30 protein-coding genes and 1 pseudogene are annotated in these 42292 nt (G+C 38.5%); 18 read left to right on the forward strand and 13 right to left on the reverse strand.

Features of this window, described 5'->3' with window-relative positions; all coding sequences use genetic code 11:
* Positions 1 to 42 precede the first annotated feature (42 nt).
* Entirely contained in the window at positions 43 to 276 is a 234-nt protein-coding gene (locus BGP15_RS24890) for a hypothetical protein (protein ID WP_286770970.1), read from the forward strand.
* A gap of 210 nt (positions 277 to 486) precedes the next feature.
* On the opposite strand, the gene BGP15_RS24895 is transcribed toward BGP15_RS24890, so the two are convergent.
* Positions 487 to 1206, reverse strand: coding sequence for a hypothetical protein (locus BGP15_RS24895; protein WP_286770971.1), 720 nt, complete (start codon positions 1204 to 1206; stop codon positions 487 to 489).
* A 160-nt stretch (positions 1207 to 1366) separates the two neighbouring features.
* Here BGP15_RS24895 and BGP15_RS24900 point away from each other — a divergent pair, with 160 nt between their 5' ends.
* From BGP15_RS24900 to BGP15_RS24910, 3 genes are all read left to right on the forward strand, one after another.
* Positions 1367 to 1660, forward strand: a complete 294-nt coding sequence (locus BGP15_RS24900; RefSeq protein WP_286770972.1) for a hypothetical protein — start codon at positions 1367 to 1369, stop codon at positions 1658 to 1660.
* Positions 1661 to 1692: 32 nt separating this feature from the next.
* Positions 1693 to 2103, forward strand: coding sequence for a hypothetical protein (locus BGP15_RS24905; RefSeq protein WP_286770973.1), 411 nt, complete (start codon positions 1693 to 1695; stop codon positions 2101 to 2103).
* A gap of 388 nt (positions 2104 to 2491) precedes the next feature.
* Positions 2492 to 3904, forward strand: a complete 1413-nt coding sequence (locus BGP15_RS24910) for a DUF4932 domain-containing protein (RefSeq protein WP_286770974.1) — start codon at positions 2492 to 2494, stop codon at positions 3902 to 3904.
* A gap of 174 nt (positions 3905 to 4078) precedes the next feature.
* Here BGP15_RS24910 and BGP15_RS24915 read toward each other — a convergent pair whose 3' ends face one another.
* On the reverse strand, positions 4079 to 4540 hold the full coding sequence (locus BGP15_RS24915; protein ID WP_286770975.1) for a VOC family protein: 462 nt from the start codon (positions 4538 to 4540) through the stop codon (positions 4079 to 4081).
* A gap of 254 nt (positions 4541 to 4794) precedes the next feature.
* On the opposite strand from BGP15_RS24915, the gene BGP15_RS24920 reads away from it, so the two are divergent.
* Positions 4795 to 7239: a TonB-dependent receptor gene (locus tag BGP15_RS24920; protein WP_286770976.1), complete on the forward strand. Its 2445-nt coding sequence runs from the start codon at positions 4795 to 4797 to the stop codon at positions 7237 to 7239.
* Here BGP15_RS24920 and BGP15_RS24925 read toward each other — a convergent pair.
* The 8 genes from BGP15_RS24925 to BGP15_RS24960 form a co-directional block, all read right to left on the reverse strand.
* Positions 7236 to 8045, reverse strand: a complete 810-nt coding sequence (locus tag BGP15_RS24925) for a helix-turn-helix domain-containing protein (RefSeq protein WP_286770977.1) — start codon at positions 8043 to 8045, stop codon at positions 7236 to 7238. The two genes, BGP15_RS24920 and BGP15_RS24925, sit on opposite strands and share 4 nt — an antisense overlap.
* A gap of 289 nt (positions 8046 to 8334) precedes the next feature.
* Positions 8335 to 9477, reverse strand: a complete 1143-nt coding sequence (locus BGP15_RS24930) for a TlpA disulfide reductase family protein (RefSeq protein ID WP_286770978.1) — start codon at positions 9475 to 9477, stop codon at positions 8335 to 8337.
* Positions 9478 to 9510: 33 nt separating this feature from the next.
* Positions 9511 to 11145 (reverse strand): S41 family peptidase, encoded by a 1635-nt coding sequence (locus tag BGP15_RS24935; protein ID WP_286770979.1) that lies wholly within the window; start codon positions 11143 to 11145, stop codon positions 9511 to 9513.
* 19 nt (positions 11146 to 11164) lie between these two features.
* Positions 11165 to 13168, reverse strand: coding sequence for a TlpA family protein disulfide reductase (locus BGP15_RS24940; RefSeq protein WP_286770980.1), 2004 nt, complete (start codon positions 13166 to 13168; stop codon positions 11165 to 11167).
* An 11-nt stretch (positions 13169 to 13179) separates the two neighbouring features.
* Positions 13180 to 14538: a RagB/SusD family nutrient uptake outer membrane protein gene (locus tag BGP15_RS24945; protein WP_286770981.1), complete on the reverse strand. Its 1359-nt coding sequence runs from the start codon at positions 14536 to 14538 to the stop codon at positions 13180 to 13182.
* Between the two features lie 12 nt (positions 14539 to 14550).
* Positions 14551 to 18087: a SusC/RagA family TonB-linked outer membrane protein gene (locus BGP15_RS24950; protein ID WP_286770982.1), complete on the reverse strand. Its 3537-nt coding sequence runs from the start codon at positions 18085 to 18087 to the stop codon at positions 14551 to 14553.
* Between the two features lie 28 nt (positions 18088 to 18115).
* Positions 18116 to 19144, reverse strand: coding sequence for a FecR family protein (locus BGP15_RS24955; protein ID WP_286770983.1), 1029 nt, complete (start codon positions 19142 to 19144; stop codon positions 18116 to 18118).
* 172 nt (positions 19145 to 19316) lie between these two features.
* Complete coding sequence (locus tag BGP15_RS24960) at positions 19317 to 19913, reverse strand: RNA polymerase sigma factor (protein ID WP_286770984.1); 597 nt, start codon at positions 19911 to 19913, stop codon at positions 19317 to 19319.
* Positions 19914 to 20280: 367 nt separating this feature from the next.
* On the opposite strand from BGP15_RS24960, the gene uraH reads away from it, so the two are divergent.
* From uraH to BGP15_RS24985, 5 genes are all read left to right on the forward strand, one after another.
* Positions 20281 to 20709 (forward strand): hydroxyisourate hydrolase, encoded by a 429-nt coding sequence (gene uraH, locus BGP15_RS24965; protein WP_286770985.1) that lies wholly within the window; start codon positions 20281 to 20283, stop codon positions 20707 to 20709.
* Between the two features lie 44 nt (positions 20710 to 20753).
* Complete coding sequence (locus BGP15_RS24970) at positions 20754 to 20930, forward strand: hypothetical protein (protein ID WP_286770986.1); 177 nt, start codon at positions 20754 to 20756, stop codon at positions 20928 to 20930.
* Positions 20931 to 21018: 88 nt separating this feature from the next.
* Positions 21019 to 21942, forward strand: a complete 924-nt coding sequence (locus BGP15_RS24975; protein ID WP_286770987.1) for a TIGR01777 family oxidoreductase — start codon at positions 21019 to 21021, stop codon at positions 21940 to 21942.
* 174 nt (positions 21943 to 22116) lie between these two features.
* On the forward strand, positions 22117 to 22680 hold the full coding sequence (locus tag BGP15_RS24980; RefSeq protein WP_286770988.1) for a Crp/Fnr family transcriptional regulator: 564 nt from the start codon (positions 22117 to 22119) through the stop codon (positions 22678 to 22680).
* A gap of 77 nt (positions 22681 to 22757) precedes the next feature.
* Positions 22758 to 23912: an acyltransferase gene (locus tag BGP15_RS24985; protein WP_286770989.1), complete on the forward strand. Its 1155-nt coding sequence runs from the start codon at positions 22758 to 22760 to the stop codon at positions 23910 to 23912.
* Positions 23913 to 24760: 848 nt separating this feature from the next.
* Here the strand turns inward: BGP15_RS24985 and BGP15_RS24990 are convergent.
* Entirely contained in the window at positions 24761 to 25327 is a 567-nt protein-coding gene (locus BGP15_RS24990) for a fasciclin domain-containing protein (protein ID WP_438871354.1), read from the reverse strand.
* Between the two features lie 275 nt (positions 25328 to 25602).
* Here BGP15_RS24990 and BGP15_RS24995 point away from each other — a divergent pair, with 275 nt between their 5' ends.
* On the forward strand, positions 25603 to 26001 hold the full coding sequence (locus BGP15_RS24995) for a hypothetical protein (RefSeq protein ID WP_120336466.1): 399 nt from the start codon (positions 25603 to 25605) through the stop codon (positions 25999 to 26001).
* A 183-nt stretch (positions 26002 to 26184) separates the two neighbouring features.
* Positions 26185 to 28341, forward strand: a complete 2157-nt coding sequence (locus tag BGP15_RS25000) for a TonB-dependent siderophore receptor (protein WP_286770990.1) — start codon at positions 26185 to 26187, stop codon at positions 28339 to 28341.
* Between the two features lie 375 nt (positions 28342 to 28716).
* Here the strand turns inward: BGP15_RS25000 and BGP15_RS25005 are convergent, their stop codons facing one another.
* Entirely contained in the window at positions 28717 to 29166 is a 450-nt protein-coding gene (locus BGP15_RS25005; protein WP_286770991.1) for a DUF1569 domain-containing protein, read from the reverse strand.
* A gap of 584 nt (positions 29167 to 29750) precedes the next feature.
* On the opposite strand from BGP15_RS25005, the gene BGP15_RS25010 reads away from it, so the two are divergent.
* The 6 genes from BGP15_RS25010 to BGP15_RS25035 all read left to right on the forward strand — a co-directional run bounded on the left by BGP15_RS25010 (position 29751) and on the right by BGP15_RS25035 (position 41181).
* On the forward strand, positions 29751 to 30287 hold the full coding sequence (locus tag BGP15_RS25010; RefSeq protein ID WP_286770992.1) for an RNA polymerase sigma-70 factor: 537 nt from the start codon (positions 29751 to 29753) through the stop codon (positions 30285 to 30287).
* Between the two features lie 73 nt (positions 30288 to 30360).
* Positions 30361 to 31341, forward strand: a complete 981-nt coding sequence (locus tag BGP15_RS25015) for a FecR family protein (RefSeq protein WP_286770993.1) — start codon at positions 30361 to 30363, stop codon at positions 31339 to 31341.
* Between the two features lie 85 nt (positions 31342 to 31426).
* On the forward strand, positions 31427 to 34933 hold the full coding sequence (locus tag BGP15_RS25020; RefSeq protein ID WP_070566785.1) for a TonB-dependent receptor: 3507 nt from the start codon (positions 31427 to 31429) through the stop codon (positions 34931 to 34933).
* A gap of 10 nt (positions 34934 to 34943) precedes the next feature.
* A complete protein-coding gene (locus BGP15_RS25025) occupies positions 34944 to 36935 on the forward strand; it encodes a RagB/SusD family nutrient uptake outer membrane protein (RefSeq protein ID WP_083295986.1) in 1992 nt (663 codons plus the stop codon).
* Positions 36936 to 37020: 85 nt separating this feature from the next.
* A complete protein-coding gene (locus BGP15_RS25030; RefSeq protein WP_286770994.1) occupies positions 37021 to 38523 on the forward strand; it encodes an alpha-L-fucosidase in 1503 nt (500 codons plus the stop codon).
* 126 nt (positions 38524 to 38649) lie between these two features.
* Complete coding sequence (locus BGP15_RS25035; protein ID WP_286770995.1) at positions 38650 to 41181, forward strand: glycoside hydrolase family 2 TIM barrel-domain containing protein; 2532 nt, start codon at positions 38650 to 38652, stop codon at positions 41179 to 41181.
* An 887-nt stretch (positions 41182 to 42068) separates the two neighbouring features.
* On the opposite strand, the pseudogene BGP15_RS25040 reads toward BGP15_RS25035, so the two are convergent.
* Positions 42069 to 42292, reverse strand: a pseudogene (locus tag BGP15_RS25040) (sulfatase); the annotation flags it as partial.

Genomic DNA, 42292 nt, shown 5'->3' on the forward strand with positions numbered 1-42292 from the left:
AAAACGTGTTTTTTTCATTTTATTACTTAAATCTAAACATTTATGTCCAGTTTTAAGCTGTTTGATTTTTTGGGACACTTACAGACTTGCTTGCTTGTTTTTGACGAAGATTTCTTTGCTGAAATTAAGACTATTGATCTGTTGTACCGTGGTCGGTTTGAAAAGGGCAATGAGCTAGCTGAGTTTGATAGTTCTGGACGATCATTGTACTATATAAGTTTTTATAGCGGATTAGAATTAAAGGTATTTGCAAGAGCACTAGAAGTTGAGTTATAGAATAACTTTCCTAAATACCCCCCAATTTAAGAAGCAGTAAATGTGCAGTAAATTTTCTCAAATTCGATAGTCTTGTTTTCCGAAGGCTATTTAAAACCAATTGGAAAATCATTTGACAAAAAGAAATTTCCACACCTTTTCACATTCCACTTAGTAACTGAATTCATCTGCAAGTTTTTTGATAGTTTATATACGACACTTGCCTGCTGTTTAGTAATATTCGTAATAATTGCTTTGAAAATATTGCGCCCTCCTTAGAGCGAAATTATCCGCAATGAGTTGATTTATGTCGTCTATTATTGCGTTAAGCCGTTTGATTTGATTTAATTTCCGCTGAGGTTTAATTCCCCCATTATTCGCTGTTTCATCAGTTACAAGCTGCCGTAGGCCCTGAATATACAGCTGTTTTTGTTTGTTGATAGCATATGTTTTCCGAGGCCCGATCTTATCTTTTGGCATTAGGTAAATTGAATATTCTACTTCCGCGAGTAGTCTTTTGTGCTGATGTCCAAAGTACGAACCTCCTTTTTCAATTAATGCAAATAATTCATTTATTTTTGAAAATAGCTGAAATAATCTTTTGCGCTGTGTAGTATATTTCTGCTCACCATTTACCTGCATTAAGAAGTAGGAATAGAGCATACAATAATTATCCTGTCCAGCCTCGCTGGTGAACTCCACATCGTGTTGGAGTTGATAGCTCAATGTAGGATCAAATGCCTCTTCAAATAGAAATTCAGCATGATTACTTAAAATATTGTCAAAATCCTCCCGACTGTAAACCAGCGAGTCATTCGTTTGAAAATGCAGTACGATTAATGAATCTGTTGACCGTGATATTGCAGCAGCTTTTGCCAAGGTTCCGTTTTTATATCCCAATAGTAGTAATATAATAATACAGATCTGAGGTATTTTTACAACTAGCTTCATAATATGGCTTTAATGGTTTTGAATTTACAAAACAGGAGGTAAGAAGGCAAAATATATAACTCATTAACAAATCCTACTTCCAGCCATCATCATTGTCATTCTTAGCTCTTGTAAAAAAGATGAAAAGATAGCCATTGATAACCTGATCGGTAAATGGACCGTGGCAAATGATGATCCTAGAATGGCCGTTGATGGTTCCGTTACCTACAAATTCAATTCAGATATGACCTGTGTTAAAAATATCTATGATGCGCTTTCAAATCGAGATACGACTATTTCTAGGACCTATGTATTGAGCAATGATAAGACTTTGGTGACGCTCTACGTTGAGCGCAAGATATATACAGAACAGTATCTTATAAAAAAATTGAATACGAAGGAAATGAAGTGGGAAAATGCTTCCCCAAATGACGGTAACGAGAATAAGAGGTTAATTCGATCTAGCGATCAATAGGTTTCAATAACTTTTAATTTACCCACTAGATTTTGGTTAACAATTCTGATGATATAAATGTCATCCAATATGAACCAACCCTGATAAAATTCGTCGGATCGATTTTAACGCTGATAGCAAATGGGAAAGAATTGCTTTTTGGTGACCAAGCGCAATATCCAGTAGACCAGATAAAGATTTATAAGATAATGATGAATGACATGGGTGTGCCTCTGAAATATTCCATCAATAAGGAAGGGAAATTTATTACGATTATTTTGGATAAAGTTGAATCCGGTACATTCTACATACAACTTAACTCCAAGGCCTTAGACAAAATTAACTATACTTCAAAAATTGATCAAAAGTCGCCGTGTAAGAATTATAAACTAATAAATATAAAACAAAATAACCTTTCTGGAAGCTATGATGGAAAAAATCAAGTTTGGATATTAAAAAAATAATAACATACCTGTCGAAAACAAATTTGATCTAACGGAAAGCATCTGCCAATTATATAACGCTATACATTCATTACTTTTAAGAGATAAAGATGTTTTATCAACTCGTCGAAATTTATGGAGTCCAATATTTTTTAATATTCTAGCTGAGATTTAACATCGGGATCTTTCCTTTTTAATTTCCTGAATATGTATTAGTGAATAGAAAGACTACAGAAGACGGCTGACAGCCTGTTCAATACTGAACGGCTAGTGTTCAATAACGGTCAGTATTAAAAAAGGAATTCAGTCATAGTGTGTTGGCAAATAGCGTATTATATTTATTGGCAAACTATTTGGAATCCCCATACATGTATCAAATAAATAAAAGATAGTAAAACCTATTTCCAATATGTTCGAAAAAACTTCTAAATATGTATTGATTATCCTATTCAGTTTATCATTTATGCTTACCTATGGGCAGCGTAATCAAATTATGGATAAGCCAAAAGTTGATGAGCGTATCGAGATTCTAAGTATTGTATTTAGACTTGCCGGCAATCAAGAGTATAGCTCAACTATTTTTAAGCGCTATGTTGATCGGGTCAATCAACACTACGGTCCTTTTAAAGAACACGAATTGATCACCTTTGTCAATAAGATTAAAAATGAAAATGGCATAGGTTACGATGCCGTGATGAGTATGGCTATACATCTAGATGATAAATTTAATATTAAGCAAAAAAATATCGACGAAACCCTGGACAAAAGGTGGAGTAGAGCTAATGCTCTTCAATTCGCAACACTGTTAAAGAAGTTTTACAAAGACAGTAATAGTAAAGGATTTTTTCAGGATAACCAGGCACTGTACAATGAGGTACAAAAGCGTTTTCTTCCAATTTATGAACATATTGAATTGGACTGGTATCCTAAATTCTATGGTAAGAAACCATCCGAAAAGTTTTTGATTGTGAATGGTTTGGGGAATGGTGGCGGTAACTATGGGGTAGCTATTAAAAATCCACAGGGTCATAAGGAAGTCTATGCTATTATGGGCACATGGAATATGGATAGTCTTGGCATGGCGCAATTTCCGTTACAGAGCTATTTCCCTACATTACTTCACGAGTTTAACCACTCCTTCGTTAATTATTTACTAGAAAAAGACACGACAATTTTTAGAGACAGCGGTGTAAAATTATATAGCATCGTGAAGGAGAAAATGAACGGGCAGGCCTATGGTAGCTGGCAAACGATGTTGAACGAGGCATTGGTTCGAGCTGCGGTTATCAAATATCAAAAAGATCATAATTTCAGCTCCGAAGAAATCTCAAAAGAAACCAATGAACAGCTAGATAGGGGATTTCTTTGGATTGAAAAACTTGTTGATGAACTTGAAAACTTTGACCGTCAACGAAACAGATATCCTAGTTTAGAGAGCTATATGCCTGTACTTGCCAAGGCATATCAATCATATGCTACAGATATTTCTTCTTTAGATAAGACCTTTGAAGAAAAAAGACCAAAAATCATATCTTTTGAGGGAATTCAGGATGGACAAATGAATGTCAGCAGTACATTAGGGGAGCTGAAGATAAATTTTGACAAGCCGCTATTAGGACAGGGACGGTCATTTAGGGGAATCTCCAAAGAAAGTTTTCCGGTGATAAAAGGACAACGCTATTCCCCAGATAAGAAGTCTGTTATCATTGATTGGGAATTGGAACCGAACAAGACCTATGAAATTATCATGACAGGAAAAGCATTCCGGACTGCAGATGGGATACCGATGAAAGACCATTATCTAAAATTTAGCACAAAGTAATTGATTTTGAACATGCTCTAAACATATTGTGTGTTTAATTTGTTTAACATACCCGAAATACAAAAAAATGAAAATCCCATTCCTCGTTTAGCATGGCGTGGTCATCCGATCACCCTTTTGCGTTATGCAGTATGACTAGGACGTGCTGGAACATGGCTTTGTCGTTAATTAGTTTTAAAAATCGGCAATAATGATTTTTTTCATTCCCATCATTTTTTTGAATGCGCCGGGTCTTTTGTTGAGTTCCTCCCAATTTTCAGGACAAACCTGCCAACTTAATCCATATTTGTCTTTCAGCCACCCACAAACGCTCTCCTGTCCTCCATCCGATGTGAGTGCTTCCCAATAGTAGTCTATTTCAGCCTGATCTTTGCAGGGGATCATCAGCGAGATAGCCTCGTTAAATTTGAATATCGGTCCGGCATTGATTCCGATAAGACGCATTCCTAGAATTTCAAACTCAACGGTAAGCACTTTTCCAGCAAAGTCTTTCTGGAAATCAGCCAGTCCTTCGGCTTCTGAATTCGGGTAATACGTAATATTGATTATTTTTCCATCTTTGAAAACCGATAAGTAATATTCTGCGGCTTCATGTGCGTTGCTGTCAAACCAGAGGTTTGGAATAATCTTTTGCATAGCTTTATATTTTTTGGTTATTTTTTTCTTTTAAAGTACATCCTACAATTGATAATCCGCTATTTCATTCAATTTAGATTTTGATCATTTGCAGTCTTACAAATCTAATAGATTTGTTATTTGATCGACTTGGCATAGGATAAGAAATAGAACTACATCATTATTGGGGTCGATTTGAAAATACTGTGGTATAATTTTCAAGTAATTGTTGCATGGTTATTAACTTTTCTATTTTTGGGGAAACTTAAACATTCGTGAAAAGATTCATTACCCTACTCTGCCTTTTATTGACGATAACAACAGCGCTTGCACAAAAAGCCGTACTTTCTGGAAGTGTCAAGGATTCTATTACAAATTCGCCAATCTCTTTTGCCAGTATAGCTGTCCTCAATATGCGCGGTGATGTTGTCGATGGGACGGTAGCAGATTCGGTAGGTAGTTTCCGTTTCTTCAATCTGAAAAAAGGACAATACACTATTGTTATTAAATTTATCGGTTATCGTCAGAAAAAACACGTTGTGGATTTTGATGGAAAAAGTCCGGTCGCTCTTGCAGAAGTACCACTGGTGGGTACAGAACAGCGCTTGACCGAAGTCAAGATTAACAGAGAGCTTGTTGCGCAGAAGCATTCAGCTGATAGACAACTTTATCAAACTAGCCAGTATAAAAACGCGGTCGGTGGTACAGCTTTGGATATTGTAAAAAATCTACCATCCGCTGCAGTGGATGGGAACGGTAATATAAGTATGCGGGGGAATACAGGTATTATTGTTCTTGTCAATGGTAAGCCTTCGTTTTTAGATCCAGCGACAATTTTAAGCCAGATTGCAGCGAACGATGTGACCGATGTCGAATATATCACCAGTCCATCGGCACAATTTGATCCTGACGGCAAAGGAGGGATAATCAATCTTAAGACAAGAAAAGCTGTATCGGATGGATTTGGTTGGATAATCAATCTTCAAGGGGGACTGCCAAGTATAGACAATTATGGGAATCACAAAAGCCAAAAGCGATTTGGCGGAGATATTTCTTTCCAGCTCAAAAAAAATAAACTTGAACTGAATGGTTCGGCCAATTATCTGCGCAATGACAACGCCGGTTTTCGAGAAGGTGACGTATATACCATCATTGGGGATAGGCAGACTTTCTTCCCGTCTAAAGGCGAACGTAGTTTTGACAAATACAATTTTGGGGTCAAACTGAACGGTGTATATGAGCTGTCCAAGAAACAGCAATTTAATCTTGGTTTGCTGGCATCAAGGAAATTCCAGGACCGATTAGCAGATATCTATTATACGAATCGAACGATCCAACCTTCAACAGGAGCTGAACTCTCAACAAAAAATTATTTTAACTCTAATCTCCAGAATAAACAGGGGGAGTTCTATCTTATTGATTTCAATTATCAGTATAAATTCAATGACGCCCATGTCTTGCAGGCAGCTGCAATTTATGAATATGCCAATATCTATGGATCGACCAAGAATGCGAATATCGAACGCGGGATTGATACTGTCCAATGGACAAATAACAATTACACCAATCCTTTACGCGGATTAAGGATATCTGTCCAACATCAATGGAAATTGCCACATGGTGAGCTTTTAAGTGGTTACCAATTAAGAAACGATAGGCAGAGCGGTAATTTTGAATATTTCGCCACTGAAAAGCCAGGTGAGGCCATGAAAATTATTCCTGAATTTACAGGGAAATTAAATGCAACAAATAGGGTACATGCTATTTTTAGCCAATATGATCATAAACGTGAAAGGACACAGCTTTCACTTGGAATTCGTTATGAATATTATCAACGTGATGTACTTTTAGTTCATACTGGGGTAGAATATCCATACGCTGTCCACCAATTGTATCCTTCTTTCAGTTTGATCCACAGCCTAAGCGACGATTGGTCCTGGAAGTTTGCTGCTGCGCGGCGGGTTCAACGCAATAACAATTTTGAGCTTAATCCTATACCCGAACGTGAACACTCAGAGACCTTAGAACAAGGGGATCCCACCTTGTTGCCAGAGTTTACAACGAATATTGAGACAGGTGTCGTAAAGAAGTTAAAAAAGGGAAGTATATTCTTAAATACATACTACCAACACACGCAAAATCCAGTCCAACGCGTTAATTCTGTCTATGCAGATACCATCCTCAATCGGGTATTTACCAATGCAGATTACGCTACACGATGGGGAGCAGAAATAGGAGGGGAGGGGAAGATCCTTCCTTGGTTAAGAATGAATGGTGGAGTGAACCTATATCGTTATAAAATTTCAGGACAGGTATTGACTTATAAAATGATAACTAGCAATAGTGATTGGGTCTATTCCATGAATGCTGGGGTTCAAGCAGATTTCGCTAAGGATTGGAGCACGGGTCTACAGGTTAATTACCTCTCTGCAAGGCCTACGGTACAAGGAAGAGATTCTAGATTTTTTACCCCTCACTTTAATCTGAGTAAGGCTTTTTTGCAAGGGGCGATCAAAGCACAGCTCCAATGGCAGTTCATTGAACTTGGCAATTGGGGAGTCAATGAACAACGTATTACGACATCCTCCAATGATTTTTTTACGACTACCAATTATATTTATGAAAAAAATATAGTGATGCTCAACCTTAATTTTAATATTCACAAGTTAAGTCAATCCTCAAAGCTACCTAAGAGTGAGTTTGGTGAGAAGGAGTTTTAGTCATATTGTTTCTTGAATTCTGAAGGGGTAAAGCCAGTAAATCTTTTGAAATATTTTGAGAAGTTTGATTTATCGGTGAAACCCAATGAAAAAGCAATTTCGGCGGTAGACTTGTTGGTATAGAAAACAAGTCTCTTTGCCTCTTTGATAATATAGGCTGCCAGTATCTGGGAAGCCGTGTTATTTGTGTCTTTTTTGCAGGCAGCAGTCAGATTTTGAGGACTTGTATGGAGCAGATTCGCATAGTAAGCAACATTATTGATGATTTTTGAATCCGTATTTAATAGTTCAATAAATCTGACATATAAATCGTTGGATAGCGATGTGGGTTGCTCGGTTTTGTCTGTATTTTCGAGTACCTTAGCCAATAATGATCTAAACAATCCCTCTTGGCATATTTTGTTTTCTTCTTGTGCTAATAGCCTGAGGATGGTGGGTATGATCCCGTTTTCTTTAAGATATATGGTGTCTAATTTACTGATCTCATCGATCATTCTAGCGATTTCAAGATCTAAGCTCAGGTCTATAAATGATTTTTTTACCAAAAGCACAAAACCTTCGATTGGGGTCGTCAGCTCCCAATGGTGTACAGATTCCTTCCGAATGATCAGTACGCAGGGCGTTTTGATAGGGCTTTCATGGCCATCAATAACATGGCGCCCCGATGTGGACGATAAAAATACAAGTTCCAGGTATCCATTGTGCCTATGCGGTTTGGTTACAGCTTTTGAATTGTCAAATGGTGCAATCTTTAACAATTTCTTGGGCTCGAGCTTATCTTTTATTAAGATTGTTTTGCTGATCATGTACGTTCATTAGAAAGGTAAAAATAAAATAAATCCTTGTATCGAAGGCACAATTTATTATCTGTGAACTCAGCATATGCCGACGGATCTGACGATGTAGATCCATTTCAGTTTTGAGTGACTTTGGCTAACCGTATCGTCGCAGGCAGTTTTAGTTTACTTTCAATTTGCAGAGTAGGAATGGAAGGCTGATTGCGCAAAAGGAAGAACGGCTGCCTTGAGGGGGCAACCGTCTCCACTAACTAAACATATGACTACACTGATCAAAGTCTACCAGTGCAGGTTTTAACTATTTGCCAAAAATTTCAGCTAGTTTTTTATCTAACTCTTCACCACGCAAATATTTAGCAATGATTTTTCCATTTGGATCAACCAGGAAATTCATGGGAATAGCCTTGACATCGTACATGGCCCCAGCTTCATTTTCCCATCCCTTAAGATCACCCACCTGCTTCCAAGTCAGTCCATCATCCTGAATAGCTTTTAACCATTTCGCTTTATCTGCGGCTTTATCCATGGAAACCCCTAGAATTTCAAAGCCTTGTTTCTGATATTTCGCGTAGGCTTTTACTAAATTTGGATTTTCACGACGGCAAGGGGCACACCAAGATGCCCAAAAATCAATGAGGACATACTTTCCACGGTAGTCCGATAACTTGACCGGTTTACCGTCCACATCGGGTTGTGTAAAATCTTGTGCTTCTACCCCTTCGCTTGTTTTTTTGACCAAAGCGATACGCTTAGCAAGATCCTTTCCGAGAATAGAGTTCTGTAAACTCGGATCCAATGTGCCAAATATTTTTTCGGCTTTGATGGCATCAAATTCGGGTGGTAATGTGGAGTTAAAAGCCATTAATGCCATGTAGCTTTTGGGATTTTTGGAGACGTAATCCAGTTTTGCATCTATCGTCTGCTGTTGTATCGCATTAGCCCGATCCTCTAGGGTTTTGATATATTTGGGATCTTGTTGATCTGCAAGCGATTTGGATTTATACTCATTTTCAAGTCCCTCATACTGATCGTATATTGGTTTTAACATGGTATTAACCCGTTCATTTTCAGTATTCAAAGGCGATCCAGTTATTTTCGCATGTTTGATAGAATCTGCAGCTGCGAATTTGATCGTTGTTCCTTCTATCAAAAATGCTAGTATATCCTGCTTGGGTGGTTTAGCGGGATTAAAAGGAGCATTGTCGTGAATGATACGCAAATGTGCTTCCATCGGTGAAGGAATGCTTCCTTTAAACTCAAATTTTCCGTCTTTCATATCTACGGAATCAATGCGTTCTTTTCCGTCATAATTAAGACGAAGATAGGCTTTTGCAGGTTTGTTTAGTTTACCTACAGTTCCTTGCAAGGTATAATTTTGTTGCGCATATCCTAAAGCTGGCAATATGCAGGCTAACGCTAAAGCCCATTTTATCTTCTTCATATTCATATAATAATTCTTGTACTATCCTAAAATCTATTTAGACACTTTCGTCACGCCTATTTTTACGCTTTGCCCAACGATGTTTGTCTGTAATAGTTGTTTATAAAGCTTATCATCACGAAGGACAAATAAGGCCTCCTTGAAACTTTTGTTCGACTCATTTCTGACACGTGCCATATAATCGCCACCGGTGTAAAGCAAAGAAGCAACCTGTGCTTTAAATTCAATATCAATGGCATCATGAGCGTCTAGATGACTTTCCGACGGGATCGCAATGGATCGCTTATGTGCTCCAGCAACTAGTTGGCGGTGAACTTCTTTAGGGACTTTAAAGCGGGAATTAAATGCATCAAAGTTCGGATATGCACTCAGAAGCGCTGTACGATTTTGCTGCACAAATTCAATCCCTCCTTTAGCGACAATACCGTTGTTCATCAGCTGTGCCATCCACGTGCTATATTCATTGGTATCGATAGGCACAAAACGGTCTGGCATAATTCCGCCGCCTCCATACACCGTTCTTTTATTTCCCAATGTGCTATACTTTAAGGAATCTGGAAAAGAAATATGTCCTTCTTCCAGCAGCTCTTTGGATGCCATACGGCGACTAAAATCCTGAAAATAATCTTCCTTTCCTTTTGTATAGGGTTTCTGAATCGACCGACCGGAGGGGGTATAGTAACGTGCGCCGGTAAGCTGCATTTGTGAACCATCGGATAATGGGACGGGTTTCTGCATTAACCCTTTTCCAAAACTGCGTCGACCGATGACCACGGCGCGATCCCAGTCCTGAAGTGCTCCTGTAACGATTTCACTGGCTGAAGCCGTAGATTCATCAATTAGAACGACCAATTCTCCATCATAAAATTGACCATAACCACCAGTGAAGTAGTAATCTTTTCCGCCTTGGTTTGGTACGGAATAAAACACAATTTTTTCTTTGGGCAAAAACTCGTCAGCGACACCAATAGCAGATTGCACATACCCGCCGCCATTACTCTGCAAGTCTAGGATCAATTTTTTCATACCCTGATCTTTAAGACTCTTTAAGGCAGCATCTATTTCCTGACGCGTAGTCTGATTGAAAATTGAAAGGGAAATATAACCAATCTGATTGTCGACCATATAACTTTCGCGAACAGATCTCTCCAGTATATTTTCACGAATAATACTTATCTCCTTACTTTCCTTGCTTCCCGTAGACATTATTGTTAATACCACTGGCACATCTTTTTCGCCACGCAATTTTTCCATAATCTCGCGGTTGCCCCATTTTTCCCCAACGATGCTCTCGCCATCGATCCGGAGTATCTGATCGCCCACACGTAATCCTGCACGCATGGCTGGCCCATCAGCATTTACTTTAGAGACGAAAGTTTGCTCATTGTCTTTTAGGAATTGGATGCCAATTCCAGCGAAACTTCCACTCATGGCCACATTCATCTGCTCCGCTTCCTCACGACTAGTGTACCGTGAATGGGGATCTAAATCCGATATCATCGCTCTGATCGCTGCATCCACCAAATGCTCTTCATTGACCTGGTCGACATAATTCTGCTGAATAAGCTTCAGTACCTCTTCAAATTTATATTTTGGATTCATCTGGGCCTGCAGCGACAGCCCCACACCAAGCATTCCCACGAGTAAGCTCGTTGCTTTCCTATTCATATTGTATCTTGATTTAAATCTATTTTTCGTTTTTAAGGATTTCAATCGCAAGGGATAGTTCATCCATCAATTTGCTGGGACTTCCTGAATACCCGCCTGAGCAATAGCGCACACGACCGTTTTTAACAATGATCTTGCGCGGAATGGATGAATCGCCAAATAAAGGAACCAACTGCTTGAATAACAAATCCTGCTCATTCGTCTTAGGATTGACACTGTCATGCAATAAGTTGAAACGAAACCCTTCCCCACGAACATAGTTGACAGACTTATCTTTATAGTTTCCAGTCTGCATGGTTCCTAGCATATATATCGCAACCTCTTTATCCTGTGCATATTTGTCAACTAGAAGCTGCATTCCCGGAAATGCCATGATACATGGGCGACACCAAGTAGCCCAAAAATCCACAACAACAATTTTATCTTTCCAGTCTTCTGGTGTGATAAATAGCCCTTCAGCCGTTTCCAAACGAAAGTCGGGCATCGGATGATTGACCCAGTTATGGTCTACATAAGCTTGCATTGCGGCTTTTTCTTCATCCGATTTCAATCCCGCCAGATAAGCTTGGTACCCACTTTCATCATTGGGGTGTCCTTTTAAGTAAATTGATTTTAGTTTATCAAACATCCGCGGAGTCATCGCATTGTAACGGGCACTCATTTCCAGTAAAGGCAAAATTTGCTTTTCATCATTGAGTCCCTCCAGTACTTGTAGATTAATTTCGTTAAGATCCGCATTACTGTATTTGCCATCTTCAGAGAGCAGCAGAAAATATTTTCGCGCTTCCGCATATTTTTTAAGATCGTTTAACAAAGAAATATGCGTAAAAAGACGGTCATCCAAATTTTTCACTACATTGGAATCTGCCTGAGCCTGACGATCAAAATCATCTTTGTAGGAATTATCGCCACGGCGAGCAATCATTTTGGGTAGGATTGCTTCAGACACCTGATAGAGGCTATCTTTACCGACCATTTTAAACATATAGGCACGCATAATATTCCAGCGCATCAACTCATTTCCTGTTCTAAAATCGAGATCATCGTATAACTTCGCAAACTTGTCGAGCTGTTTGGTTTCGAAGTATGCCGATCCTAGTCCTCGGTATACCGCATAATAGATAAACCCCTGACCATTGGGATGCTGACGCCACTGCTGAACAGGAAAACGTTGTAAAAACTTTTCATAGGAAGTGATTATTTCAGCGTTACTGTGATTGCCACTCATCGTATTACTATAAGCAATAAAACGAGCGGTTGCACCTGTCGGATAATCGGTATTAACCCTTTTCTCGATCAATTGTATCACTTCATTGTCTTTTAGTCTTGAACTAGCAAACGAATAAAGCTGACCGAGCACTTCATCACTTAAATCTTTTTGTTGTAATTGCTGCGTAATCAGCTTTCTCGCATATGCAGGAAAAGCATCCCCCAAAGCCAATTTTTGTAAATTCATAAATGACTGAAAATAGCGAAGGTATTGTTTACCTGATGAGGCAAATTCCTTATCCGCTAAACTTCTCATATAGTCAGCAGGCATCGCAGCCGGCTGCGTATTATAGTATGAAAAAATTCCCCCGCCAGCGATCTCAGGCTGCTGGAAAGCAGCTTCTCCAAGGTAGGCGCCAGGAACAGCTTTTCCTTTCGCATCACTTAAAGATACCGCATAGCCCCGATCCTGATTGTTATCTGTTACGTCGGGATGATCAAATTCGCCCTGATAGAATTTTACCGCTATAAAAGCTGTCGACGGTTTAACGGGTACAGTGGCTGTCCATATTCCCGCTGCATTTTTGTCCATGGGAAGACTAATTTGCCTCCACGAAAAATCTTCGAACAGAAAACAGGCCGCATTTATTGCATCGCTAAATTCAAGATCTTTATCCTTTGCATTGTATAGTATTTGAACAGGTTCAGATGTTCTAGGTTTGGCTGGTTTAAAAACACTGCTGTCAAATCGAGGCTGTGCATATGACACAGCCTGAACAAACAACAGTACTAAAAAAATAAGTTCTTTTTTCATTTTATATTATATTACATTGGTCTTTGACCTATTTCTGGATTGAACTGTAAATATTTATTTGCTACTGGGTATACATAGCTAGCACTATTAATTTTGAGCGTATAGTCTTGATTTATAAATTGTCTTTTAAATTCTTTCGCCAATTTACCATCAAGATTGAACCGACGCATATCCAGCCATCGTAAACCTGTTCCGAAAAACTCCCTTCGGCGTTCATCGACTATAAGCTGAAGTGCTTGATCAGCAGAATTCGCCACTAGAGGTGTAAAATCCTGTTGCTTGAATCGCTTTGAGCGCAGCTTGTTAACAAATTCCATTGCTGTCGCCGTATTTCCTTTTCGCGCCTCAACTTCTGCTTTGATAAGCAACATCTCTGGAACAGAAGGTCCAGCATTAGGAGCACCGACCATCACGCTCATTTTTTTTGAGCGCAAAGCGCCACTTGGCATCTGACCGGTGCCGGCTTGCATATAAACTGTACGTCGAAGATCTTTGATATCAAAAAGAGAAACCAGCTCGGGATTTAATTGTTGATCAATCATTTGTCCAACCTGCTTTAAAAAATAGGTTTCTGGATGATTGAACGGAAGAGGGTATCCAGATGCCGATGTCGCGAACTGTTGTAAATCTAAAAGTGTTGCATTGTATTGAAGGGCTGCATCTGCATGCGTAGCAGCTAAATCGAAATTACGCATATGAAGATGTACAATGGCCAACAATGCTTCTACAGCTGCTTTATTGGGATGCCTTTTAGTACTTGCTGTGGTCGGAATATCAACTAATGCTTCGTTTAGATCCTGAAGTATCTGCGCATACACCTGGGCGAGCGATGCCCTTTTTAGCGAAGCAAATAAATCAGGTTGTAAAAGCAGTGGTACCCCCATTGCATTTCCGGCAGTCTGTGGGTCATAAATGTCGCCATAAAGATTAGCCAACACAAAATAAGCATAAGCTCTTTGGATTTTCGCTTCTGCCAACAGTGCACGCTTCTCGTTCTCTAAACCATCTTGGCTCTGCATAACTCCAGCAATGACTTCATTGGCCGTATAAATTTGTTTATAAGGTCTTGACCAGTTTAGATCTTCTGTATTATCCGGCACAAGCTGCGAGGACCAAATATAGGGCCACGCGACACTTTCAGTTTGTTGTTGTTGGTATGCCAGGTTAGCAAAAGTGATGTCGTCACTAGATAATATCGGTGTACTAAAAGTAGGCGAAAATACCGTTGAATTATTTAAGAGATAAGCATAATCTGTGGTATACTTTAATTCCCTACGATTATACTGTTCAACTTCCACATACTTACGGCAGCCCTGCATTACGGCTGTCAGCGCAAAAATCGATGCAAAAAAAATATATTTGGTTTTCATGCTGTTTATTTTTTAAAAGGTGGCGTCAATGGTTAAGAAAAAATTCTTGGTAGGCGGCAAATTATTATAGGTATTCGTGCGTACATACAGCGGATCAATTCCTAGTTTATTTGCTTTCCAAAGAATACCTAAATTTCGTACGGCAGCGTTTACACCGACAGATTTAAACGGCGTCCGCTTCAGCGAAGTCGACGGTACGCTATATCCCAACGATATCTGTTGAAAGCGTATATGGCTAGCATCAATGACCATCGGATCGGAATCCCTAAACCTGTTGAAGCTATTTGTATTTATGTTTTTTAAGCCCGGTACATTTGTTGTTGCTTCATCACCCGGATTTCGCCAACGCTCCGTCTGCATCTTGTTAGTGTTAAGCACGCCATAGAAAGTTCCTTGGTATTGTGGATAATTACCAAATGTTTCTAGACGTTTGACATTTCCCAGATCGTAGGTTATGCGAAAGCCAAGATTAATACCTTTATATGAAAATGTATTCATAAAACCACCAAAGTAAGGCGCCGTTTTACGTCCCATATACACGAGATCTTCACGGACAAATACATTGCGTCCCCCTTGTGTACTCTTTACGATGTCACCGTTGGCTTTGGCGATCTGTGACTGTCCCGTCTCATCGAGGCCGGCCCACTTATAGGCGTATAGATAATCTAAGGGCATCCCCTCTAAAATCGAACCATTGATGTAGTTACTAATATCTGTTGCTATTAAACGTGAATCCGTAACTTTGTTGGTGTTGTAGGAGAAATTAAGAATGGAGTTCCATGAAAAGTCTTTCTGGCGAATGATAAGTCCCTGTATTCCGAGATCGATCCCATTAGATTGCATTGTTCCGCCATTAAATTGAAGGTCTGTCCACCCATATGTCGCATTATAAGGAAAAGTGTATAGGATATCACGCGTGTGTTTTTTATAAAGATCAAATGCTATGTTTAATCTGTTATTGATCAAACTGACATCAAGTCCGTAATTTTGTGTATACACTTTTTCCCATCCAACCTCGGGATTTCTTGGCTGTGATATTGAGGCTGGTATTTCACCTGTTGCATAATCAGCCCCTTCAACGCTGATGATGGTAACATTGGATCCGCCCTGTGGCACTGTACCACCGACACCATAGGTAACACGTAGATTCAGCGCATTCAGCCAATTGACTTCTTGCATAAAACGCTCGGACTTGATATTCCATTTGGCACCAGCTGACCAGATTGGTTTAGCTCGCTTCGATCTTGAAATACCAACCAACGTAAGATCGTCAAAACGTGCACTTGCAGACAAAATATATCTATCTTTGAGAAATGATAATGCTCCATTTGAATAATAAGACATCTTGCGTAGGTTAGCTCTGCTAATGCCATCTGAACCTGTAATCGATTGCTGCCAGCCCTCTATCCCCATGAAGCTACCAAGCTGATTATAAGGAGCGATTGAATAGGTATCTTCATTAAAGCCATATCCCGTTTGTGATGAGCTAAAGCCTGTTTGAGAACTGATCTCTGCTCCTGCGAGAAGATCCAAATTAACGAAGTCACCCCATGTCTTATTGACATTACCTTGCAAGCGAATATTATACTGTGTGGCATTTTGGTCTCGCAATGCTATTCTTCCGCCCTGTACAAAATTTTTAGTGAACGTATTATTTTGGAAATTGACAGTTGAATAGTAATTTAAAAAGTCACGCATCGAATAACTTTTCAATTCGTCAAGATTTCGACTGTTTGCAATAGTACGTTGGAGCATACCTGAGAGGCTGATGCTAGCCCAACTATTCACTTTGGCGTTGAGATCAGCATTGATTCTTATCCGATTGTCTACCGTGGTATATTTGTTGTATTCCAGTTCATCTATTGGGCTATAGGTCCAGTCATATAATCCAATCTCTTTTAGATCTGCTGCTACAGACTCTGTAAAACGCAATGATCTCCGATTTCTACTCCCATCGGGATTAACCAACAATTCGTATGGCCTTAATCCCTCAGTCGAATTACCGATGGCATTTGCCGCAACTTGGTTAGCAACAGTATTTGTATAATTATAATTCAATCCGGTTGTCAAACTTAATCGTTGATTTAAAAAGTTTGTCGATAAAGTTGAGTTCATAAAAAAGGACTGGGCCTGATTGGATCGAAACACAGGAACATCCTTTGCGTAGCTGCCCGAAAACGCATAGGTTGTCCTTCCATTTCCACCTGAAAGGGAAAGGTTATGCTGTTGGGTCACTGCATTCTGTAGCAAGTATTTCCGAATTTGGCTGGTATTGTCAATTTGACCTAAACGATCGAGCTGTTTAGCTAATTCATCATCGCTGATCAATCCCTTTTTATTTTTATACATCCATTGAACCGCTTCACTAGCTGGTTTATTGGTGTTAAAAGGTTGCCATGACGAATTCCAATCTTCCGGATCAGCTATCCATCCATAATCGAACATTTCTTTTTCAAAATCAATATACTGTGCAGTTGTCATCCGATCCAAGCTATTGAGATCAGCTGGAGCAGAAATACTGAGGCTGGTATTATAAGAAATGACGGGTTCGCCTATACGTCCTTTTTTTGTTTCAATGACGATAACACCATTTGCGGCCTGCGCACCCCATATGGAAGCTGCTGCCGCATCTTTAAGTACGGTTATACTTTCGATATCTGCCGGATTTAAACGACTCAATATTGAATTGTTGGCAAATTGCGTGGTATTTTTTACCAAGTCCTGATCGATTGCGGGAAAGCCGTCTATGACAATAAGCGGACGCTTGGAATCGCCGTCTGTATTGAAGGTGTTTATCCCTCTGACGGTGATTGAATTCTTCACCGGGTCAATCTGTACGCCAGGAATCATGCCCGCAATGCGATCCAAAAGATTAATGGATGGCACTTCCTTCAACTGTTTGGCGGTAATTTGGCCAAATGCCCCAGTTGCACGATCTTTTGCAATTTTTTGGTATCCTGTCGACACAACTTCAACCTCATCCAGTTGATTGTTAACCGAGCCCAAGGTGACATTGATCTGTGTATCGTTGCCGATGACCTTTCGAGTAGGCTCCATACCAACATAAGAAAAAATGATTGCCTCTGCTGGATCCTTCAGGCGTAGGGTATAGCTTCCATCACTACTGGTGGTTACACCCGACCGCACGGCATGTCCATCAGACATGACTGTAGCACCAACCAAGGGCGTACCTTTACTATCTTTCACAAAGCCTGAAATAGTCTTCCAATACAGGTCATTACCATCTTTACTTCCCTTATCTCTATTGTCACGAATAATGGTAAAGTAGTTATTTTGAACGTACAGGAAAAGATAGTTGTTTGGATAAAGAAGTTCTTTTAACACTGTCTCCACAGGAAGCCTTTTGTTTTTTGGAATATGCTCACTGTTGACAAAGGCATCCCGGATCAAGCCCTCTTCATAGGAAAATTTAGTTCCGTAGATGCGGGTAACTTCGCTTAGAGCCTGACTGAGACTAGCTCTTTTTTGCGCAAAACTACCCGTGGTACTCAACAGGCAGACTATAGGCACAAGTAATTTAGTTTTCATAAATTTCGATTGATTAGTGTTCGTTTTTTTAATTAGGCTTTATTATTATTTGTTTGTTTTTCATTTCGATGTTTACATTCATGGTATGTTTGATAACGAAGAGGATGTCATCTACTTTTTTGACTGGTATAACACCTGTAAATCGCTTATTGAGTAATGCTGGATCTTCTACTACGACTTGATAGCCATAGTTATCTTCCAAAACATTTACAATATTTGCTAAGCTATTATGTTCTATACTGAGTTCACCGCGTGTCCAGGATAGCGCTCTGTTTGTATCGTTAGTGAAGACCTGGCTTGCTTTTGCCGATGTATCATAGACGAAGGTCTCTCCTGGTTTTAGTATACGATCTTCACCGTTTTGTCCCTGAATACGGATGCTCCCTTCAAACAGAGCCACTTCAGTACGTCCACGACGGTCTTTCACATTAAACTTTGTCCCCAACACAGTCAATGAAAGATCGCCCACGTGCACAACAAAGAAGTCGTTTTCGCGCAACCGATTTTTAACGGCTGTATGTTTTACCTGAAACATACCTTCTCCTTCAAGCCAAACTTCGCGCGGTTTATCCGTTTTCCAACTACGTACGTATGAAATGTGAGAATTACTATTTAGTCTGATGATTGAAGAATCCGGAAGGGAAAGTTCACGTTGTTCACCGAAGGCCGTATTTGTCTCTTTTGTCCCAAATTGGCTAACATCATATGTCACCATAATAAATAGCAAGATTGCTGCTGCGGACGCTGTCCACCTAAATAAACTGCGTAAGACACGACTACGTTGTTTTTTCCTTTCGTAGATTGGAATTTGTGCTTGAATCCTCGCCCAGCGCTTTTCACTACTTAAGGTACTTTTTGCAGTGGTCTGATTTTGGATCAATAAGACCCATGTTTTGGCAAGAGCCATTTCGTCCGAAAGATGTGGATAATGAAGACTAAGTTCAGACCAAAAATCGGTTGAGGCGTCTGCCGGCATTAAAGCCGCCAATACAAAATCCTCATCCGCAAAAAAATCTGCTGCCTTGTAATCTTTATATTTTGATAATCGAGAGTTCATACTGTTTTATATAGGTTACACCCCTCGACAGAATTTTACCCCAATAAATTATATTTTTTTTTAAAAAACAGAATTCCTCAACCAAATCATCATTAAACAGCGTTAACAAGGACTATGATTGTAAATACTACCTATTATTTATTCGAGTGAAATTTGAAGATAGATGAAAAATTTAAGGATAGCGTAGCGTGTTAAGTATGTGCAGTAATACCAATAAACCAAATGCACCAAAATGTTTTCTCAAACTATCGATGGCCCTATAATACAATTTATAAGTATCTTTAGTAGAAAGTCCCATAATTTCGGCGATTTCGTCATACGGCAATTCTTCAAAAAAACGCAGGTGGATAATTTCTCGTTGACGTGCTGTCATCTGCATAAGTGCTTGATCAAGCTTGCTTTTTATCTCTAGGGCACGCTCATGGCGTATCATGCTGAGATCGTGAGGGAGCTCGATGGTAAACGGCAAATAATCGACAGAGGATTTTGTAACATCGGCTCTTCGGAATGATTGTTCAATTTTCTTGATCAGCGTCCGCCGAAAAGCCTTAAAAAGATAGTTTTTTACAGCGACATCTGAACTTAAAGAATCTTTGTTACACCAAAGTTTGACAAAAAGCTCTTGAATGCTGTCTTCGATAATTTCTTCGTTCTGGGTAAATTTGAATCCGTAATTGAACAACAGTTTGTTATAGCGTTCAAAAAGTATTTTGAACGAAGGTTCATGTCCAACTTGAAACATTTTCCAAATCTGTTGATCAGAGTTCATTTATAAATTTGAGATGTTTTGTTTTTCAGTTTAAGTAGATAAAATTTCATCCAAATCTAGTAATTTTTTTTAATCAACCTAATCTTTGGTTAGATATGACTACAGCGCTTCAAACACTTTTTATTTGATTCTACCTTGGAAATATTGTTATTTTAGTATAATTTTATACTTAATATCGTGTTTTTTTAGAATAAACATATTCTAATTAACGAACAGTGCTGGCCTTTAGGGAGTTAAATCATAATTGGACAGTTGGCTAATAACTTGAGGTGAAAATTATAGTGGTGACAGTGATCAAGCTATTAAATAAAACAGTCAAAATTGAAAAAGCTAATCATTAGTAAATGAATTATTTAACGAAACAAAGATGAATATAGCGATGATGCATAAAAAAAGGTACATGATCATGTTGTTATGTATGCTGGTCGGATTGACGGCATTTAGCCAGAACAGTAAATATCAATTATCAAGTCACATTCTGGATCTTTCAAAGGGAAGCCCTGCACCCGATGTTAAAGTTGATTTGGAGAAATTGATGCCAAACAAGCAATGGGTAACTGTGGCCAGTGAAAAAACGGATAACAACGGTCGCATCGGTAATTTCCTGGAAACCGGTAAAGTAGACAATAAAGGGGTATATAAACTTAAGTTTTATACGGAAAGTTATTTTCTTAACCAAAAAATCGAAACATTTTACCCATTCATCGAAGTCGTTTTTGAAATCAAAGATGATAAGCATTACCATGTTCCGATCACTGTTAGTCCATTCGGATATGCAACATACAGAGGTAGCTAAGTAAAATGAAATAATCGTAGAATCGGAAGATAATCTATAGGACTATGAAGAGACTATTTGATGAACTCGCATATGAAGTGAGCAAAAAAACGACCGAAAAATATAGCCCCTACAAATATTATCTTTCACTTTTCGCGAAGATCCGTAAAAAATCTTCAAAAGAAATTTTAGAACATAGGATTCGCATACCGAACACCCATAAAGCGCTTGTTGTCCTTTAGAGCTATTTGCGTTACAAAATTGCTTATTTATAAGACAGCGCAGCACTCCGTTTCACGATGTTGTAGAAAAAATTAAAAAAGCTTTTATATGAAAAAGATCTTAATTGCCGGGGGTACTGGTTTTGTAGGTGGGTATCTTACTGCACACCTTAGGAAAATTGGTTATGAATTACACCTCCTTACGCGGACACCCAAAGACCAATCTTCAAGCGGCATAAAATATTTTGAGTGGGATCTGAAAAAAAGCTTTATAGATATCAATGCCTTCAATGGAGTAGATACCATCATTAACCTCACTGGTGAAAATATTAGTGCAGGTCGATGGACTTCCGCGCGTCGCCTTGAGCTTATCGAAAGTCGTGTATTATCATTGAATTTACTATTTGAATACGTCAAACGTCACGACCTTAATATTGATAAAATCATTTCATCATCTGCAGTAGGTTATTATGGAGCATATACTTCGGATACCATCCTTTCTGAAGATTCTAACAGTGGAAATGACTTCTTGGCTCATATTTGTAAGGTATGGGAAAAGGCTGCATGGCAGTTTGAAAGCTTGGGTGTCAAAACCATTATTTTACGGAAAGGTATTGTCCTAGGCCGAGATGGGGGAATGTATGCCAAGCTTGCTCCTTTGGCAAAACTTGGTATTAATGTTTCTCTGGGCGATGGAAAACAATATATTCCATGGATAGACATACATGATGTCGTACGCTTGTATGAATTTATACTTGATCGGAATGATATTCGGGGTGTGTATAATGCTGTTGCTCCACAACATATCACGATGAATGATTTTGCGTATGTGCTGCTCAGGTCATTTGGTAGGAGCAGCTTTTTGCCAAATGTGCCTGGTTTCGTTATTAAACTATTGTATGGTGATATGGCTGCTATGCTATTAAATGGTTCTCCTATAAGTGCCGAAAAAATTAGGAACAGAGGATTTAAATTTAATTATGATACCATTGCAAGATCGCTAAACAATTGCAGTAAGTCATTCTTTATTTAAGTAGGTTGATTTGGTAGCTATCTTTTTATTTATTTCCGTTGAAATTGACGGATACCTTCATTCTTTTATAGTCAAAATTAAACAGTAAGACAGCCTTGAAAGCAGAAGTGGTGCGGCTTTATAAATTTCTTTTCTTTAGCTTTGTCGTTTACCAAAAATTGAAAATAACCTTTCATGGATAATATCATCGCATCTATACGTAGGCATTTTGATATAAAAGAAGAGTCTTTAGAAATTTTGCTTAGCAATTTAAAAGAACTGAGTGTGCCCAAAAAGGCCATATTGATACAACCAGACAGAAGTGATCGGAATATTTATTTTGTAGAAAACGGAATTGCCCGCGCCTATACGGTACGCGATGGAAAAGAAGTTACTTCCTGGTTTAGCAAAGAAGGCGATCTACTTTATTCAACGAATAGTTTCCACGGACCCGTACCGGGTTATGAGAGTGAATCAGTACAGATTCTTGAGGATTCGGTGTTATATTTTATGCCAATTGATCAGCTGGAAGTACTTTGCCGTAGTCATATCGATATTGCTAACTGGATGCGGTATGTACATCAAAAAGCCTTTTTGGAGATGGAGCGCAGGTTAATCAATCGATTTTATCTTTCGGCCGAAAAACGTTACGAAGATTTTATGGCAAATCACTCAAAATTAATCCAAAGGGTAAATCTGGGCTATATAGCGTCCTATCTTGGCATATCTCATGTGACACTTTGTTCCTTGCGAAAATAGTGCTATTTCTTTAACTACTTAAAAATTGTTCAGCGGTAGATTGTCTATTTTTGCATCTTAACCAAACTACGTTGAACATGCAAACCTCTACTTCTAATTTTGATCAGCAAAGAATTGTCTGGGTTGATGTATTGCGTTTTATCGCTATAATTATGGTGATTGCCATTCACTGTTCCGATCCATTTAATGTGTCGCCCGAAGCGCGATCAAATCCGGATTTTAACTACTGGGGTGCTATATACGGCTCACTTCTCCGGGCCTGCGTGCCGATTTTTGTTATGATTACCGGGTTGCTTTTGCTTCCTGTCAAAATGAATATGGGTGACTTTTATAGAAAGCGCCTTCTGCGCATTACAGTTCCTTTTTTATTGTGGTCTGTACTGTACAACCTCTTTCCTTGGATTACGGGTATACTTGGTCTTCCCTCAACGATCATATCAGAAGTGTTTGCCTATGCTCCGAAAGACGCTGCCCAAACTTTGGAGAGTGCGCTTGTTCAAATTTCTTTGATCCCAGTTAAATTTAATGTGTATACTGTGCCTATGTGGTATATCTATATGTTAATTGGCGTTTACCTTTACATGCCTTTCTTCTCTGCTTGGGTAGAGAAGTCAACTGCAGGGCAGCAAAAAGTTTTTTTTGGAATTTGGCTGTGCACGCTTTTTTTGCCTTATGCCTATTCATTTTATTCCAAAGAGCTATTTGGTCTCAGTGCTTGGAACAGTTTTGGTACATTTTATTATTTTGCTGGATTTAATGGGTATTTACTGCTTGGGTATATATTGACACATCGTTTCAAAGTATGGTCCTTTCGCAAAACACTTTTAGTTAGTATACCCTTATTTGGTATTGGGTATGCAATCACATTTAGTGGTTTTAAATGGATGGTAGCCGATCCCAACTCTAGTGAGGACCAGATCGAACTGTTTTTCTTATATTGTTCGCCACAGGTATTAATGATGACATTAGCCATTTTTTTGTTGGTTCGAACCATTAAGTTGAAGTCACCAAAATGGAGAAAGCTGTTTTCAAATATTACAAAATGCGGTTTTGGAATTTATCTGATACATTATTTTATTGTAGGTTTTGGTTATTGGCTCGCTAACATATGTGCTATTCCGATATCGTTAAAGATCCCTGTTACTGCAGCTATTGTTTTCTTGGTCTCATGGGGATTTGTCGCTTGTTCATATAAAATGATTCCTCGGGCATCAAAATGGATCTTTGGATAATCTGCTTTATGAAGTAAGCTAATGATTATAAGGTCGTGTGTTTTCCTGAAAAATAGGTTGCATCTAGATGTAGATAAATGAAAATAAATATATTGTATCTTTAGTGATGGCTAAAAATAATGTATTTACGTTCAATCAGGTTTTACCATATCCCACAAGTTGGAGCCTCTTCATTATTATTCCCTGTTTGATATGCTATAGTATCTTATACTATATTTTTTTTAAGGCAATATTTCATCTGTCGTTCATGATGTTTTTCATGCTCATCTACTTAGGTACATGTTATATCATTTTAAAAGCGTTCTCCGTACGTATGACAATTTGGTTTGATGAAGATTGTATGTATGTACAAAAAGGAAGTGGAGCTCCGAAGAGGTTCTTAAAAAATAATATTTATGGATTTTATGCTTACAATTATGAAACCCAAGCAGCTACCTTAAAAACCTCAAAGATATATTTCAGATTCTGTTTGACAATTGGGAAAGATATTTATTTAAACGATGTCGAATATAAAAACAAATATGATGACATTAAGGGCAGCAATCTGAAGAAATTTCTCAAATCGGCACAAACAGAATTCCACTTTTCGAAAACACCTAAAAACAGTCTTCAAAACATATATTGGTATTCCAATCAACATTAGGAGCGCTATTTTGGTTTGAGAAAAACGAAGTATACTAAATTTAATGAACGAATTCCTTATTCAAAACCGTTCGGATGGGAGGAAAGAATAAAACGAGCAATGTTAATATTGCTCGTTTTATCATTATTGACACCACTCTCATGTGACAAGAAAAAATCATTGAATCTATGCTGACAATAGATAGTTGATTCTATGGTAACAATATTTAGGGCATCAATACAGCATCAATCACATGGATTACCCCATTGGATTGGTTGACGTCAGCGACCGTTACCTTTGCGCTGTTGCCTTTTGCGTCTTTTACATATACATCGTTCCCTTTCATCCAAAAAGTAAGGTTGCCACCTTGCACTGATTTGGCTACGTAAGTTCCTTTACCATCTTTGATTGCTTTGGTGATCTGCGCGGCACTCCATTTTCCAGGAATCACGTGGTAGGTCAATATTGAGGCTAATTGAGCCTTATTTTCTGGAAGCATTAAGTTATTTAGGGCCTCTTTGGGTACTTTAGCAAAAGCGTTATTGGTAGGAGCCAAAACAGTAAAAGGACCAGCTCCCTGTAAGGTTTCTACAAGTCCAGCAGCTTTTACTGCAGCAACCAAGGTAGTATGATCCTTGGAATTGACTGCATTCTCAATAATGTTTTTGGAAGGATACATCGGTGCACCACCTACCATAACAGTTTTTTCCTTTGTTTGAGCCTTACCCATATAAGTGCTTCCCAATAATGTTGCTGCAGTGGCAGCCGCCCATAAGATTGATTTAATTTTCATGATCTTTATTTTTTATCTGTTATTTAAAAGCTTTATATGATCATTTACGATGAAATGGAGAGCTTGGATTGCATTGAAGAATAAAATTTGCTGATCCTGATAAAATAGCGATTAGTAAATGAAAAAATTGATAAGAAAACTATAAAGCGGGTTTGTATTTGATTTAAGCGGCGTTTGTCAAATTTATCAATTATATAGCTGTTAATCTGAAAAATGAGCTATGATATTAGATAAAAAATGTACGGAAAACATTTATATTTGCAGCAATTATACAAATGGATGTAAAAAGATTTAAATCGGGTACAATAGCTATTCTTTTGCTATGCTTCATGTTGATGAGCTTCAGCCGGATTTTTATTTTGATAAGTTTTTATGCAAACCGTAGTGAAATTGTCAGCACCTATTGTGTAAATAAGAAAAATATTTCGTTACGCTGCGAGGGGAAATGTTTTTTGATGCGTATGTTAAAAAAAGAGGCAGAGCGTGAAAAAGACGTTCACGAATATTTCTCAAAAATTCCAGTTATGCTTTGCCGCCATTATTTCCCAATAAATATCAGTAAAGCAATTGTATCAATACGTATAAATGAACGGCATAAAGCGCATGATACTTTATTTCGTAAGTTTGATTTTTTTAATAAAATACTTCGGCCGCCCACGGCTTTGGCAGCATAAGTCTGTATGATTTGTTTGGCTTTATTCAAGTTGGACTCAACAGATCCTCTACCCTATAATCTTCACTTATTAGTTAGAATTGAACTTTAGTCGACATCCTGCCCCGGTTTTTGCCGCTTTTGCTGGATATGGTTTAATTCTAATTTCACATTGGCTATTGGTCGAATTTAATTTATTACACTCTTGAAAGCGCTATATTTAAAGTATTTTTTAATTTTTACACTTCTATTTACATTTTTCAGCGGCGATGCACAGACGCAATATTTAGATACGCTATTGCCAAAACAGCTTGACTCCGTTTTTATTAGATCCCAGTTTAGGAAAGATAGATCTAGCTATCAGTCTGCACGCATAAACATTCCTGATTACGAGAATCCGCAGGTTACAACAAGCGTAGGTACCAGCCTAACCAAAAATAGAAACTATTATACCCAGACGGCTATGTTGGCAAATGCAGCCGGCGTAACCCCTAGCTGGGCAGGTGTTGCACCTTATTTTACAATTCGTGGATTTCGGACCAGAAGTAATTTTAGAAATGGCCTCAATGCTTATCTACACTACAGCGATGAAAATAGTAATGTACAGCAGCTGGATGTCATAAAAGGACCTAGCGGTACATTGTTTGGCGGTACAAATATGGCTTTCGGTGGATTGATCAATGTGCTTACCTATATTCCCGTTGATAGTATATTTACAAATTTTTCGCTCGCTAAGGGCAACAATGCCCTCCATCGCGCCAATATTGAAATAAATACACCACTGGATTCAGCACATAAATCCCTTTTCAGAATGTTTGGGACATATATCTCTAGAAAGAGTTTCCAGGATCAGGGATTGAATAAAGGCCTTTTCCTGGCACCAAGTTTTAGCTATCAGTTGAGTCCTGACCTTAAGATTAGAATGGAGGCGGAATTCTTGCACAGAAATACCACAAATAATCCCTTGTTTACACCGAGTAATCCGCTTATCGGCGGTATTGCTACAAACGTACAGCATTCTAACGATCTCAATTTGGACTACTACAGCTCTTATACTAATAACAGCTTGCTATGGCGAACGTCTTCATTGAATTTTTATGGAAAAATAAGTTATGCCATTTCGCCTGACTGGCAGTCTGAAACAAATCTGGCCAGCACAAACAGTACGTCAAATGGCGATTATCAAACAAACCTTCTCGCCAACAATAATGCTGCCGTAGCAAGGAAGGTATTACACTATGAATCCGAGGATATCAGTAACTATCAGGTCCAACAAAACTTTATCGGTAATTTTAAGATAGGGGGCTGGGCAAATAAATTATTGATCGGTCTTGACTACCAACGCTATAGTTATGGAGCAAACTATAAAAATGCTGGTTACGTGGATACAGTAGCTATTGCTGGTCCTTCTGCTGCAGCTAATTTATTTCATGCAGATCTGATCCGTAATCTCGTAGTTTCCAAGCAGCCCAATAATTCGGTCGCGCCTCAAAATAGCTATTCGGCTTATGTTTCAGACGTTATCAAACCTACCGATGCGTTGACGCTGATGCTCAGTGCCAGGTACGATAGATTAATCAATTTGGGTACAAAAGATGTATTGACTGCCATCACAACTGCGGATTATAAACAGTCGTCCATTACGCCTAAAATAGGTCTGACTTATCAGCTTATTCCAAAAATTATGACAGTTTTTGGAAATTATATGAGCGGATTCCAAAATCTCGCTCCGACGAGTGCAAATGGAATTGTATATAATTTTAAACCCCAATACGGAAGCCAGCTCGAGACTGGCGTCAAAATAGCGGTTCCTAACAATGCATTTGACCTTACATTGAGCTACTATGATATCAGGGTGCGCAATTCGGTCATTACAGACCCAGAAGATGCCACAAAATATATTCAGGGAGGAAAACAGTATAGCCGTGGTGTAGAGTTCGACATACAGTCCGAACCATTACCCAATTTTTTTATACATGCGGGTGGAGCTTACAACACCAGTAAGTTAACGGTTGCAGATGCAGCCGTTCAGGGATTAAGGCCTGTAAACGCTGGTCCAAAATGGTCTTTCACCTGGTATGCTAGCTATGAACTGCCGGTAAATAGTGACAGCAGGTGGAATGCTGGATTTGGAGGGAATTACGCTGGTGAGGATCTGATTATCAACAGTAAAAGCGCTGGGAGTTTTTATACCAATGCTTATACACTTTGCAATGGCAATATAGGTTATGCTTTTAGACAGTTTCAAGGTAGATTGACTGCCGAAAATTTATTTAATACGCGTTATTATTATGGTGGAAGGGGGGGTATTACACCAGGCAACCTGCGGCAATGCATTTTGTCCATGACCTTGCGTTTTTAGTGCTGTTATCATAATAAGCCTATTGATGGGTTATTCGGTGCTTGTTCTGCAACCTAAAACTGGGATAATTTATTCTTCTTTTTATAAAATCATACTGCGATGAGGTAAGTGGTTGCATCTCGTTGGTGGTCCGATATAGTTTGCTGAAGAACATTAGTTATATTTATTCATCAAATTATCGTTAAGCGTGTTTAGGATGAAGGAATTATTAATTATAAATATTTGCGTATTTGGAGCACTGAAGACAGAAAGCTAGAAAATATATAGAAGAACTCACACCGAGCAGAATCAATGCCCGTTGGATCAACGAATCTAAAAACTTTTCTTTCCTTGAGATTCTATTGTATAATATGCGGCATATTTGTTTTTTTTTGGTTACGCTCCAAACTGCTTTAAATGGTGGTTGCAATGTTTATATATGAACTGACCTAATTGGACTCTGGACATTCTACCAAAGAACCAATGTAGAAATGTATCTTTTTCAAATGTTTTATATTTCTCGATTAATAATTTCCAATTTCGTTTCTCCATTTCTAAATCATGGATGTCTTCATCTACGATAAATACAGCGGATGTGGGCGCGTTTTTGCCAAAACTTGTTGTTTCATCTTTCAATATCCCCTTTATCGCATCTTGACCAACCATTCGCCCTAAAAATGAACGCTTAACCTTTATGGATCCCTGGTAATGTTGTTCACATAATATACAATGCTTGACCATTTGCGTTACTGTCATTTTTCCCCAAAGCGCATCGCTGTCCTCGTTTAATAAATTAATTCTTTCGACGACCGCTTCTCTTATGTTTTTCTCAAATATTGATTTCATATTAGAAACATTTATCTATTCTATCTTGATTTTGATCATTTGCAGTATTACAAATCTAACAGATTTGTTCTTCGATCGACTTTGCATAGGATAAGAAATAGATTTGCGTATCTAACGCATTGATGATAAGTTTAACTTCAAACGGTCATTTTCTTCATCCTTCAAACGTTGAAATTCTTTGATTAGGTAAATTTAAAAATGAGAACTAATCCATCGGCCTGAAAATATCCGCTCCGAAGTATAAACGTCGTGACAACCATTACGTAAATACAATAAATTACAAAGGATAAAATTTTACCCGCTTTGCTCATAATCCTCTGTTTTGTTAAAGTTTTCATTCCGAATATTCTTCAACCAAGTAAACATAATATAGTTTTAATTTAATAAAAAGAGATTTATAATTGGGAGTCCTCAACAAAATTTAGACTAATTTTTTATTTAAAAATTTTATATATCATTTTATACATTTATAAAAAAATATTAATATTGTATTTATGTAATACATAATATTGTTGGCATTTTCTTAATCTAACCAATTAATCTTAAACATCTGCTAACCATTGAAGAACATTTTAATAACCGATATGGAATCGAATCAAGTGGAAAGTCAAGTAGAGTACAAAATTTTGCGCTGTATAAAAGACGGAGATATGCAAGCATTTTCCTTAGTTTATAACTTTTACTGGGATGCCCTCTATAACTTTGCTTTACGATTAATGAAGGAAGAATCGCTAGCACAAGATGTTTTACATGATGTCTTTACCGAATTGTGGGCACGTCATAAAAGATTAAACATCCAATCATCGTTAAAAGATTATTTATTCATTTGTACAAAAAACAGATGTTTTAAACTGCTGGGGAAATTACGTAGGTTAAATGAATTAGAGGAACACCTGTTGTTAGACATAGCTGTTGAGCATGATGAGCTTTCATATAAAGAACTCTCTGATCAGCTTGATGGATTATTAGCGAGACTTCCTACCAAAACAAGAGCAATATTTATCATGAGTCGCGAAGATGATTTATCCTACAAACAAATCGCCAAAAAAATGAACCTTAGTATCAAATCTGTAGAATATCATATATCAAAAGTCTTGAATAAATTACGAAAAGCCTTATAATTATATTCACCTTTTCGTTATTTTGTCATATTAACAAATTAAAATCTTTCAAATTCATCCGTATTATAAGCATATGCCCCTAAACGATAGAGAAGATATAAAAAAACAGACTTTTGATCGTATTCTAACAACGATTAGTAGACAGAAACGTAAAAAGCGTTTGTTGCGTGGGGCTATCCTATTTTTTGTTTTATCTATTTGTTCTACTAGCTTATACATTTTTTATCCTCGCTCCATTAATATCTCCCCCCAAAAATCTGAGCACATTTATGCGGATATTACAGCTGGAGACATCACAATTTCAGGATCAAGGCCCATGTCCCTTGCTGAATGGGAGAATAATAAAAACAAACCTTTCAAAGTCAGTAAAAAGAAAGATATGTTGATTATTGAACAGACAGAATCATCAACCTCCGAATTTGATGATGTTGTTCTGCGCGTTGGGGTTGGTGGATTGTATAAGGTTTTGTTAAAAGATGGAACTATAGTATTTCTTAATTCTAATTCTGAGCTGAGTTACAAAGGCGATTTTTTAAAAAATCGGATTTTAACTTTAAAAGGAGAAGCCTTTTTTGAGGTTGCTAAGAGACAGCAGGCTGATATTAAACAGGAGTTTATTGTTCTGACAGATAAACAGCGGATAGCTGTTTTAGGTACAAAGTTTAATGTTTTGTCTCGTGAAGGAGCCGAGCAGACTGTATTAACAGAAGGAAGTATAGCTTTAAAAAGTATTAAATCAGGAAAAAACGAGTTGCTTGTTCCTGGAGAGATGGCCATGCTGGATGATCAAGGATCTATTGATAAAACAATTGCTATAACCGAAGATTATACGTCGTGGAAAGATGGTAATTTGTATTATGAAAATAAAAGCTTGCGCTATATTCTCTCAGATCTTTCTAATATCTATCCAATTCATTTTGATCCCAATAAAGTTCCTAATCGAAATTTTACACTTTTTCTTAAAAGAGATCGCTCGTTTTCTGAGATTTTGGATCTCATAAAAAAATCAGGCAATTTGAACATCACGTTAAAAGGTCATGAATTAATTTTTTAAAAAAATTTTTTAGGGTAATCGCGTTTGGGAGACTCTTTATTGTAAGAATGGGAATAATGCCCCTTTTACAATAAAGCCTAAAAATATGAATAAAAAATTTCACCTGAGAAAAAACAAATTTTGGTTTGTTCGGGACCAATCTGCTTTAACTTTTCTAAAGCGATCGTCAAGAATAGGTACTATCCTTGGTTTAATAGCTCTCCAAAGCCTTCCCTTAGCCAAGGCACAAGAATTAAACCTCAATCTAAAAAATGCAACCTTATCAGAGGTCCTAAAAGAGATACGTAAACAAACGGGATATCAGATTATTTATGATTCGGATATTTTGCAAAACAAAAAATTAATCTCTTATTCTGGTTCCAAATTGGATTTGAGGTTAGTGTTGAAAAAAGCGCTCACGGAGCAGGATCTAGATTTTGTGATTGAAGGTAAAACTATTATTGTTAAACCACAGGAAAGGAATAGTTTCAAAAATATCCCAAATCAAAAATTAGAAAAGATAGAGATTAAAGGTACAGTTTTGAATGCATCGGGAAAACCAATTGCGGGTGTGACTGTGACAGAAAGAGGTACCTCAAATACTGTATTGACAGCAGAAGACGGAACATTTACTTTAAAAGTAGCAAATGAAAAATCTATTTTGGATTTTTCCTATGTGGGGTATGCTTCTTTAAGTGAAAACGCTAGTCGCAACCCAATGCTGTTGACAATGGCCAGTCAGGATAGAGCCTTGGAAGAAGTTGTCGTAGTGGGGTACGGAACTCAAAAGAAGGCAAATTTGACTGGTGCGGTTTCTTCCCTTGATGGTAAAGAGTTAGAGTCAAGACCTGTGCAGAATGTTGGACAGGCGCTGCAGGGCATGATTCCTGGGTTGAATTTACAGACAACTGGATTGGGCGGCGAGCTAAATCAAAATCTAAGCGTCAATATCCGTGGTGCGGGGACGATAGGCGTAGGGTCGAGTTCATCAGTTTTGGTTTTAATTGATGGGATGGAAGGTAATATGAATGCGCTGAATCCTCAGGATATTGAAAATATCACCGTGCTTAAAGATGCAGCAGCTTCTGCTATTTACGGCTCCAGGGCACCTTTTGGAGTTATCCTCATTACAACAAAATCTGGAAAATCGGGGAAGATAACAGCAAATTATAACAATAATATAAGACTGGGCAAGCCAAGAGGGCTACCAACGATGTTAGATTCCAAAACATTTGCTTACTATTTTAATGAAGTCGCAGCAAACGATGGTGAGGGTGCAAAATTTTCGCAGGAGGTATTGGAACGGATTGACGCTTATCAGAAAGGAGAAATAGAAACGACAACTACCCCAAATGCTAGTGACAGATTTCAATACTATACGGGATCTAATGGGAATACAAACTGGTTTAAAGAGTTTTATAGGGACTTTACAACTTCCCATGAACATACGCTCAGTTTGAATGGCGGTACTGAAAAGCTAAATTTTTATAGTTCTGCAAATTACATGGATCAAAATGGTTTGAACAGATTTGCTAATGATAATTTTCAACGATATTCGATAGCTACGAAAATCAATGCAAAGATTAGCGATAAGGTGGACCTCATGTACAATACGCGTTTTGTACGTGAAGACTACGAAAAAGCAAGCCATATGAATGATTTATATTATCATAATATAGCGAGAAGATGGCCTACGATACCTTTGTACGACCCAAATGGAAATTATTCCGAACCAAGTGAAATATTGCAGCTGCAGCAAGGAGGACGTTCAAAATTTCAGAAAGATTTTCTTTATCAGCAGCTACAATTACATTATCAGCCAATCAAAAACTGGAATATAACAGGAAATGTCAATTACCGCATTACGACTCAAAATGACCATGCCGAAATTTTGAAAGCTTATTCAAATGATGCAAAAGGAAACCCGTTTCTCCTTGCAGTAGGATACAATGCTGCGGGGTATACCAATGTGTCTGAATACAATCGCAAAGACGAATATTTCAGTACAAATTTCTTTTCAGATTATTCCTTTGACCTCAACGATGATCATCATTTCAAAATTTTGGCTGGTTTCAATTCAGAGCTCAATAAGTATAGAGATCTCAATGGAAGCATGAGCGATCTGATCACAGATAATATACCGACATTGAATACTGCCACCACCAATCCAAGGGCTTCTGGGGGCTATCAACATTGGGCTACCGCTGGTTTTTTTGGACGATTAAACTATAGCTACAAAGATAGGTATCTTTTTGAGGCTAACGGACGATACGACGGCTCTTCACGTTTTCCAAGAGATTTGCGCTGGAATCTCTTCCCCTCAGTTTCCGCTGGATGGAATGTAGCAAATGAGTCATTTTGGCCTATTAAGGAGCATGTTTCCATGTTTAAGTTACGTGGTTCCTATGGCGAGTTGGGAAACCAATATACGGACAATTGGTATCCTTTTTATGCAACAATGCCAGTAAGTATAGCTAATGGTACCTGGCTTTTGAATGGACAAAAAACAAATACAGCCAGTGCACCTGGGCTTATTGCCTCAACTTTGACCTGGGAGCGTGTATCAAGCTGGAATGTGGGGTTGGATCTGCGGGCACTTTCCAATCGTTTAGGTTTATCTCTTGAAGTCTATCGTCGGAATACATTCGATATGATAGGACCAGCACCAGAACTTCCCGCTATTTTGGGTACAGCTGTGCCGCGATTAAACAATGCCGAGATGAACTCCAGAGGCTTTGAAATTGAGTTAAATTGGAAAGATCATATCGGTAAATTGAATTATAGCGCGCGAGCTGTCCTTTCCGACGACCGTCAGACAGTCACCAAATATCCTAATCCTACAGGTACGTTGAGTACCTGGTACGATGGCCGCAAGAATGGGGAGATCTGGGGATATCAAACTTTAGGAATAGCACAGAGCGCAGAAGAAATGGCTGCACACCTCGCTAATGCCAAACAGTCTTTCGGGACAAACTGGCAAGCTGGGGATATTATGTATGCTGATCTCAACGGGGACGGTCAGGTTAATAATGGAGCCAATACGTTGGCGAACCCAGGGGATCTGGCAATTATAGGAAATTCGGCCCCACGCTATCGTTATAGTTTTGATTTAAATTTCAATTATAGTGGATTCGATTTAGGGATTTTCTTGCAAGGTGTTGGAAAACGCGATTATATGCCCAATGGCCCATATTTTTGGGGGGCGAATGGCGGGATGTGGCAGTCTGCTGGATTTGTTGAGAATATGAACTTCTACCGCGATGAGAATTCCACGATGGTACAGAACGGTGTTTTAGGTGTTAATAAAGATTCCTATTTACCAAGACCATATTTTAACACCTCAAAAAATCAGCAAACACAAACTAAATATTTGCAGAGCGCCGCTTATTTACGTTTAAAGAATGCTCAATTTGGATATACGTTTTCTCCACAGCTATTGGCCAAGATAGGATTTACCAAAATTCGTATTTATGCATCAGGTGAGAATTTGTTGACTTTTACCAAAATGGCTAAGGTTTTTGATCCGGAAACCGTTGGACTAGGAGGATGGAACGATGGAAAAACATATCCATTTTCGACGACTTATTCTTTTGGCCTTAACTTGAATTTTTAATTAGATATATATGAAAACGACATATTATTTTTCTACAATTTCTTGGTTGTTATCGATGACCGTGCTGTTCACTTTGCATTCCTGTAACAAGTATCTGGACAGGGAACCCTTATCCAATGTAACGCCGCAGGAATATTTAAATACCGAAGCTGATTTAGCCGCATATACGGTTGGACGTTATGCCTTTCCATCACATTCTGGCTGGGGGCTTGGCACATTTGCCAACGATAACGGTACCGATAACCAGGTGACTTCAAGTTATTCGACTCGTTGGGTTCCGGGAGAATGGCGTGTGCCGAGTTCGGGCGGCGAATGGGATTTTGCTCAGATTAGACAGTTGAACTATTTTCTCGAACAGGTACTTCCAAAATGGAAGAGCGGTAAGTTAACAGGAAATTCAGCAAATATAACTCATTATGTGGGTGAAGCGTATTTTTTGAGAGCGTATGAATATTTTAATAAAGTACAGGCGCTGGGTGATTTTCCGATTGTTAAAAATACACTCAAAGATAATATGGAGGAGCTGACGGCTACTTCCATTCGACAACCTAGAAATATGGTGGTTAGATTTATTCTTTCTGATTTGGATTCGGCAATTACGTTGTTGAACGATGTAGCCCCTGACGGAAAAAACCGTATTTCAAAAAAGGCCGCTTTACTTTTTAAATCTCGTGTAGGGTTATTTGAAGGCTCTTGGCTAAAATACCACAAAGGAACTGCTTTCGTCCCTGGCGGAACTGGCTGGCCGGGCGCAAAATCGCACCCAAATTTTTCGATCAATATCGATAATGAGATCAATTATTTCTTAGAACAGTCGATGACTGCAGCTGCTCAGGTAGCCGATGCAGTCGAACTTGTCGGAAATACAAAGGATGATGGTTATAATTCATCTTCGAACCCCTATTTCAAAATGTTTGGCGACGAGAATCTAAATGGTTACAGCGAAGTACTTTTATGGCGGAGTTATTCAATGCCTTTAGGAATTACGCATGCTGTAAATCACTACATGAACCGTAATGGCGGAAATTCTGGATATTCAAGAGGCCTTGTGGAAAATTTTACGATGAAAAACGGACTGCCTATTTATGTTTCGAACTCCGGTTATGCAGGCGACGATTCCATCAGCCTCGTCAAAAAAAATCGGGATAATCGCTTACAGCTCTTTATGAAAGCACCTGGTGAATTGAGTTATACCAACCAGATTTCTTCGACAGGTGCTGTACAGACAGAGCCGAGACCAGATATTATCGGACTAGCCGAAACAAGGTACGTGACAGGTTATGCCGTGAAAAAAGGAATGAGTTATCTTTTTGCCCAAGCTGAGGGACAGACTGGTACCACAGGCTCAATTATATTTCGTGCTGTTGAGGCTTATTTAAACTATATTGAAGCAAGTTATCTTGCAAAGGGAATGATCGATGCAAAAGCGAATAGTTACTGGACAAAAATCAGAGAAAGAGCAGGTGTAAATACAGATTTTATGGCAACCGTAAATGCGACAGACATGCAAAAGGAAGCTCAAGGTGATTTTGCAGCATATTCTGCTGGGCAGTTACTATCCGACAAACTTCTTTATAATATTAGAAGGGAGCGCCGTTTAGAACTAGTTGCTGAGGGATTTAGATTTAATGATCTTAGGCGTTGGCGGGCGTTGGATCAATTGGCAAGCAATCCATACATTATTGAAGGGATGAGACTGTGGGGGCCTATGCAAGACTGGTACAAAGATAAAGGTGTATCGACTTTAATCGTACCCGGCACAGCAGGAAAAACCGCAAATGTGTCCTCACCACAGGAAAGTCAATATTTAAGACCCTATCGGATTAATCTTTCGGCTAACAATCTTGTTCTAAAAGGCTATAGCTGGACCAGTGCCCACTATTTGTCTCCTATAGCCATAAGTCATTTGAGCATAACTTCAACAGATGGTAGCCCAGCTGGTTCAATTATTTATCAAAATCCGAATTGGCCTTTAGTTGCCAATCAGGGAGCCAATCAATAATTGGTCGGAACCTTTACGAAAACTTTGAAGATAAGATAGTTCGGAGATTATTCCGGCTATCTTATTTTTGTCAGATAAATATCAAATGAAGAAAATTAATATCATTACTTTACTATTATTGGCAGCGGTATTTGATGCTGCGGCTCAAAATATGATAGCCTTACAGCCCGGAGAATCAGAATCTGCTATTGTAACCAAGGCCGCCAACGTGATACCGACCCAAAGACAGCTTGATTGGCAAAAGCTGGAAGTGACCGGATTTCTCCATTTTGGGATCAATACCTTCACAAATAAGGAATGGGGTGAAGGGAAAGACGATCCAAAATTATTTAACCCGACACAATTAGATGCAGAACAATGGGTTAGGACTGCAAAGGAAGGTGGAATCAAACTTTTGATTCTTACCGCGAAGCATCACGATGGCTTCTGCCTCTGGCAAACGAACACAACAGACTATTCGGTTAAAAATTCTCCTTACAAAAAGGGAAAAGGAGATGTCTTTGGCGAACTTGCTGCGGCCTGTAAAAAATATGGTATGAAGTTGGGCGTATATCTTTCCCCTTGGGATCGACATGAAGCTTCTTATGGGTCAGAAGCTTATAATGATTTTTTTGTTGCCCAATTGAGCGAATTACTGACCCGATATGGTCAGATTGAAGAAGTTTGGTTTGATGGTGCTAATGGAGAGGGACCTAACGGTAAAAAGCAGGAATACGATTGGAATCGTTATTATCAGGTTATACGTGAAAAACAACCTGAGGCCGTTATCGCAGTTATGGGACCCGATGTAAGATGGGTCGGTACAGAAACAGGGTATGGACGGGACACAGAATGGTCAGTTGTACCGGCTAGTAACCTAGCACAAAATCATATAGCTGCAGGATCGCAACAACAGATGAATATCAAACCGGCCGGAGATATGCGTCATAAAGATCTTGGGAGCCGAGAAAGGATCAAAGAAGCAAAAGGGCTGGTATGGTACCCAGCGGAAACTGATGTTTCTATACGCCCGGGATGGTTCTATCACGAGGAAGAGGATAACAAAGTCAAAAGCCCGGGTAAGTTGATGGATATTTATTTTAATTCGGTGGGGAAAAATGGTGTCTTGTTGCTTAATATTCCACCAACAGCTGCAGGCTTGATTCATTCGGTAGATGCTGCAAATTTAAAAAAGTGGAATGACTGGCGCACAGCATTGTTTTCGAAAAATCTTTTAAGCAAAGCCAAACTCCAGGCTGCAGGCCTCGTTTTAAAAAAATGGAAAAAAATGCCATTCTGGACGACGAAAGATGAAAAAATCAGCATAGCAACTTTTGAATATACCCTACCTAAAGCAACCGCGTTCAACGTTCTTTCCTTACAGGAAACCATCGCTTTAGGGCAGCGTGTCGAGCGATTTAATTTGGAGGTCTGGCAAGATGGAGTCTGGCAAGAAGTGTTGAAAGGAACTACGATCGGTAACAAACGTTTATTGACCTTTCCGACAGTTAGTGCCCAGAAGATAAGAATCAACATTTTACAATCTCGTCTAAATCCGCAGATAGAACAGTTGGGACTCTATTTCAATGAAAGAGGAGTATTTGAATAGCACATCATGATTTCAGTTTTAATTCCAATCACAAAAGATCTGAATAATTTTATTATGTTATACATAAGTTGTATTTTCGGATCTTCATTTGTTTTTAAGAACAAACTCAACCTTAAAATGCTATAGATGCAAAAAGAATCTAAATCTTATTTATCCATGTTTTTAACTCGAGGTGTGAAATTTATACTTTGTGTATTAATATTTATTGGGTCAAATACTTTATTTGCACAGGAAAGAATAGTAACCTTGCTCGAGGATGGATGGAAATTTATAAAAAATGATCAGCCAAACTTCGCTGATATCGGATTGATTACAAGCGAATGGCAGACTGTTCGAGTTCCGCATGATTGGGCAATTTATGGCCCGTTTAGTGCCAACAATGATAAGCAGCATATGGCTATTGCCCAAGATGGGCAAAAGGAAGCATTGGAACATGCCGGCCGGACTGGTGGACTTCCGTTTGTTGGCGTTGGCTGGTATCGTAAAGAATTTGAATTACCACAAAACGTTCAAAATAAGCGCACGGTTTTACAGTTTGATGGCGCTATGAGCAATGCTGTCGTTTTTGTGAATGGGAAAAAGGTAGGCAATTGGCCTTATGGCTATAATAGTTTTTATTTTGATGTTTCCGAGTATGTAAGTCCGGGTCAAAATTTGGTCGCGGTAAGGTTGGAAAATAAGTCTGAGTCATCCCGCTGGTACCCTGGCGCAGGACTATATCGAAATGTTCGATTGGAGATCACTGAAAAAACAAGTATTGCGCATTGGGGTACCTATATTACGACACCTGAGATCACAAAAGATTTCGCTCGAATTCAGGTTCAGACTGATTTAGTCGGTATAGATCTGTCGGAAGATTCTCTTTCCTTAGAAACTATTCTTATAGACAGCGATGGAAAAATCGTGGCGAAGAAGAATGATCGAATTGGCAACTACCAGATCCAGCAGATGCAACAGGAATTGTTCGTTGAGAAACCACAATTATGGGAATTGAAATCCCCCAATTTATATAAGGCTGTCAGCAAGCTCTATCAGAACGGCAAATTAATCGATAAATATCAAACAGTATTTGGAATCAGAAGCATTGCTCTGGTACCAAATAAAGGGTTTTATTTGAATGGAAAGCTGACTGCATTTAAAGGAGTGTGTTTGCATCATGATTTGGGGCCGTTGGGAGCAGCTGTTAATGAGGCCGCTATTAGGCGGCAGTTGCGAATAATGAAAGATATGGGCGTTAATGCCATTCGCACTTCTCATAATATGCCGGCGCCGGAACTGGTGCAAGCCTGTGACGAAATGGGAATTATGCTAATGGCGGAAAGTTTTGATGAATGGAAAATTCCCAAAATGAAGAATGGGTACAATCAATATTTTAACGATTGGGCCGAAAAAGATCTCGTCAATCTGATACGGCATTACCGCAATAATCCAAGTGTTGTGATGTGGTGTATTGGAAATGAAGTACCTGAACAAGGAAGTCCTGATGGATCGAAGGTCGCGCGGTATCTGCAAGATATTTGCCATCGTGAGGATCCATCTCGACCTGTTACCCAGGGGATGGACAACCCTGATGCGGTTATAAATAGTAGCTTTGCCTCAACGATGGATGTTGCAGGCTTTAACTATCGCCCATTTAAATACCCCGAAGCCTATAAAAAGTTACAACAGCAGTTAATTCTTGGTACTGAAACAGCGTCTACTTTGAGTTCTAGAGGTGTTTATAAATTTCCCGTTGAAAGAAAATCAATGGCAAAATATGACGACCATCAGGCTTCGAGTTATGATGTAGAGCATTGTTCATGGTCGGATTTGCCTGAAGATAACTTTATCCAGCATGATGATTTACCTTACGCAATAGGTGAATTTGTCTGGACAGGGTTCGATTATTTGGGCGAACCGACTCCCTACTATACAGATTGGCCAAGTCATAGTTCTTTGTTCGGTATTGTAGATCTTGCCGGTATTCCTAAGGATCGATATTATCTTTATCGTAGCCATTGGAACCAGGAATCGCATACACTTCATATTCTTCCTCATTGGAACTGGAAGGGACGCGAAGGACAGAAAACGCCAATTTTTGTTTATACGGATTATCCTGCAGCGGAAATTTTTATCAATGGAAAAAGTCAAGGAGTAAAAAGGAAAGATTTTGATGTTACTTTGGAAAATTCTAAGGAAAAAAAAGCACAAAATGATTTTATGCGCCAGAAGCGCTACCGTTTGATGTGGATGGATACTAAATACGAACCGGGCACGGTTTCAGTAGTTGCCTATGATTCTTTAGGGAATATAGCTGCAAGAGATAGTGTAAAGACTGCAGGTAAGCTATATACTATACGTTTAGAAGTGGACCGGAAACAATTGAAAGCAAATGGAAAAGACATTGCTTTTATCACAGCTACGCTCGTTGATAAACAGGGGAATATAGTGACAAGCGAAGACCGGGAATTAAAATTTAAGGTAAAAGGGCAGGGTGCATTTAAGGCTGTAGCGAATGGAGATCCAACAAGTTTGGAATCATTTCAGAAACCCGTCATGAAGTGCTTTAACGGTCAATTGGTTTTTCTTGTTGAGAGTAGAGAGTCTGCGGGCGAAATTATAGCAGAAGTAGAAGGAAAGGGATTGAAGATAGCAAGTGTCAAATTAACAGTGAAGTAAACTATGCGAGTTCAATTTTTACTTTTATTTTTCAGTCTGTTTACATTCTTTATTGAAGGCAAGACATATACTCGGTACCATAGAAGATTAAATCAGCAGGGCACGACGTAGCTTGTGCTGGGATCTCTGTCAAAACATGTCCCACTAAGAATATTCAAGAGCTTTTGCCGGATATGAACGTAAAGTGGGAGTACCTGTTTTATTTAAAAGATATAGGGTGAGCGAAGGTAAAAAAAGCTTATTTGCTGGCTATTTCGGCAAAATCAATAGAAATCAAGCGTGCTTCTGAACGAGCTGCATTTTATGTTGTACAAAGTTTATGTCAGCTTTTGGGATTGATAGACTTGAAGAGCTGTCGGCGCTACATTCATTGTATTTTTTAAGTTCCAGTTCCATAATTTGATAAAATAGGATTTTGTCTTTAAAACCGTTTTATAGTTGATACAGGATTTATACATGTCGTTTGGTTACCTTTAGAAATAAGGTAATTTATTGAAAAACCCGAGTTCCCCCGGCAAAGGTAGATTTCAAATAGTCACTTATATATTGCGAAGGTATTGAAACTTATGTAATACATAAAATATTTTTCTATCGAATCCACTTTTGATCTTGTTATAAATTCCGATAAATAATATAATCAACTATTGTAATTTAACTTGGTAATTGGTTTATTCATAATTTGTTATTTTAAAAATTTCTAAAATATGGTCAGAAAACTTACTTTATCTTTGTATTCAGGTAAATAAGTTTTAAATGGTTTTATTTATTGCTAGTATTTCCTGATCGGCACGTTGGAAGGCGATATAAAACAAAGAAGGAAACGGACAACGCTTCCTTCTTTTCTAAATTTCAGATGTATAAAAAGAAGATTTTTACATGTAGATGTTTTAATCTATTTTATCGGGAAAAGGAATTTGCTGCCCTGTAGCCTTATAAGTAGGCAACTGAGCTTTCCAGGTCCGGAGCTGATCCGAGAGTAATTTGCTGAGTTCGCTGGTTTTACCCGTCATTTTTTTGGCAAGGTTGTTGAGCTCACCGATATCTTGCTGCAGGTTGTAAAGTTCAAGCTTTCCATTTTTCATGTCGTAAAGCAACTTATAATCACCTTGTC

This window comes from Sphingobacterium sp. 40-24 (assembly GCF_001899705.1).
Lineage (GTDB): Bacteria > Bacteroidota > Bacteroidia > Sphingobacteriales > Sphingobacteriaceae > Sphingobacterium > Sphingobacterium multivorum.

Excerpts from the sequence above, each read along its gene's own strand:
- BGP15_RS24915 (WP_286770975.1), bottom strand. The coding sequence starts at position 4,540 with ATGCAAAAGATTATTCCAAACCTCTGGTTTGACAGCAACGCACATGAA.
- BGP15_RS24960 (WP_286770984.1), bottom strand. The coding sequence starts at position 19,913 with ATGAACTCTGATCAACAGATTTGGAAAATGTTTCAAGTTGGACATGAA.
- BGP15_RS24910 (WP_286770974.1), top strand. The coding sequence starts at position 2,492 with ATGTTCGAAAAAACTTCTAAATATGTATTGATTATCCTATTCAGTTTA.
- BGP15_RS24890 (WP_286770970.1), top strand. The coding sequence starts at position 43 with ATGTCCAGTTTTAAGCTGTTTGATTTTTTGGGACACTTACAGACTTGC.
- uraH (WP_286770985.1), top strand. The coding sequence starts at position 20,281 with ATGAATATAGCGATGATGCATAAAAAAAGGTACATGATCATGTTGTTA.
- BGP15_RS25030 (WP_286770994.1), top strand. The coding sequence starts at position 37,021 with ATGAAGAAAATTAATATCATTACTTTACTATTATTGGCAGCGGTATTT.
- BGP15_RS24940 (WP_286770980.1), bottom strand. The coding sequence starts at position 13,168 with ATGAAAAAAGAACTTATTTTTTTAGTACTGTTGTTTGTTCAGGCTGTG.
- BGP15_RS24930 (WP_286770978.1), bottom strand. The coding sequence starts at position 9,477 with ATGAAGAAGATAAAATGGGCTTTAGCGTTAGCCTGCATATTGCCAGCT.
- BGP15_RS24985 (WP_286770989.1), top strand. The coding sequence starts at position 22,758 with ATGCAAACCTCTACTTCTAATTTTGATCAGCAAAGAATTGTCTGGGTT.
- BGP15_RS24980 (WP_286770988.1), top strand. The coding sequence starts at position 22,117 with ATGGATAATATCATCGCATCTATACGTAGGCATTTTGATATAAAAGAA.
- BGP15_RS24950 (WP_286770982.1), bottom strand. The coding sequence starts at position 18,087 with ATGAAAACTAAATTACTTGTGCCTATAGTCTGCCTGTTGAGTACCACG.
- BGP15_RS24925 (WP_286770977.1), bottom strand. The coding sequence starts at position 8,045 with ATGATCAGCAAAACAATCTTAATAAAAGATAAGCTCGAGCCCAAGAAA.
- BGP15_RS24975 (WP_286770987.1), top strand. The coding sequence starts at position 21,019 with ATGAAAAAGATCTTAATTGCCGGGGGTACTGGTTTTGTAGGTGGGTAT.
- BGP15_RS25005 (WP_286770991.1), bottom strand. The coding sequence starts at position 29,166 with ATGAAATCAATATTTGAGAAAAACATAAGAGAAGCGGTCGTCGAAAGA.
- BGP15_RS25020 (WP_070566785.1), top strand. The coding sequence starts at position 31,427 with ATGAATAAAAAATTTCACCTGAGAAAAAACAAATTTTGGTTTGTTCGG.
- BGP15_RS24935 (WP_286770979.1), bottom strand. The coding sequence starts at position 11,145 with ATGAATAGGAAAGCAACGAGCTTACTCGTGGGAATGCTTGGTGTGGGG.
- BGP15_RS24945 (WP_286770981.1), bottom strand. The coding sequence starts at position 14,538 with ATGAAAACCAAATATATTTTTTTTGCATCGATTTTTGCGCTGACAGCC.
- BGP15_RS25035 (WP_286770995.1), top strand. The coding sequence starts at position 38,650 with ATGCAAAAAGAATCTAAATCTTATTTATCCATGTTTTTAACTCGAGGT.
- BGP15_RS24955 (WP_286770983.1), bottom strand. The coding sequence starts at position 19,144 with ATGAACTCTCGATTATCAAAATATAAAGATTACAAGGCAGCAGATTTT.
- BGP15_RS25015 (WP_286770993.1), top strand. The coding sequence starts at position 30,361 with ATGCCCCTAAACGATAGAGAAGATATAAAAAAACAGACTTTTGATCGT.
- BGP15_RS24895 (WP_286770971.1), bottom strand. The coding sequence starts at position 1,206 with ATGAAGCTAGTTGTAAAAATACCTCAGATCTGTATTATTATATTACTA.
- BGP15_RS25025 (WP_083295986.1), top strand. The coding sequence starts at position 34,944 with ATGAAAACGACATATTATTTTTCTACAATTTCTTGGTTGTTATCGATG.
- BGP15_RS24990 (WP_438871354.1), bottom strand. The coding sequence starts at position 25,327 with ATGAAAATTAAATCAATCTTATGGGCGGCTGCCACTGCAGCAACATTA.
- BGP15_RS24995 (WP_120336466.1), top strand. The coding sequence starts at position 25,603 with ATGGATGTAAAAAGATTTAAATCGGGTACAATAGCTATTCTTTTGCTA.
- BGP15_RS24970 (WP_286770986.1), top strand. The coding sequence starts at position 20,754 with ATGAAGAGACTATTTGATGAACTCGCATATGAAGTGAGCAAAAAAACG.
- BGP15_RS25010 (WP_286770992.1), top strand. The coding sequence starts at position 29,751 with ATGGAATCGAATCAAGTGGAAAGTCAAGTAGAGTACAAAATTTTGCGC.